This is a genomic window from Ruminococcus sp. 210702-SL.1.03 (genome assembly GCF_020559915.1).
Classification (GTDB): domain Bacteria; phylum Bacillota; class Clostridia; order Oscillospirales; family Ruminococcaceae; genus YE71.
Map to the genome: position 1 here is coordinate 1 of NZ_JAJCLZ010000013.1, position 57,671 is coordinate 57,671.

The 57,671-nt window shown below is 45.1% G+C and carries 53 protein-coding genes, 1 tRNA gene, 1 pseudogene, 1 riboswitch and 1 other annotated feature (1 of these 57 running past the window's edge); of the genes and pseudogenes, 37 read left to right on the forward strand and 18 right to left on the reverse strand.

Annotated features, from left to right (window positions below; genetic code table 11):
- The 6 genes and pseudogenes from LI114_RS08220 to tyrS form a co-directional block, all read left to right on the forward strand.
- A pseudogene (locus LI114_RS08220) lies at nt 1–185 on the forward strand (IS3 family transposase); the annotation flags it as partial.
- A 292-nt stretch (nt 186–477) separates the two neighbouring features.
- Nucleotides 478–720 (forward strand): FeoA family protein, encoded by a 243-nt coding sequence (locus LI114_RS08225; RefSeq protein WP_227220278.1) that lies wholly within the window; start codon nt 478–480, stop codon nt 718–720.
- The gene (feoB, locus tag LI114_RS08230) at nt 717–2,723 is read left to right on the forward strand and encodes a ferrous iron transport protein B (RefSeq protein WP_227220279.1); all 2,007 of its coding nucleotides are present in this window, start codon (nt 717–719) and stop codon (nt 2,721–2,723) included. Before LI114_RS08225 ends, feoB begins: the two co-directional genes overlap by 4 nt.
- Nucleotides 2,720–2,869, forward strand: coding sequence for a FeoB-associated Cys-rich membrane protein (locus LI114_RS08235; RefSeq protein WP_227220280.1), 150 nt, complete (start codon nt 2,720–2,722; stop codon nt 2,867–2,869). The genes feoB and LI114_RS08235 overlap by 4 nt, the downstream gene beginning before the upstream one ends.
- A 235-nt stretch (nt 2,870–3,104) precedes the next feature.
- Nucleotides 3,105–6,674: an EAL domain-containing protein gene (locus LI114_RS08240; protein WP_227220281.1), complete on the forward strand. Its 3,570-nt coding sequence runs from the start codon at nt 3,105–3,107 to the stop codon at nt 6,672–6,674.
- A 100-nt stretch (nt 6,675–6,774) separates the two neighbouring features.
- Nucleotides 6,775–6,992, forward strand: a binding site (T-box leader).
- Nucleotides 6,993–7,159: 167 nt separating this feature from the next.
- Nucleotides 7,160–8,380 (forward strand): tyrosine--tRNA ligase, encoded by a 1,221-nt coding sequence (tyrS, locus tag LI114_RS08245; RefSeq protein ID WP_227220282.1) that lies wholly within the window; start codon nt 7,160–7,162, stop codon nt 8,378–8,380.
- A 79-nt stretch (nt 8,381–8,459) separates the two neighbouring features.
- Here the strand turns inward: tyrS and LI114_RS08250 are convergent, their stop codons facing one another.
- Nucleotides 8,460–10,082: a cohesin domain-containing protein gene (locus LI114_RS08250; protein ID WP_227220283.1), complete on the reverse strand. Its 1,623-nt coding sequence runs from the start codon at nt 10,080–10,082 to the stop codon at nt 8,460–8,462.
- A 466-nt stretch (nt 10,083–10,548) separates the two neighbouring features.
- Between LI114_RS08250 and LI114_RS08255 the strand changes: the two genes are divergently transcribed.
- A complete protein-coding gene (locus LI114_RS08255; RefSeq protein ID WP_227220284.1) occupies nt 10,549–12,357 on the forward strand; it encodes a dockerin type I domain-containing protein in 1,809 nt (602 codons plus the stop codon).
- Between the two features lie 36 nt (nt 12,358–12,393).
- Here the strand turns inward: LI114_RS08255 and LI114_RS08260 are convergent, their stop codons facing one another.
- Nucleotides 12,394–12,573 carry a hypothetical protein gene (locus LI114_RS08260; RefSeq protein WP_022126635.1) on the reverse strand — a complete coding sequence of 60 codons (180 nt, stop codon included), beginning with the start codon at nt 12,571–12,573 and terminating at the stop codon, nt 12,394–12,396.
- A 275-nt stretch (nt 12,574–12,848) separates the two neighbouring features.
- Here LI114_RS08260 and leuC point away from each other — a divergent pair, with 275 nt between their 5' ends.
- The 4 genes from leuC to leuD all read left to right on the forward strand — a co-directional run bounded on the left by leuC (nt 12,849) and on the right by leuD (nt 15,494).
- Nucleotides 12,849–14,114, forward strand: coding sequence for a 3-isopropylmalate dehydratase large subunit (leuC, locus tag LI114_RS08265; protein ID WP_227220285.1), 1,266 nt, complete (start codon nt 12,849–12,851; stop codon nt 14,112–14,114).
- Between the two features lie 95 nt (nt 14,115–14,209).
- The gene (locus tag LI114_RS08270) at nt 14,210–14,509 is read left to right on the forward strand and encodes a Dabb family protein (RefSeq protein ID WP_022126637.1); all 300 of its coding nucleotides are present in this window, start codon (nt 14,210–14,212) and stop codon (nt 14,507–14,509) included.
- 87 nt (nt 14,510–14,596) lie between these two features.
- On the forward strand, nt 14,597–14,986 hold the full coding sequence (locus tag LI114_RS08275; protein ID WP_022126638.1) for a hypothetical protein: 390 nt from the start codon (nt 14,597–14,599) through the stop codon (nt 14,984–14,986).
- 28 nt (nt 14,987–15,014) lie between these two features.
- Complete coding sequence (leuD, locus tag LI114_RS08280; RefSeq protein ID WP_022126639.1) at nt 15,015–15,494, forward strand: 3-isopropylmalate dehydratase small subunit; 480 nt, start codon at nt 15,015–15,017, stop codon at nt 15,492–15,494.
- Nucleotides 15,495–15,592: 98 nt separating this feature from the next.
- Here the strand turns inward: leuD and LI114_RS08285 are convergent, their stop codons facing one another.
- Nucleotides 15,593–16,120, reverse strand: coding sequence for a TIGR04002 family protein (locus tag LI114_RS08285; protein ID WP_227220286.1), 528 nt, complete (start codon nt 16,118–16,120; stop codon nt 15,593–15,595).
- 473 nt (nt 16,121–16,593) lie between these two features.
- Between LI114_RS08285 and LI114_RS08290 the strand changes: the two genes are divergently transcribed.
- The 4 genes from LI114_RS08290 (at nt 16,594) to LI114_RS08305 (ending at nt 20,791) form a co-directional block, all read left to right on the forward strand.
- Nucleotides 16,594–16,974: a response regulator gene (locus tag LI114_RS08290; RefSeq protein WP_022126641.1), complete on the forward strand. Its 381-nt coding sequence runs from the start codon at nt 16,594–16,596 to the stop codon at nt 16,972–16,974.
- 2 nt (nt 16,975–16,976) lie between these two features.
- Nucleotides 16,977–17,858, forward strand: a complete 882-nt coding sequence (locus LI114_RS08295) for a chemotaxis protein CheX (RefSeq protein WP_227220287.1) — start codon at nt 16,977–16,979, stop codon at nt 17,856–17,858.
- 81 nt (nt 17,859–17,939) lie between these two features.
- Nucleotides 17,940–19,631, forward strand: a complete 1,692-nt coding sequence (locus LI114_RS08300) for a [Fe-Fe] hydrogenase large subunit C-terminal domain-containing protein (RefSeq protein ID WP_227220288.1) — start codon at nt 17,940–17,942, stop codon at nt 19,629–19,631.
- Nucleotides 19,628–20,791 (forward strand): PP2C family protein-serine/threonine phosphatase, encoded by a 1,164-nt coding sequence (locus tag LI114_RS08305; protein WP_227220289.1) that lies wholly within the window; start codon nt 19,628–19,630, stop codon nt 20,789–20,791. Before LI114_RS08300 ends, LI114_RS08305 begins: the two co-directional genes overlap by 4 nt.
- A 30-nt stretch (nt 20,792–20,821) precedes the next feature.
- On the opposite strand, the gene hcp is transcribed toward LI114_RS08305, so the two are convergent.
- Entirely contained in the window at nt 20,822–22,384 is a 1,563-nt protein-coding gene (gene hcp / locus LI114_RS08310; RefSeq protein ID WP_227220290.1) for a hydroxylamine reductase, read from the reverse strand.
- A 284-nt stretch (nt 22,385–22,668) separates the two neighbouring features.
- Here hcp and LI114_RS08315 point away from each other — a divergent pair, with 284 nt between their 5' ends.
- The 8 genes from LI114_RS08315 (at nt 22,669) to LI114_RS08350 (ending at nt 29,702) form a co-directional block, all read left to right on the forward strand.
- The gene (locus LI114_RS08315; RefSeq protein ID WP_022127453.1) at nt 22,669–23,094 is read left to right on the forward strand and encodes a hypothetical protein; all 426 of its coding nucleotides are present in this window, start codon (nt 22,669–22,671) and stop codon (nt 23,092–23,094) included.
- A gap of 209 nt (nt 23,095–23,303) precedes the next feature.
- Nucleotides 23,304–24,074: an FAD-dependent thymidylate synthase gene (gene thyX, locus LI114_RS08320; RefSeq protein ID WP_227220291.1), complete on the forward strand. Its 771-nt coding sequence runs from the start codon at nt 23,304–23,306 to the stop codon at nt 24,072–24,074.
- Nucleotides 24,064–24,735 carry a dTMP kinase gene (locus LI114_RS08325; protein ID WP_227220292.1) on the forward strand — a complete coding sequence of 224 codons (672 nt, stop codon included), beginning with the start codon at nt 24,064–24,066 and terminating at the stop codon, nt 24,733–24,735. The genes thyX and LI114_RS08325 overlap by 11 nt, the downstream gene beginning before the upstream one ends.
- Nucleotides 24,736–24,760: 25 nt before the next feature.
- Nucleotides 24,761–25,660 carry a DUF2156 domain-containing protein gene (locus tag LI114_RS08330; RefSeq protein WP_227220293.1) on the forward strand — a complete coding sequence of 300 codons (900 nt, stop codon included), beginning with the start codon at nt 24,761–24,763 and terminating at the stop codon, nt 25,658–25,660.
- 30 nt (nt 25,661–25,690) lie between these two features.
- Nucleotides 25,691–26,236 carry a DJ-1 family glyoxalase III gene (locus LI114_RS08335; RefSeq protein ID WP_022127457.1) on the forward strand — a complete coding sequence of 182 codons (546 nt, stop codon included), beginning with the start codon at nt 25,691–25,693 and terminating at the stop codon, nt 26,234–26,236.
- Entirely contained in the window at nt 26,233–26,811 is a 579-nt protein-coding gene (locus LI114_RS08340) for a 5-formyltetrahydrofolate cyclo-ligase (RefSeq protein ID WP_227220294.1), read from the forward strand. The genes LI114_RS08335 and LI114_RS08340 overlap by 4 nt, the downstream gene beginning before the upstream one ends.
- Nucleotides 26,812–26,838: 27 nt before the next feature.
- On the forward strand, nt 26,839–28,449 hold the full coding sequence (gene mltG, locus LI114_RS08345; protein ID WP_227220295.1) for an endolytic transglycosylase MltG: 1,611 nt from the start codon (nt 26,839–26,841) through the stop codon (nt 28,447–28,449).
- The gene (locus LI114_RS08350) at nt 28,449–29,702 is read left to right on the forward strand and encodes a peptidase U32 family protein (RefSeq protein WP_227220296.1); all 1,254 of its coding nucleotides are present in this window, start codon (nt 28,449–28,451) and stop codon (nt 29,700–29,702) included. The genes mltG and LI114_RS08350 overlap by 1 nt, the downstream gene beginning before the upstream one ends.
- Before the next feature lie 56 nt (nt 29,703–29,758).
- Here the strand turns inward: LI114_RS08350 and LI114_RS08355 are convergent, their stop codons facing one another.
- Nucleotides 29,759–30,742, reverse strand: a complete 984-nt coding sequence (locus LI114_RS08355; RefSeq protein WP_227220297.1) for a tyrosine-type recombinase/integrase — start codon at nt 30,740–30,742, stop codon at nt 29,759–29,761.
- A 203-nt stretch (nt 30,743–30,945) separates the two neighbouring features.
- Here LI114_RS08355 and LI114_RS08360 point away from each other — a divergent pair, with 203 nt between their 5' ends.
- The 8 genes from LI114_RS08360 (at nt 30,946) to LI114_RS08395 (ending at nt 36,464) form a co-directional block, all read left to right on the forward strand.
- Nucleotides 30,946–31,719, forward strand: coding sequence for a hypothetical protein (locus tag LI114_RS08360; RefSeq protein ID WP_227220298.1), 774 nt, complete (start codon nt 30,946–30,948; stop codon nt 31,717–31,719).
- Nucleotides 31,720–31,803: 84 nt separating this feature from the next.
- Nucleotides 31,804–31,876: transfer RNA gene (locus LI114_RS08365), tRNA-Ala, on the forward strand.
- 241 nt (nt 31,877–32,117) lie between these two features.
- Nucleotides 32,118–32,729 carry an alpha/beta fold hydrolase gene (locus LI114_RS08370; RefSeq protein ID WP_227220299.1) on the forward strand — a complete coding sequence of 204 codons (612 nt, stop codon included), beginning with the start codon at nt 32,118–32,120 and terminating at the stop codon, nt 32,727–32,729.
- Between the two features lie 37 nt (nt 32,730–32,766).
- A complete protein-coding gene (locus LI114_RS08375) occupies nt 32,767–33,537 on the forward strand; it encodes a CPBP family intramembrane glutamic endopeptidase (RefSeq protein ID WP_227220300.1) in 771 nt (256 codons plus the stop codon).
- An 80-nt stretch (nt 33,538–33,617) separates the two neighbouring features.
- On the forward strand, nt 33,618–34,013 hold the full coding sequence (locus LI114_RS08380) for a DUF3783 domain-containing protein (protein ID WP_227220301.1): 396 nt from the start codon (nt 33,618–33,620) through the stop codon (nt 34,011–34,013).
- On the forward strand, nt 34,006–34,878 hold the full coding sequence (locus tag LI114_RS08385) for a DMT family transporter (protein ID WP_227220302.1): 873 nt from the start codon (nt 34,006–34,008) through the stop codon (nt 34,876–34,878). The genes LI114_RS08380 and LI114_RS08385 overlap by 8 nt, the downstream gene beginning before the upstream one ends.
- Before the next feature lie 72 nt (nt 34,879–34,950).
- Nucleotides 34,951–35,361, forward strand: a complete 411-nt coding sequence (locus LI114_RS08390; protein WP_227220303.1) for a PH domain-containing protein — start codon at nt 34,951–34,953, stop codon at nt 35,359–35,361.
- Between the two features lie 44 nt (nt 35,362–35,405).
- On the forward strand, nt 35,406–36,464 hold the full coding sequence (locus LI114_RS08395; RefSeq protein ID WP_227220304.1) for an FkbM family methyltransferase: 1,059 nt from the start codon (nt 35,406–35,408) through the stop codon (nt 36,462–36,464).
- Between the two features lie 43 nt (nt 36,465–36,507).
- Here the strand turns inward: LI114_RS08395 and LI114_RS08400 are convergent, their stop codons facing one another.
- The 10 genes from LI114_RS08400 to queA all read right to left on the reverse strand — a co-directional run bounded on the left by LI114_RS08400 (nt 36,508) and on the right by queA (nt 48,783).
- Nucleotides 36,508–36,657 (reverse strand): hypothetical protein, encoded by a 150-nt coding sequence (locus LI114_RS08400; protein WP_022127089.1) that lies wholly within the window; start codon nt 36,655–36,657, stop codon nt 36,508–36,510.
- A 98-nt stretch (nt 36,658–36,755) separates the two neighbouring features.
- Entirely contained in the window at nt 36,756–39,413 is a 2,658-nt protein-coding gene (locus LI114_RS08405; RefSeq protein ID WP_227220305.1) for a sensor histidine kinase, read from the reverse strand.
- Nucleotides 39,397–40,104 (reverse strand): response regulator transcription factor, encoded by a 708-nt coding sequence (locus LI114_RS08410; protein WP_022127087.1) that lies wholly within the window; start codon nt 40,102–40,104, stop codon nt 39,397–39,399. The genes LI114_RS08405 and LI114_RS08410 overlap by 17 nt, the downstream gene beginning before the upstream one ends.
- 215 nt (nt 40,105–40,319) lie before the next feature.
- Nucleotides 40,320–41,732 carry an extracellular solute-binding protein gene (locus LI114_RS08415; protein WP_227220306.1) on the reverse strand — a complete coding sequence of 471 codons (1,413 nt, stop codon included), beginning with the start codon at nt 41,730–41,732 and terminating at the stop codon, nt 40,320–40,322.
- A 25-nt stretch (nt 41,733–41,757) separates the two neighbouring features.
- A complete protein-coding gene (locus LI114_RS08420; RefSeq protein ID WP_227220307.1) occupies nt 41,758–43,176 on the reverse strand; it encodes an ABC transporter substrate-binding protein in 1,419 nt (472 codons plus the stop codon).
- A 327-nt stretch (nt 43,177–43,503) separates the two neighbouring features.
- Nucleotides 43,504–45,156, reverse strand: coding sequence for an AMP-binding protein (locus LI114_RS08425; protein WP_227220308.1), 1,653 nt, complete (start codon nt 45,154–45,156; stop codon nt 43,504–43,506).
- A gap of 22 nt (nt 45,157–45,178) precedes the next feature.
- Nucleotides 45,179–45,832, reverse strand: a complete 654-nt coding sequence (locus tag LI114_RS08430) for an HAD family hydrolase (protein ID WP_227220309.1) — start codon at nt 45,830–45,832, stop codon at nt 45,179–45,181.
- 25 nt (nt 45,833–45,857) lie between these two features.
- On the reverse strand, nt 45,858–47,000 hold the full coding sequence (gene tgt / locus LI114_RS08435; RefSeq protein WP_227220310.1) for a tRNA guanosine(34) transglycosylase Tgt: 1,143 nt from the start codon (nt 46,998–47,000) through the stop codon (nt 45,858–45,860).
- 35 nt (nt 47,001–47,035) lie between these two features.
- Complete coding sequence (locus LI114_RS08440) at nt 47,036–47,566, reverse strand: hypothetical protein (RefSeq protein ID WP_227220311.1); 531 nt, start codon at nt 47,564–47,566, stop codon at nt 47,036–47,038.
- 170 nt (nt 47,567–47,736) lie between these two features.
- A complete protein-coding gene (gene queA, locus LI114_RS08445) occupies nt 47,737–48,783 on the reverse strand; it encodes a tRNA preQ1(34) S-adenosylmethionine ribosyltransferase-isomerase QueA (RefSeq protein ID WP_319638299.1) in 1,047 nt (348 codons plus the stop codon).
- 106 nt (nt 48,784–48,889) lie between these two features.
- Nucleotides 48,890–49,087: riboswitch (Lysine riboswitch) on the forward strand.
- A 147-nt stretch (nt 49,088–49,234) separates the two neighbouring features.
- Here queA and asd point away from each other — a divergent pair.
- From asd to dapB, 4 genes are read left to right on the forward strand one after another with little or no spacing between them, the layout of a single operon-like run.
- Complete coding sequence (gene asd / locus LI114_RS08450) at nt 49,235–50,317, forward strand: aspartate-semialdehyde dehydrogenase (protein ID WP_227220312.1); 1,083 nt, start codon at nt 49,235–49,237, stop codon at nt 50,315–50,317.
- A 2-nt stretch (nt 50,318–50,319) separates the two neighbouring features.
- Complete coding sequence (locus LI114_RS08455; protein ID WP_022127078.1) at nt 50,320–50,775, forward strand: GNAT family N-acetyltransferase; 456 nt, start codon at nt 50,320–50,322, stop codon at nt 50,773–50,775.
- A 28-nt stretch (nt 50,776–50,803) separates the two neighbouring features.
- A complete protein-coding gene (gene dapA, locus LI114_RS08460) occupies nt 50,804–51,703 on the forward strand; it encodes a 4-hydroxy-tetrahydrodipicolinate synthase (RefSeq protein ID WP_022127077.1) in 900 nt (299 codons plus the stop codon).
- Between the two features lie 53 nt (nt 51,704–51,756).
- The gene (gene dapB, locus LI114_RS08465; protein WP_227220313.1) at nt 51,757–52,515 is read left to right on the forward strand and encodes a 4-hydroxy-tetrahydrodipicolinate reductase; all 759 of its coding nucleotides are present in this window, start codon (nt 51,757–51,759) and stop codon (nt 52,513–52,515) included.
- Between the two features lie 59 nt (nt 52,516–52,574).
- Here dapB and LI114_RS08470 read toward each other — a convergent pair whose 3' ends face one another.
- The 3 genes from LI114_RS08470 to LI114_RS08480 are packed head-to-tail and all read right to left on the reverse strand — an operon-like array spanning nt 52,575 to nt 56,883.
- The gene (locus tag LI114_RS08470; protein WP_227220314.1) at nt 52,575–54,743 is read right to left on the reverse strand and encodes a transglutaminaseTgpA domain-containing protein; all 2,169 of its coding nucleotides are present in this window, start codon (nt 54,741–54,743) and stop codon (nt 52,575–52,577) included.
- Nucleotides 54,744–54,755: 12 nt separating this feature from the next.
- A complete protein-coding gene (locus tag LI114_RS08475; RefSeq protein ID WP_227220315.1) occupies nt 54,756–55,940 on the reverse strand; it encodes a DUF58 domain-containing protein in 1,185 nt (394 codons plus the stop codon).
- Between the two features lie 10 nt (nt 55,941–55,950).
- Complete coding sequence (locus LI114_RS08480) at nt 55,951–56,883, reverse strand: AAA family ATPase (protein ID WP_227220316.1); 933 nt, start codon at nt 56,881–56,883, stop codon at nt 55,951–55,953.
- A 218-nt stretch (nt 56,884–57,101) separates the two neighbouring features.
- On the opposite strand from LI114_RS08480, the gene LI114_RS08485 reads away from it, so the two are divergent.
- Complete coding sequence (locus tag LI114_RS08485; RefSeq protein ID WP_227220317.1) at nt 57,102–57,482, forward strand: hypothetical protein; 381 nt, start codon at nt 57,102–57,104, stop codon at nt 57,480–57,482.
- 19 nt (nt 57,483–57,501) lie between these two features.
- Nucleotides 57,502–57,671, forward strand: partial view of a hypothetical protein gene (locus LI114_RS08490; RefSeq protein ID WP_227220318.1) — the start only. Its footprint extends 175 nt past the window's final position; the window shows 170 of its 345 coding nt (coding positions 1–170); it begins with the start codon at nt 57,502–57,504; its stop codon lies off the right edge, out of view.

Below are 57,671 nucleotides of genomic sequence, written 5' to 3' on the forward strand. Positions count from 1 at the left end.
AGGAGGAGTTGTTTTATAACAGAGGCAGAAAAACTGAAAATTATACGACCGAAGCGTTAAAAACGATGGTCTGGCGATATTTCATGAGCTATTGGAGCAACCGCAGGATCTGCTCGGCGATTGGCGGGCTTCCTCCTGCTGTAAAGCGGCGCAGATTCTATTCGGCTATGACTATAGCTCCTTAACTTCAAAATCCTTGCGGTTAATGTGTCAAGTTTTATTGACAAAATCAATCCGAGCATGGAGTTTCTGACCAATCCGGATATCATTGAGGAACTGGTGCCCTGGAATGAGGCTACACAGAAGATCTGCAAATTACCGTGAAATATATCCACGAGTTTTGGGCTCGGGGATCTTTGGCTTTAGGGGAATGGGGGATTATTGGGCGGGTACATTTTTTTCTTCTCTATATGCTTGACAAAAAGAGTTAGACGTGGTAAACTTATTGTAGAGTATTATACTACGGAGGATAATAATATGACTCTTGATAAATTAAAGATAGGTGAGAAGGCTGTTATTAAAACTGTTGGCGGCACCGGTGCGCTCCGACTGAGATTTCTTGACATGGGGCTGATACCAAATACCGAGGTCAAAATGCTGAAACGTGCACCAATGGGCGATCCGCTGGATATAGTCTTGAGGGGCTATGAGCTGACTTTAAGAGTGGAGGACGCACAAAAAATAGAAGTAGGATCAATAGAGGAGAATGAACATATATGAAATTTGCCCTTGCAGGAAATCAAAACTGCGGAAAGACAACGCTTTTTAATGCACTTACAGGCTCAAACCAGCACGTCGGAAATTTTCCGGGCGTAACAGTCGACCAAAAAGTGGGAAATATACGCGGGCAAAAAGACTGTACGGTAGTGGATCTGCCCGGTATATATTCCCTAAGACCTTATACGCAGGAAGAAATAGTTACGCGCGATTACATATTGAATGAAAAGCCGGACGGAATAATAAACATTGTAGATGCTACTAATATAGAACGAAATCTTTACCTTACTCTTCAGCTGCTGGAGCTTCGCGTACCAATGGTTTTGGCTCTTAACATGATGGACGAAGTTCGTGCAAACGGTGGAACGATCGATGTAAAAATGATGAGCGATGCGCTGGGCATACCTGTTATACCGATAAGCGCAGCAAAGGGCGATGGTGTTTCAGATCTTATAGATAAAGCAGTGGAAACGGCCGGAAAGAGAACTAAGCCGATAATTACTGACTTTTGTTCTGATGATTCAGCAGTTCATAGATGTATACATGCAGTCGTTCATCTGATAATGGATCATGCCAATCGTGCGGGGATACCGCCGCGCTTTTGTGCTTCAAAACTCATTGAAGGCGATAAAAATATTGAGGATCAGCTTGCGTTAAATCAAAACGAGCTTGAGCTTTTGGAACACTGCATAGTTGAAATGGAAGATGAATCGAAACTGGATAGAAACGCTGCATTGGCAGATATGCGCTATACATTTATAGAAAAAGTAGTTGCGATAAGCGTAGTCAAGTGTCATGAAAGCCGTGAACATAAACGCAGCGTAAAGATAGACCGTGTTCTTACAGGTAAATACACGGCGCTGCCGGTATTTTTCGGAATAATGTTCTTAGTATTTTTCTTAACATTTAATGTTATAGGCGCAAGTCTCTCAAATTGGCTTTCACTTGGTATAGATAAAGTGACAGACTTGGCGGACAAAGGGCTTACTGCATACGGAATAAACCCCGTAGTGCACAGCCTTATAATAGATGGAGTTTTTGCCGGAGTAGGCAGTGTGCTTAGCTTTTTGCCAATAATAGTTACTCTGTTTTTCTTTCTCTCTATACTTGAGGATACCGGTTATATGGCGCGAGTTGCTTTTGTAATGGATAAGCTGCTGAGAAAAATAGGGCTTTCCGGCCGCAGTTTTGTGCCTATGCTCATAGGTTTTGGCTGCTCTGTTCCTGCGATAATGGCGACGCGCACGCTTGTTTCTGACCGTGACAGAAAAATGACGATACTGCTTACGCCATATATGAGCTGTTCAGCCAAAATACCGATATATGCTGTATTCTGCGCTGCTTTTTTCACAAAATATCAGGCACTGGTTATGATAGGCTTGTATGTTACGGGAATAGTTCTTGGAATACTCGTGGCGCTGCTGCTAAAAAACTCACTTTTTAAAGGCAAGCCTGTACCATTTGTAATGGAACTTCCAAACTATCGCCTACCCTCGGCAAAAAGCGTAGGATTACTTTTATGGGATAAAGCTAAAGACTTTATACAACGCGCATTTACAGTTATCTTTTTTGCGACCATCATAATATGGTTTTTAGAAAACTTTGATGTAAGGCTAAACGTAGTCACTGATTCTTCTGATAGTTTGCTGGCACTTATCGGTCAAGCTATATCGCCTATATTTGCGCCGCTGGGATTTGCTGATTGGCGCGTTACAACATCGCTTATCTCTGGTTTTACAGCAAAAGAGGCAGTGGTAAGCACTATGGCAGTGCTGATGAATACCAGTACGGCAAATTTAGGTACGGCGCTTTCTGGAACTTTTTCAACTCTATCTGCTTTAAGCTTTTTAGTATTCACGCTGCTTTATACACCCTGCGTGGCAGCGGTAGCAACTATAAAGAAAGAGCTTAATTCTACATGGCAGACCATAGGCGTAGTGCTTATGCAATGTGTAGTTGCTTGGATATGCGCCTGCGCAGTATATCAGATCGGGGCTATCATATGAGCGCGGCAGATTGGGTGGTAACGGTTCTGCTTGCATTATGGGCAATAGCCGCGGCAGTAAGTATGATAAAGCAGCATAAAAAAGGAAAGTGCTGCGGCTGTTGTACACGCTGTAAAGAAAGCTGCGGAAAACGCGGCGTGAAATAAAATGTTTTGTTCCTCTTTGTTGCGAAAATGCAACAAAGAGGAATTTTTATCGTTGATATAAAAATGATACATAATGGTCTTGCTTTGAAATGCTCCTCTTTAGTTCAATACTCTTACCAATTTTCACAAAAACGGCTTGACATTATTGAATTATTATGTTAAAATTTTAATATGGCAATTTGTTTGCTTTTATTTAATATTTTTAATAATACTATGTACGGGGATCTTGTTTGATATGTATAAAGGTACTGACAAAACTTATAAAATAATCGGCATATGCGTTTCGGCTTTGCACGACGATATGGTTCGCGATATTGCGATGACCCTTTCACGTAAGGCAAATGAGAAAAACTATAAGGTGTTTTTGTTCAACAGCTTTACTGATCTGTATAATGAAAACGATTATACAAAAGGGGAGTCCAGCGTTTTTACTCTCGCTGAAACTGATCTGCTTGACGCTGTAGTTATCCTGCCTGAGTCTATACGAAACGCTTCCTATGTAAAAAAGATAGCTGACCATGCTAAGCTCGCGGGTAAACCTATCGTTTCGGTCGATGGTTTGATAGCAGGCGTGCCGAGCGTTGCTTTTGACGTTGGGGATACTTTTGAAAAAATAGTACGTCACGTTGTGGAAGACCACGGCTGTAAAAAAATAAATTTTGTCGCAGGTGTAAAAGACAATGCTTTTTCAGATGAGCGTATAAATTGCTTTAAAAAAGTGCTCGCTGAAAATAATATAGAGTTTGAGCCTCAGCGGCTCGGTTACGGAGATTTTTGGGGCGACCCTGCCAGGAAAGTGACAGAACAGTTTTTAAAGAGTGAATTGCCTTTGCTTGACGCTATTATTTGCTGTAATGACGCTATGGCTATATCTGTTTGTCAGGTGCTTCGTAAGAATGGGATCAAAATACCTGAAGATATTATCGTGACAGGTTTTGATGGGATAGAAGCTGAAAAATATATCTCGCCCCGGCTTACCACTGCTGCGCCCGATATTGAAGACCTGGTCGATAAGGCTATGAATATTATTGAGCATTTGATCAACGGTGATGAAGTTCCGCTTGTCAATCATGCATCGTATTATATGCGTTTATCACAGTCCTGCGGCTGCCGCGCTGTTGACAAGGTTGTTTACAGTGATAAGGTAATTGATATGTACAATATTATTAACGCAGCAGAGGGACACGAGGCACATATGCTCAATTATCTTGGAAAAGCTATGTGTTGTTCTAATATTGATGAACTTAGCACTCTTATCCCTTATTACAGCGATTACTGTACATGGTGTTGTTTGAATACTGATTTTCTAGATAAAGAATCAGACAAGACTGAAAATGGCTTTTTTACCGAGAATATGTATAACCTTGTGCACAATGTCGGCGAGTTTGATTTTACATACGGCGAAATATTCCCGCGTAGTGAACTGGTGTTTAATATCGAAAATGCTCTTGAAAATTTCGATTATATAATGTTTGTTCCCCTGCATTTCCAGAGCGAAGTCATAGGCTATATCGGCGTTATGTATGATCTGAACTGCTTTAATTTCAAGAATACAAAACGCTTTGTAAACTATACAAACCAGATAATGGAGAGGTTGAAAAATAGAATAAATCTTGCAAAAGCAAATGCTATGCTTGAAGATATGCACGTTCGCGATGTTCTTACAGGTATCTATAACAGGCGCGGTTTTTACAACAATGCCGTTGCTGTTATCGAAAAGTATAAGGATACCGATAAAAACATAGTTTTATTCTCGGTCGATATGGACGGACTAAAGAAGATAAATGATACTTTTGGCCATCATGAGGGCGATAACGCTATAAACTCCATCGCTCACGCTTTGTTAGCCGCATCGGACAATGGCGAAATATGTGCCCGCTTTGGCGGTGATGAATTTCTTGTTCTTGGTGTTTCAGAAAGCAATAATATCAATAAATACTGTGCTGATTATTACAACAAAGTAAATGAAAAGCTTGCCGAGTATGACGCACAGAATAATTCTCCGTACAAAGTAAAGATAAGCTGCGGAACGGTAGGAATGAAATGCAGTTCGGCTGACGAACTGGACGAATTCATCAAGATAGCAGATGAAAATATGTACCGTGAAAAGCGAAAACACAAGATACGTGAGGGAGCAGATACAGTAAACTGTTTTAACAGAATGATAGATCTGCTGGTAAATAAAAGTTTAGCTGCGTTTTTCTACATCAATTTTGACGAGCACGTCTGGGAGATCGGCGAAAACGCCGCAGCTCTCAAATATATGATCTCAGATAAATATGACCCGGTGGAAGCAATATTACGCAGCGGAGCAGTGTACAGCGATGATCTTGAATTATACCGTGGTTTTTACAATAAATTGCTTTCTGGCACTACTGTTGGCATACATGACAGCTATATGAAGATACATTTTAGAGCCGGCGAAAACGGAAAGATGAAATGGTATAATATGCTGGTATCGTTTGTCAAGAACGAGAAAAATCAGATATACGAAGTTGTCGGAAGCATACACCCGATGACTGAGAGCGAATTGATGACGCGCAACATACTGAACGCATACACGAATGACCGTCACCCAATGCTTTTCGGCGGTATGATAGAAAAACGCTTGAAAGATGATCCTGACAGCAATTATGCAATAATACAGTTTGACGTTGTGCGTTTCAAGCTAATAAATGATACTTACGGTGAAGCTAAAGGCACCAAACTGCTGAATTATTTCAACGATGTGCTGAGTGTATTTTGCAGTGAAAAACAGCTTTTTTCGCGTCTTAGCGCCGATGTTTTTATGATACTCACGCCTTACGAAAAGCAGGAGGATATTGAGCGTTTTATAAGAACGCTTGAAAAACGTCTGAGCGGCTTTGAAGATATGTCTTATTCTTTCGCTTTCGGCGTGTATTTTATAAATAATAAATCGCTGCCGAGCCGCATGATGGGCGACGCTGCGGCTATCGCGAGAATAAAGATAAAAGGAAATGCTTTGGAAAACATCGGCTATTACACTGAGAATCAAAAAATAGAAATAAAGGTACGCAAAGAGATAGAGGACAAAATGAACAACGCGCTGGAGAACAAAGAATTTATAATGTACCTTCAGCCCAAATACAGCATTTCCGAAAAAACGATAATCGGCGCGGAAGCTCTGGTGCGCTGGATACAGCCGAACAAAGGTGTGGTCTGTCCGCAGGAGTTTATTCCTATATTTGAGCAAAACGGGTTTATTGTAAAACTTGATAGATATATGTGGGAATGCGCCTGCAAGGAAATGCGCCGTTGGATCGACAAAGGCTATGAGCCCGTGCCGATATCTGTAAACGTTTCGCGTATGCACTTGAAAGACGCCGAGTTTATCTACTACATTGAATACTTGCTGGATAAATACGGCATAGAAAAAGATTTGCTAGAACTTGAGATAACGGAAACCATTGAGAACATCAACGCAAATATGATGGTAAAGGAAGCTAAAAAACACGGTTTCACTCTGCTTATGGACGATTTCGGCTCGGGCTATTCGTCGCTCAACACGCTGAAAAGTACGCCGTTCGATGTTCTAAAAATCGACCGAAGCTTTTTGAGCAGCTTTATGGAATCTTCACGCGGACAAAAGATAATCTCTCATACGATAGCAATGTCGCATGATATAGGTCTTGATCTTATCGCTGAGGGAGTGGAAACGAGAGAACAGGCTGATTTCCTTTCAGCCAGTGGCTGTAATGCGGCGCAAGGCTTCTATTTCTCAAAGCCGATACCTACTGATGAATTTGAAATGCTTCTGAAAGCGCAGATAGAAAAGAATAAATAAACTTAAATGTGAAAATGCGGCGCTCAAATTGTGCCGCATTTTTTGAAATTAGCTATTGACAAGACGCGGAAAATGTGCTAGAATATAAAATATGATAATTTTAAATGCTATGACGGGAATGCAGTAGCGTACAGTTTTTGACTTTCAGAGAGTCTGCGGCGGGTGAGAGCGGACAGCGGGCTGTGCGGCGAATTACCTCCTAACAGCTTTTTGCCTGAATTTATCAGTAGGGCGAAACGTTTGCCTGCGTTAAAGGTCAACGAGGTCGGGTGCTTGCCCGATAAACTGAGGTGGTACCGCGTAAATTACGCCCTCTGACGGCTTTGGCTGTTGGAGGGCTTTTATATTGCTAAAAACTCGTTCGCCGATTTGCTCTTTGAAAGGCGGTGGTATCCGTGAGATCAAATTTTGACCTCATCGTTTATACTGACGTTAAACTGGAAATAAAGCTAAACAGATCTTGATATAAATTTGGAGGATTAAAAATGACAGTATTTGAAGAACTGAAAAGAAGAGGTCTCCTCGCACAGCTTACTGACGAGGAAGAGATCAAGGAACTTATCAACGCAGGAAAGGCAACTTTCTACATTGGTTTCGACCCGACTGCTGACAGCCTGCACGTTGGACACTTTATGGCGCTCTGCCTTATGAAGCGCTTGCAGATGGCCGGCAATAAGCCTATCGCACTGCTGGGCGGCGGTACGGGAATGATCGGCGACCCCTCCGGCAAAAGCGATATGAGAAAAATGCTCACCAAAGAAACCATTGAGCATAACGTTGAGTGCTTTAAGAAGCAGATGAGCCGCTTTATTGATTTCTCTGACGGCAAGGCTCTTGTAGTAAACAATGCTGACTGGCTGCTTGATCTTAATTACGTTGATGTACTGCGCGACGTAGGCGCTTGCTTCTCGGTAAACAAGATGCTCACTTTTGAGTGCTATAAGCAGAGAATGGAGCGCGGACTTACATTCCTTGAATTCAACTACATGATAATGCAGAGCTACGATTTCTACAAGCTCTACACAGATTACGGCTGCAATATGCAGTTCGGCGGTGATGACCAGTGGGCTAATATGCTCGGAGGTACTGAGCTTATCCGTAAGAAGCTCGGCAAGGACGCTTACGCTATGACGATCACTCTCCTGCTCAACTCTGAGGGCAAGAAGATGGGTAAGACCGAAAAGGGCGCTGTATGGCTCGACCCCGCTAAGACCAGTCCGTACGAGTTCTTCCAGTACTGGAGAAATGTTGGCGACGCTGATGTTATCAAGTGCTTGAAAATGCTCACTTTCGTACCTATCGAAGAGATAGAAGAAATGGAAAAGACTATGGAGGGCGCGCAGTTCAATAAGGCTAAGGAACTGCTGGCTTACGAGCTTACCAAGCTTGTTCACGGCGAAGAAGAGGCTGATAAGGCACTCGAAGCCGCAAAGGCTCTTTTCTCTGCAAACGCTTCTTCTGCAAATATGCCTTCTACCGAGCTTGAAGCCAGCGAGCTTACCGACGGCGGCATGAATATCCTCGACCTGCTCGTTCGCTGCGGACTCACTCCTTCCAAGAGCGAAGGCAGACGTCTTGTAACTCAGAACGGCATTGCCATCAACGATGTTAAATTCACCGACCCGAATGGCAGTGTAGATCTTTCAAATGAAGTTATCATCAAGAAGGGCAAAAAGGTGTTCCACAAGGTAACTTTAAAGCAGTAAAAATTTTCACTAAAAAGCAAATACCCGCAGATCATATCAAGGTCTGCGGGTATTTTTTATAGGAGGTTCTGAAAATGAATCATTCTTCTTCTTTTTTTCTTGTGAGCGCGTAGATCGAATAGCCTATCTGAGCTACGCAGAGTACGCCGACCGCGCCGCATACATAAAGACCAATGCCGTTTCCGGTGTCGGGGTTTACGTCAGCCTTAGCTGAAGCGTCATTTACTGCGCTTTCTACATTTGAAGCCGCGGTAGTGGTCGTCTGAGTATCAGAACTTGTCTGACTGTCGGAAGCGGATCCGTTTGTCGAATTTGTATCAGCGTCAACTTCGGAAGAACTGTTGTCAGGTTCGGAAGCGTCTGCGTCAGTCTTGCTTTCGTCAGATGCGTTCTTATCGTCAGCCGAGCTTTCATCGTCGATAATAATATCGTCTACTTTGTCGTCAGCGGGAGCTTCCGGCTCGGTAGCTTCTGTATCGGAAATGCTCTCGATCGGCTCAACGCTTTCGGGAACGGTAGTCGTCGGAGTTGTATCCTCGCTCTCGGCAGGTAAATCGTTTGAGGGCAGGGTAGTTACCACCGGTTCGGTCTGTACAGATTCATCAGGAGTTTCGCTGTTCGCGGGTGTAATGCTTATCGAATTTATCTTAAATTCGCTGTTGTTTTTGAGATAGTAGAGCTGTACCGCAACGTCGCCGTATACGTCGGTAAGGTCAATATTTTCAGCTTTCCATGTCTGCTCGCCGCTGCCTGTTTCGCTGCTAAATATCTTCCAGCCTTCTGCGGTCTGCATTCCTATGCCGCCCTGAGCGCTGCCGTCGGAATAAACCGAAACGCTGATGTCAACAGGCTCGTCCGCATTTTCAACGTAATCATACGGCGAGAACGTATACTGCAAAGGCTCTTCGTTGTTGTAATCTTCATCGTCCTGACGGTGAACGTAGAGCGCGCCGCTTTCGTTATCGTTGTCGGCAGAACTGTCATCAGGCTCTGTAACCGCTTCGGTAGTTGTGGTCTTTTCGGGGATGATTTCATCCGGCAGGGAAGAGTCGGGTATGTACTCACTTGGCAGCGTCTGCGTAGGCGAACTTGTTTCAGCGGAAGTCTCGGTCACCGTAGTAGTCGTAGTTTCAGCTTCGGTGGTCGTAGTAGTTTCTGCCGCCGAAGAATCTTCCTCAGCAGGGCCTTCTACCGTGTAAGGATTGTAAGGACCGTAAGAGCGGCAGTCAACGTTTATAAAATCATCGCCCTCGGAGGCTACCAGCGTATCTACCTCAGACCAAAAATCTATATCGCCTTTCCAGTCGTCGTTTACCGTAAACACAAGGCTCGCAAGAACAGAATCTTTGGTAACGTTCTCAGAATTCATGTTAGCGCCTACAAGCCTTACCACGCCTTTATCGTACTCGTAATTAGTAACGATAGTAAATCCGCCGTTTGGCGTGTACTCGCTGCTCTGAGCAACGTTGAGCGTTACGGCTTCGGGATCAAAGCAAAAGTCAATGGTAAATCCCGAAACGCCTTTTGAATCGGTCTTTAGCCCGAGATCTACGTTAAAAACTTCGCCTGCCGAAGCGGAAGAGGTGCTGCTTTCGAGTGTAATTTCATTGCGCTGCGACGCAGAAGTAACCGTTACGGCCGATGTCAGAGTAAGTATAGCAGCCGCGGCGGATATTGCGCGCTTGTGGAAACGCCTGTTCATTGTAATATCCCTCGTTTCTCTCCAAAATTAAATTTAACTGTTTTTTACTATTTTTACACAAATCCGAAGGCAGTAAGCGTTTCTGTCTTTGTGTTCGTGATTTAGTAATATCATTTATCTATATTTTTTGTGTACTAAAAAACGAACTGGTTACGCAATTATTACATTCGGTAATTGAAATTATATCACCTAATAATAAATTCGTCAATAGTTTTATATGTAGAATTTCAGCCCGTAAATTTAGTGATTTTGACACTTTGACATAATGGGAAGATCTGCCTTCGCGCAAAAAGCTTGAAATGCTGATGTTACGATTGTTACCGATTCGTAATAAAATACAAAATGTTCCTATTCTGACTTTTGTAAATTTTTAATGAACAAAAAATGCTTGACAAACCGAGCTTCGGCGTTGTATAATATGTTTATATGATGTCGAAATAACAGCTAAAAAGAAGGTGCAGGCTTTATGTATTACCGCAGGAAAATCATTTCAAAACTTATCTCTGCCGCGGCAGCGGTGCTCATAGCGGCGCAAAGTCTGTGCTTTGCAGCTTCTGCCGATATGGGCGGAGTGTGCACGGCTACCGCTTTGAATGTACGCAGCGGTGCGGGCGCGAGCTACTCGCGCGTTGGCATGATATACGAAAATGATACTGTTACGATCATCGGCAAGGCTTACGATCCAAGCGGCGCTTTGTGGTACAAGATACGCTACAAAAACGGCTCGGGTACTACCGTTACGGGGTACGCCAGCGCGTATTATATTGACGAGCAGGGCGAGATACCCGACAACAACTCTTCCGACAGTAGCGGCGCTTCCGACAAAGATTTTGAAAGCTACATGAAAAAACAGGGCTTTCCCGAAAGCTATAAGCCTTATCTGCGGCAGATGCACAAAGAGCACCCGAACTGGGTTTTTACCGCACAGAAAACCGGTCTTGACTGGTACGATGTTCTTGACGAGGAATGTGTCGTAGGCAGGAATTTGGTGCACGGCACAGCGCTTGCTTCGTGGAAATCCTGCGAGCAGGGCGCTTACGATGTCAACACGGGCACTTGGTACGGTCTTGACGGCTACTGGGTGTCGGCTTCAAAAGAGATAATAGCGTATTATCTCGACCCTAGAAATTTTATCAACGATGATTATATTTTCATGTTTGAAAATCAGTCATACAATTCGAAAGTGCAGACTGCTTCGGGCGTAGACGCTATTTTGAGTGGAACGTTCATGAGCGGCGGATACACCGCTCCCGATACGGGAAAGTATTATACATACACCCAGACGTTTATGGATGCCGCCGAAAGATCTGGAGTTTCACCGTATCATCTTGCATCGCGCTGCCGAAATGAGCAGGGCGTTTACGGCGCTCCGCAGTCGCTCGGCACGGTAAAAGGCTACGAGAATTATTTTAACTTTTTTGATATACAGGCTTATGCAACTTCGACCATGACTGCCGCTGAGATGGGCTGCAAGTTTGCTAAGACCGTCAATGCGACATACCTGCTGCCATGGACAAATCAGTACAAATCGATCGTCGGCGGTTCGATATATCTCGGCAACGGTTATATAAGCAAGCAGCAGGATACGCTATATCTCCAAAAGTTCGATGTTATCGACGGCGGAAACGGTCTTTATTATCACCAGTATATGACCTGCGTTTTCGGACAGGCTAATGAAGCACTCGAAATGAAAAACGCCTATTCTGACGAAGTAATGGCTTCCGCGATAGAGTTCAAGATACCAGTCTACGATAATATGCCCGATTCGCTTTATTCTAAGCCTACCAGCTACGGCGATAATAATAATCTGCTGAAACGTCTTGACGTTCTGCCCGCAGGTAAGGACGATATTCTTACAAACTTCAACAGATATAAATCCGAATTTGATCTTACGGTAGATGAAAATACCGACTATGTAATGATCTCGGCTATACCTTACAGTTCGCAGGCTAAGCCGCAGGGTGCGGGCAAAATTATGCTTGACTACGGCTTGAACAAGATAGATATAAAAGTTACTGCCGCCAGCGGTTCGGTTCGTACATACACGCTCAACATAACACGCAAAGGCGATGGCAGTCTGAAAACCGGCGATGTCAACGGCGATAAAGTCATAGACGTTCGCGACGCACTTACTGTCATGAATTATGTTTCGGGCAAAAAGAAGCTTACAGCCGCTCAGCTGAAGCGCGCCGATGTAAATTCATCTGGAAGTGTTGACGTGCTAGATGCGCTGAAGATAATGCAGTACGTTTCGGGCAAGATCAAAAAATTATAACTATGTATCGGGACGTTTTGGCGCGTCCCGATTTTTTTACGACATAAAATCCGCTATGCCCTCGGCTATATCGCCTACGGCGTGGATAGCTCTTGCGGTGCGCGATTTCAGTCTGCGTTTTTTTGTAGACTTAGCGTTTGAGTAAGCGTAAACAGCCGCGCCTACTGTCATTCCTGCGCCTACTGCTTTTGCTGCCGACATTGCGTTCATCTTCATGATATTTTCGCCTCCTTGTTGATTTCTGAATTTATTTTTTGCATTTTTCAGAATTTCGATACGATAAATATAATGGCATTTTTGCAGGCGAAATAAGTGAATTTTACGAAAACGATTTCTGTAAAAATCATTAAGAATTTTTACATTTAATAGACAATTTATATATTTACAAAAAATATTAAAGTGTGCTATAATGGTAATTGTGAAATAATGATTAGGCGTACAGCGCTGACTTGTACGCTTTATATCAAAAAATGAAAGGGTAGGTACCAGACATGGGAATGACTATGACTCAGAAAATCCTTGCAGCCCATGCGGGTCTTGATGAGGTAAAAGCCGGTCAGCTTATTATGGCTGATCTTGATTTCGTTCTCGGAAACGACATTACTTCGCCTGTTGCGATAAACGAGTTCCACAAGGCGGGTTTCTCAGATGTGTTCGACAAAAATAAAGTCACGATGGTAATGGACCATTTTGCACCGAACAAAGATATTAAAGCAGCTACACAGTGTAAGCAGTGCCGCGACTTCTGCGGAGAACACAGCATCACGCATTTTTATGATGTAGGAAATATGGGAATAGAGCACGCTCTGCTCCCCGAAAAAGGTCTTGTAGCCCCCGGCGACTGCATCATCGGCGCTGACAGCCACACTTGTACATACGGCGCTCTCGGCGCTTTCTCTACCGGCGTAGGCTCTACTGATATGTGCGCGGGCATGGCAAAAGGCAAGGCTTGGTTCAAAGTTCCTTCTGCCATCAAGTTCAATATCACAGGCAAGCTGCCTAAGTATTCTGCAGCAAAGGACGTTATCCTGCACATAATCGGAATGATAGGCGTTGACGGTGCGCTTTACCGCTCGATGGAATTTTCCGGCGACGGTCTGAAAAACCTCACTATGGAGGACAGACTCTGCATGGCTAATATGGCTATAGAAGCAGGCGCTAAGAACGGCATTTTCGCAGTAGACGAAGTTACTCTTGAATACGTTAAGGACAGGGTAGACCGCGAATATAAAGTATTTGAAGCAGACGCGGACGCCGAGTATGACGAGGTTTACGATATAGACCTTTCTCAGATAAAGCCTACCGTTGCTTTCCCGCATCTTCCCGAAAATGCTAAGACCTTTGACGAGATCGGTGATGTGAAGATCGACCAGTCGGTAATAGGCTCCTGCACCAACGGCAGAATAGAGGATCTCAGAGCTGCGGCAGAGATACTCAAGGGCAGAAAGGTAGCCAAAAACGTTCGCTGCATAGTTATCCCCGCAACGCAGGGTGTATATATGCAAGCTATGGAAGAGGGACTTCTCAAGATATTTATAGAGGCAGGCTGCGCTGTTTCTACTCCTACCTGCGGCCCATGTCTTGGCGGATATATGGGAATACTCGCAAAAGGCGAGCGCTCGATAGCTACTACGAACAGAAACTTTGTAGGCAGAATGGGTCACCCTGAGTCGGAAGTTTATCTCGCTTCACCCTATGTGGCGGCAGCTTCAGCAGTTACGGGCAAGATCTCGCAGCCTAGCGAGCTTACAGATTAACTTTAATTATAATAGATCACGGCGTATCTGCCTGAAAGAGGGGGAGGGCAGAGCGTCCTTAGGGAAATATTTTAATAACGAAGGAATTTTGTAAAATGATAAAACACATAATTATATGGGATCTGAAAGACGGACTTTCTGAGGGTGAAAAAGCAGAATGTTCCGCCAAAATAAAAAATGATTTAGAGGGACTTCTCGGGGTAGTTGAAGGATTACAAGATGTCAGAGTTTACACAGACCTTCTTCCGTCTTCAAATGGAGACATCACACTTGAATGCCTGCTGAATGACGAGGCTGCTCTTGCAGCATACGCCGTTCATCCTGCGCATGTTGCGGTGAAAGAGTATATCGGTACTGTGGTCAAGGGACGTAAATGCGCCGACTTTGAAGTCTGAGGTCGTACCTCAGACTGCGGATTTATTACTTTGTAATATCTGGCTTTCTTTTCTCCCGATTTGTTGTAAACGCGGAGGTCGGATACTATGAAAGACTATATTCACGACATTTTTTATGATAACATCTTGAGTTTTATTACAAAAAAATACGGCACAAAACTTAATGATAATGAGCGCGAGGATAAGGCTTACGAGATCATTACAGATCTGAAATCGGCTAATAAGTTCACCGTTGAAATGACTCAGGCACTCATTGAAAAGAAGGGCTTTAACGACTGCTACTCCAGCAATGTAAACGGCAAATCTGTTTATGCACTGGTAAAGGTCGGGATGTTCAAAAAGATTAAGGTGTGCTACTTTATTACCAGATCAAAAGACGAGCTGACCTCGGCTTATCTGGATATGATCTATGACGAGCTGCATCGTCAGGCAAACGGCGAAAATGTATTCGGCTCAAACGAATATAAGAACGGCTGATGTGCGGCACAGAAAGGAAGATATTTATATGAAAGCAAAAGGCTTTGTACATAAGTACGGAGATAACGTAGATACCGACGTTATCATTCCTGCAAGATACCTCAATACTGCTGACCATAAGGAACTTGCTTCACACTGCATGGAAGATATTGACGTAGATTTCGTAAAGAAAGTAAAGCCCGGTGACATTATCGTTGCTAAGGCTAATTTTGGCTGCGGTTCGTCGCGCGAGCACGCACCTATCGCTATAAAGGCAAGCGGCGTTTCCTGCGTTATCGCTTCTACATTTGCAAGAATTTTCTACCGCAACTCCATCAATATCGGTCTGCCGATAATCGAGTGCAATGAAGCGAGCGAGAAGATAGACGACGGCGACGAAGTTGAGATCGACTTTGAAAGCGGCGTTATTACCAATATCACTAAGGGCGAGAGCTACATGGGTCAGGCTTTTCCTGATTTCCTTATCAACATCATCAATAAGGGCGGCTTGCTCAACTCGCTGAAATAATTTCAGATAATTACGGCGGTGCATGGTTTTCAGCACCGCTTTTTTATTGCATAAAAAACTCCGCAGGTGTTCTGCGGAGCTGTGATAACATATTTTATTTACGCCGTTTGCTTGATAAATCCGAAACGCTCTTTCAGTTTTATCTTGTCAAACGCTTTACCGAGCACGATGAAAAGTACTGAGCTTCCTGCTATCTGAACGCAGTACGCAGGTGTGGAAGCGAAAGCTTTTGCAATAGCTGCAAAACTGAACCCTATCATTACAAATGCTTCGTAAAGGCTGTATCCGCAGATGCACATTGCGAGCGATGGGATAAGCGCAAGGATGTTTCTCTTGCAGAGTATCGTGTCTTTCTTTGAAGTAAAGAATAGCACAGTCACCGCTTTGATTATTATAGTTCCGGGTGCCCATATCGGCATAGAAACTACGTCGGCAAGTCCTGCACCGATAGCCGCCGCCGCTATCGCGTAAGGCGTTGGCAAAATGGAAGCCGACAAGAAAATAAGTCCGTCGCCAAAGTGTGTGTAACCGGCGTTAGTGTTGACGTGCAGATAAGCCGTTGCAATGAATATCATCGCTGCCATAACGCCCGTCATAGCCATAAGGCGTATTTTTTTTTGATCCATGTTTATTCCTCCTTGCTTTTCAGCATATTTACTATATTATTATTATACAGCCAATAGACCCGAAATTCAAATTCGTGCGTTCATTTATAGAATAAACACAATTTATCTGATATAATAAAGTTTGGGTCTGCCGCGAACGAATATTTGTTATAATTAGATATAATGATATTATTCTATGAAAATAAATTACATCACAAAAATCAAAGTGCATAGTTTGCTAGAGGAATTCAGTGGCGTATTTGTGCATATTGCAGAAACGTTTTTCATAACATGATCGACTCACCGTTTTCTTCACAAGAAAACATAAAAAGGAAAACTTTTGTCGCTTTTTACAATTATTTTTTTAATAAATCAAAATGAACCTATTAAATTTGTACATTATCACTATAAAAAGATTAAGCAAAGTACTTGAAATTTGTATGAAAATATGATAAAATAGAAATACAGTTAAAGCAAAACGGAGGTATAAACAAATGAATTTAGTTGATATGTCTGTGCTGGTTTGCGATGATTCCATGTTCGCAAGAAAAAGCCTTTGTATGTTTATAGCCACTTTAGGCGTAAAGAACATTTATGAAGCGTCTGACGGTGCAGAAGCAGTTGAAAAATATAAAGCAAACAAACCCGATATCGTTTTCATGGATATAGTTATGCCTGTTATCACCGGTATCGAGGCTCTCGAGCAGATAATAGAGTTTGATCCCGAAGCAAAAGTCATAATGGCTTCCTCGGTCGGCACTCAGGCTCATCTCAAGTCCGCTATCAAGGCGGGCGCAAGCGACTTCCTTCAGAAGCCGATCTCTAACGATCAAGTTAAACAGATTCTTGAAAATGCTGCGAAAGGGGAGCTGTAATAATGTTTTCACAGTTTTTTGGAGCATATCTGCTCAATGAAGGAAAGGTAACTAAAGAGCAGCTCGCAAAGGCTCTCGATGAAAAGAAAAATACTCGTATGCGTCTTGGTGTTCTCGCTATAAACGATGGTCTTATGACCGCCGAGCAGGTTGAGCACGTTAATCTTACTCAGCAGACGGTAGATAAGCTTTTCGGCGACCTCGCAGTAGACCTTGGCTATCTGAAACCCGAGGACGTTACTGCGCTTCTCGCGAAACAGCCTTCCGATTACCTGCTTCTCGGTCAGACTCTTGTAAACACAGGCGTTCTTTCTAACTCTGAATTTGAGTCGGCGATAAAGGGCTATAAGTCTAAGTATTCTATTTCCGATGACGATATTTCCGGCGACCAGAGTGATAAGCTCGCTTCGCTTGTAAACGAGTTCTATCATTTCAGCACTGCGGAAAATGCTAAGATCTACACAAATTACATAACTCTATTGTTTAAGGGTCTTATCCGTTTTATCGGCGATGATTTTACTCCGCTGGAAGCATACGTTATCAAAAAAGCCGCCGCTCCCAGAATAGTTTCGCAGCGTATTTGCGGCGAGTACAGCGCTTATACCGCTATCGCAACGGGTGCTGATGAGTACTCTGCATTAGCAAAGCGCTTTGCTAAAGAAGCGTATGTGAACGATGCAGAGTTTGATGACGCCAGCGTAGGTGAATTTCTTAACGTCTGCAATGGTCTGTACGCAGTAAATGAGTCGAATGAATCGGGCGTTGAGCTTAGCCTTATCCCACAGCAGTTTACAAAGAACAGCTCGGAGGATCTTACAAAAGACGCTTTCTGCATTCCTGTACAGTTCACGTTCGGTGAGATAGAGATCATCGTTTCCATCTGACCCGATAGAGAATAATCAAATAATTATCATCGGCGCAGAGCTTCTCAAAGAGTTCTGCGCTGTTTTGAACGGAGAAATACTATGAGCATATTACAGTTTAAAACGGCTAACTGCAAAAATTGCTATAAATGCGTGCGCTATTGCCCCGTGAAATCAATCAAAGTTGAAAACCATCAAGCGAAGATCATAGAGCAGGACTGCATACTCTGCGGCAACTGCACCACGATCTGTCCCCAGAATGCTAAAGAGGATATTTCCGACATTCCTAAGATAAAAGCTGTCATGACCGAGAAAAAACTTGTTGCGGCGGTCGCGCCCTCTTTCTCAGCGTATTTCGGCGGGTGTGGTCTTGCGGATATGTCGAAAGCCTTGAAATCACTGGGCTTTTTCGCCGTTCGTGAAACGGCGGAGGGCGCATATATCGTAAAGACCCGATATGAAAAGGATGAGCTTTCGGCGGGCGATGAGCCTGTTATATCTTCGTGCTGTGCGACCATTGACCTGCTCATAGAGAAATATTACCCGCTTGCGCTCAAATATCTCTCGCCGATACAAACGCCTATGCAGGTGCATTCTCAGCTTTTGCGGCGCGAATACCTCGAAGCGGCGATAGTTTTTATCTCTCCGTGCATTTCCAAAAAGTCGGAGTGTTCAGACGGCGTAGGCGCGGACTACTGCATTACTTTTGATGAACTGGAAGATTGGTTCGCCGAGGCAGGCGTTAATATCGAGCAGTCTCAGAATACTGAAAAGGCGATGTTCACCCGCCAAATTCCGATGAGCGGCGGCGTTCTCGGAAGTATGAAGAAAACTGCTGGTCGTTCGTATCTTTTTGTTGATGGTATCGAGAAATGCCGCAGTGCGCTCGATGAGATCATATCTGGCGGTCTGCGCGGCTGTTTTGTTGAGATGAACGCCTGTGAGGGCGGCTGTATCGGCGGTCCGTCTTTTCGCCGTAAAAAGATGTCCGGACTGACATCGCGGCTTTTCACCGAAAAGACGGCTGGCGATGATTATTCCAGTGATTTCAATATCGACTATCCTTACCCGATAGACCGCGAAATTGTTGACATGAGCGCTCACCGCCGCACTCCAGGCGAAAAGCAGATACAGGGCATACTTAAAAAGATGGGCAAGCTTACCCCTGCTGATGAACTTAACTGCGGTATGTGCGGCTATTCCTCGTGCCGCGAAAAAGCGCTTGCTGTCTACGAGGGCAAGGCTGAGATAAGTATGTGTATGCCGCTGATGAAAGAGCGTGCGGAAACGCTTTCAGACAGCATTTTGAGCATCACGCCAAACGCAATAATCGCCGTTGATATGGATCTAAATATATCCCAGCTCAATGCGGCGGCTTGCCGAATGTTTTCCGTAACACCTCAGCAGGCAGCGGGAATGCCCGTGTCTGAAATTCTAGACGAATTCGACTTTGTGGAGATGATAGCAGGCGAAAAAACGGCAATGACCAAGCATAGCTATCTCGCGCAGTACAACATCTACATCGCGCAGGAATTTCGTTTCGATAAGGCAACGGGCATAGTTATCTGCATAATGAAGAATATCACTCAGAGCCGTCAGCGTCACAACAACGTCATGAAAGCGAAAGTTCAGGCGGCAAATATGGCGGACGAGATCGTGGAAAAGCAGCTTCATGTAGTTCACGAAATAGCCGCTCTGCTCGGTGAAACTGCGGCGGAAACCAAAGCCGCGGTCCATAATCTGAAAGAAACGATAATGATGGACAGCGAGGACGGCGGAGGAGATGAAAGATGAGCGAGATACTTTTTCCCGACATTGGTCAATGCAGTCTTATCAAACATAGTGAGAGTATTTGCGGAGATTTTTGCTACGTCCTGCGCGATGGCGATAGAATGACAGCCGTGCTTTCCGATGGACTGGGTAGCGGTGTAAAGGCGAATATCCTCGCAACTTTGACATCGAAAATCCTCAGCACGCTTATCGCCCGCGACCTGCCGCTTGACGAGTGTATCTACACCGTGGCATCAACACTGCCGATGTGCAGTGAGAGAAAGATCGCCTATGCAACTTTTACGGTCTTGCAGATAGAGGACAACACGGCGTATCTTGTGCAGTATGATAACCCTTCGGCGATTCTTCTGCGCGGCGGCGAGAGCGTTCAGTACAAAAAAGACGTTCATTTCTACGCAGAAAAGCAGATCTACGAAAGCCGTTTTGAATTGCAGGACGGAGATATGATCGTACTGATGAGCGATGGCATAGTCAACGCGGGCATGGGCAAAAACGCTTCATCGGGCTGGAAAAGGGAAGAGGTAGAAACTTTTCTCGAGGGTTGGTGGTCACTGAAGCTTTCACCAAAACGCGCGGCTTCTATACTTTGCGAAGCAGCGGAAGATCTTAGCCTGCGCTCACTTGATGACGACACTACCGTTCTGGTCTGCAAAATGCGCGTCCACCGCATGGCAAATCTGCTCATAGGCCCGCCGCATGACCCAAAGCAGGACGGGAAAATACTCGGTGAATTTTTCTCTAAACAGGGCATTCATATCATATGCGGTGGAACTACCTCTAAGCTTGCCGCCGCGTATCTGGATAAACCGCTTCGTCCGTTGCCTGATACCGCCACAGAAAAAGTGCCCGCAATATCGGAATTGGAGGGTGCTGACCTTGTTACCGAGGGCTTCATAACCTTGCGCGAGACAGCTACTATGGGCAGAAATTATCTCTCAAACGATGTTTTCACTTTTGACACTGCAAAGGCTTCCGACGGCGCGTCATTGCTTTGCCGCGAGCTTTTCGAGAATGCCGACAGCATAAATATCTTTTTCGGAACGGCTGAAAACACATCAAATGCTGATCTCAGCATGAACCTAAATGCCAAGCTTGCTCTCGTCGAAGAGATAGAAACTATGCTAAAAAAGCAAGGCAAAAGCGTAAATATAAAAATATGTTGAAAAAGACCGACTGCGCAGTCGGTCTTTGCTTTATCCAAGTATCTTTTTCAGATCTTCTTCGGGCGTGCTTATCGGCGTGATGTTGTATTCGTCAACTAGTGTCTGCAAAACATTCGGCGACACGAACGCTGGTATCGTCGGCCCGAGATAGATGTTTTTTATCCCCAGTGAAAGCAGCGTCAGCAGTATGCATACGGCTTTCTGCTCGTACCACGAAAGCACCAGAGTAAGCGGCAGGTCGTTCACACCACAGTCAAACGCGTCAGCAAGTGCAAGCGCAATCTGTATAGCGCTGTAAGCGTCGTTGCACTGTCCACAGTCGAGTATGCGCGGTATGCCCTCAATGTCGCCAAGATCAAGATCATTGATGCGGTATTTGCCGCAGGCAAGCGTGAGTATGACTGTGTCGGGAGGCGTAAGCTTAGCAAAATCAGTATAGTAGCTTCTGCTAGGCGAAGCTCCGTCACAGCCGCCAATTAGGAAAAAGTGCTTTATTTTTCCTGCCTTGACAAGCTCTATTATCTTTTCAGCGTGCGATAGCACCGCGTTGTGCGCAAAGCCGGTCGTAACCGTGTGTCCGCCGTTCATGCCCGTCATAAATTTATCTTCAGAATATCCGCCGCACTCAAGCGCTTTCTCGATAACCGGCGTAAAATCCTTGTCGTCGCCGATGTGCACAAGCTCGGGATATGAAACAACGGAAGTCGTGAAAACGCGGTCGCTGTAACTCTGACGAACAGGCATGATGCAGTTTGTAGTGAAAAGTATCGGCGCGGGGATATTGTGAAATTCGCTCTGCTGATTTTGCCAGCCTGTACCGAAGTTCCCTTTTAAATGCGGATACTTTTTCAGTTCGGGATAACCGTGCGCGGGCAGCATTTCGCTGTGGGTGTAAATGTTTATGCCCTTCCCCTCAGTTTGCTCAAGAAGCAGCTTCATGTCGTGCAGATCGTGGCCGCTGACGACTATGAACGGCCCTTTTTCAATAGTTAGCGGCACTTCCGTCGGTACAGGTTCGCCGTATGCAGAAGTGTTCGCTTTATCGAGAAGCGCCATACATTTCAGATTGACCTTCCCTGTTTCCAATACAAGTGTAAGCAACTTTTTCGGGTCGCTCTCATCGGCAATTGCCCGCAGCGCCTTGTAGAAAAAGCCGTTTACCTCGCTGTCAGTCATACCTAGCGCGAGCGCATGATACGCATACGCCGCCATACCCTTGATACCAAAAAGTATCAGTGATTTCAGCGAGCGAATATCCTCGTTAGCTTCCCATATCTTGCGCATATCCAGCGCCGCTATCTCTTTACCGCCGAGCCGCGCTTTTTCAGCTTCTACCTCGCGGGTAAGCGTCATTATAGTTTCATTATTGAAATTAACGTTTGTAATAGTTGTGAAAAGCCCTTTCAGCATAAGCAGATCAGTATTTTTGTTTCTATCGCCGTTTTCAGCGGCTTTGGCCATAGCCGTAAGCATGCCTATAAGCTCGTCTTGGCGGTTGGCTGTATCAGCCTTTTTGCCGCAAACACCCGCTCTTCCATCGCAGCTTGTGTTGTGCGCCGTCTGTTGACACTGAAAGCAAAACATATCCTTCATTCGTATAATCCTCCCGTTATTATAGTGATATACGTATTATGAGTTATTTTTAAAATTTTATACCTTTAAAAAATTAAGTATGCAGCAAATACAGCGTGTATTATGTTATTCTTTTTTAATATTAAAGGAAAGTTTTTGCGTTATCTATGATGAATTAACATTTCGTTATGGAATATTAATTTATCTGTGCTATAATAATAGTAATGAAAGACTATGTTTCTGAGCTTTTCGGATTTGGCGATTTTTACTGAGAAGCAATCTTTCAGAAGATAGGAGTGGGAAATATGACTTTTAAAGAATGCCTGACAAATAAACTTAAAATATCTCTTGAAGCGCCTGAATGGTCTTCCGCTATGAAGCAAGCTATGGTCTGCTATAACGATCTTGAAAATCTCGAGTGCCTTGATGGTTTTAAATGCGAGGTCACGCAGAGTGGTATAGCAGGTTCGAGCATGATGTCTAAAAGAGAATGCGCAGTTATCTGCACCACAAAGGGCATATTCTTTTTGTGTCCCGCTATAGGGAACCTGCCATATGCCTGCCTTATCAAGCCTAGAGATATTCGCGTGGTGAGCTCTGAGAAAAGCTTGCTGAAAGCTACTGTTAATATCAAAACTAACGATTACGTTATGAAGATAACAGTTCCTAGAAAAGAAGGCTCGCCTCTTGAAAAGACCATTGATAAGGTCTACCAGATTTCTCTGAGATAATAGATATGTTAATTTTATGCAGATAAAATGTCTAAAAAGGGCGTTTTATCTGCTTTTGCTTTTTTCAGGACATTTTTAGCACGATATTTTTGGCTTTTGCCTCAATTTTTCATATTATAAATATTGACTATTGCCCGAAAAAATGATATAATATAAGAAATATGCAGATATATAATTGATGTAATGAATAAACAAGAGGTGCTTTTAAAATGCAGGTAAAACTTTTGACTTATACGCCTGAACCAGAAAAATATGTTGCTACTGCCGCAAAGCTTTGCTACGCTAATTCCGATGTAGATACTTTGCTTGACGATCTCACTGATGAGAAAATAAAATCATTTGTAAATATGCTGGCAAGTATAGGTCACGAAAGCCCTCTGGAGCACGTTTCGTTTACATTCGCTATCGAGGGTATCTCGCGCGCCTGCTCGCACCAGCTCGTTCGTCATAGAATAGCTTCGTATTCTCAGCAGAGCCAGCGCTATGTAAGTTGCGACCAGTTCAGCTACGTTACTCCGCCTGATATAGCGGCAGACCCCGAAGCTCTTGCAGATTTTGAGGAGCAGATGAACCTTGCGGCTGAGTCGTACAGAAAAATAACCGCTATACTCAAAGAGAAGCATCTGAAAAATATGCTGGAGTCGGGTATGGACGAAAAGGCGGCGAAGAGAGCAGCTCAGAAAAAGGCAATAGAGGATGCGCGCTTTGTTCTGCCGAATGCCTGCGAAACAAAGATAATAGTTACTATGAATACAAGAACGCTCTTGCATTTCTTCCAGCTGCGCTGTTGCAACCGCGCTCAGTGGGAGATACGCGCAGTAGCAAACGAAATGCTGAGATGTGTTTCAAAGGTCGCGCCTGATCTTTTCAAGAACGCCGGTCCTTCATGCGTAAACGGCGTGTGCGGCGAGGGCAAAATGTCCTGCGGCAGAGCTGCCGAGATGAAGGCTTACTTTAAGGAGCTTAAAAATGAAAAATAAGGGCAGACTAATAGTTATAGAGGGGCTGGACGGCTCTGGCAAAAGCACTCAACTGGAGCTGCTTTATGACAGGCTTGTCAAAAGCGGCAAAGATATTATGAAGATCAGCTTTCCCGATTATAACGAGCGCTCGTCGGAACTGGTAAAAATGTACCTGAATGGTGAGTTTTCGTCAGACCCCGCCGATGTGAATGCTTACGCGGCTTCAACGTTTTACGCTGCCGATAGATGCGCCAGCTATATGCGCTTTTGGAAAGCGCCTTATCTCGCTGGAAAAGATATTCTTGCGGCAAGATATACTACTTCAAACTGCATTTATCAGATGACTAAGCTGCCGAAAGAGCAGTGGGATAATTACCTTGCGTGGCTCGAAGATTACGAGTACAGCAAGCTCGAGCTGCCGAAGCCCGATATAGTGATCTTTCTCGATATGCCGATCGAGATCTCGCAGCGGCTGATGTCTGAAAGATACGGCAGCGATGAAGCAAAGAAAGATATTCACGAAAGCAACGTGAAGTTTTTACAGCAATGCAGACAAGCTGCGCTCTTCACAGCCGAAAAACAAAGTTGGAAGATAGTGCCTTGCAGCGATGGTGAAAAGCCGCTGCCGCTGGAAGCTATCAGCGATACCCTTTTCGATACGCTTTCTGCATTATATTAACAGATCAAGAAGGTAAAACTAATATATGTTTGATTTCAGACCTATCGAGATAGCCGACAGGGATAGGATAAACGCCTGTTTGGCGGTATCTGATTACAGGGGCTGCGAATACAGCTTTGCAAATAATCTTGCATGGCGCAGACTTGCAGATACGGTGATAGATTTTTACAATGATTTTTATATAAGCTGTTCGTTTTACGATGGCGACCCGTATTTCACTTTTCCTACGGGCGTTAAAACTGACGAATCGGGCAGAGAAAAATATATAGAGCTTTTTGAAAAGCTGAAAAAATATACGGCGGATATGGGCAAGCCTTTTGCGCTGACCTCTGTTTCTGCCGAGGCAGTCGAATGGCTGAAAGAATATTACGGCGATTCGCTTAAAGTCGAAGCTGAAAGAGGCAGTTTTGATTATATCTATGAAAGCTCAGATCTTATAGCACTGAGCGGAAAAAAATACCACGGCAAGCGCAATCATATAAAGCGTTTTAAGGAAAATGACTGGAGTTTTAAGCTGCTTACACCCGATGATTTTGACGAGTGCACAGCTTTTGCTGCAGACAGCTATGACAGCTCGGATAAAAACGATTTTTCAGCCGCGGTAGAGCAGTACGCGATATATATCTTTTTCAAATATTACGACTATCTTGGATTGAAAGGCGGCGCGCTTTACTGCAACGGCAAAATGGCGGGCTTCACGATAGGCGAAAAGATAAATTCCGATACCTTTGACGTTCACATAGAAAAGGCTGATCCGAATATACAGGGCGCTTATCCGACGCTTTGCAATGAGTTTGCAAAAGCCGCGGCTTCGGGTATAAGGTTTATAAACAGAGAGGAAGATCTGGATATAGAGGGGCTGAGAAGATCAAAGCTTTCTTACCGTCCTGCTTTTCTGCTTGAAAAATATACAGTTTTATTTTGAAGTAAATTTGTTCTGAAAGGAAGAATAATTATGGTATATGTTTTTTTGGCTAATGGTTTTGAGGAGCTTGAAGCGCTTGCACCCGTTGATCTGCTGAGAAGAGCAGGCGTAGAGGTAGCTACCGTAGGCGTAGGTTCTTCCAAGATAACCGCAGCGCATGGCGTTACCGTGCTTACTGATATTACTTCTGACGAGATCAAACTTAATGAAAAGCTTGAAATGATAGTTCTGCCCGGCGGCCCCGGCGCGGATAATCTTGAAAACTGCCCCGAAGTTCAGGCGGCGGTAGATTATTGCAGCGAAAACAACAGATACCTCGCCGCTATATGCGCAGCGCCTAAGATCTTAGGTCATAAGGGTCTGCTCGAGGGAAGATACTGTACCTGTTTTCCCGGCTATGAGAACGCAATGAAAAAAGCTAAGCCAAACGGCAGATCGGTAGTTGTAGACGGCAATTACATCACCGGCAAGGGTGCAGGCGTTTCGATAGAGTTCGGCTTGAAGCTTGTAGAAGTTCTCACTACTAAAGACAAAGCGGCTGCACTCAGTGCGTCGCTCCAGTTCAGACAGGCATGAGTATTTTAGACGAAAAGAAAGCGCTGAGAAAAAGGCTTCGCACTGAGAGAGCCGATTTTTCACATAACGCTGAATATCTGAAAGGCGCTTCCGTGCAAATAGCAGAAAAGCTTTTCCAGACTGACGAGTATCAGAATTGCAGTACAATTTTGACGTTCATATCCACAGAAATAGAGGTAGACACTTCGCGAATTTTAGAGCGCGCTTTTGCCGATGGAAAAACAGTTGCCGCACCGCGGTGCATAAGCGGAAAAAATGAGATGGATTTTTATGTTATCTCGTTTCTTAAAGATCTTGAACACGGCGCATACGGCATACTTGAACCGAATCAAACCTGCGCCGCCGCAGATTTTTCTGTCGGAGCACTCTGCATAGTTCCTGGGCTTGCATTTGATCTTCGCGGACAACGCATAGGTTTCGGCAGAGGGTATTACGACAGATTTCTGAGCGTTTTCAAGGGCGTATCCTGCGGAGTTTGTTTTGACGAATTTCTGCTTGAAAATATCCCATGTGAAAATGTCGATCTTCCTGTCGATATACTTTTTACTCAAAGCAAAACACTACGCTTCAAATGATGTGTTGTAAAAGAAAGGAATACATATATGGAAAATAAAGAAAGCAAAAAGCTGCCGGATATAGATTTTGGCTCTGCTTCCAAAGCAATGCAGATGCCGAAACGCGCTCCATCGCAGCATAACGGCAGACCCGCGCAGGGCAGTGCAGGGAAGTCCTCCGCCGAAAGACCCCGCCGTCCTATGAATAATAGACCTGACGCTAACGAGCACCCCGTACATAAAAAACGTCCCGCCCCGAACGCTGACGCGCCAAAGCAGGAGAAATCCAAAACTGCTGAAACGCCCGTTAATGAGCAGGATGAAGCGGCGGTACGCGTGGCTAACGAACGTATTACAAAGCATGAAGCTATGCTCGATAGGGCTTTTTCTGAGATCGAAGAAGAAAAATCAGAAGAAGCTGCAAAGGCTGAGGAAAAATCTGCTGAACCTATTATAGATTCGGCAGAGGAAATCACGGACAAGCCGGTTGAAAATGATGAAAAAAAGGCATCTCCCCTTGAATTTCACAATGATTATTCATCGCCTGAGCGCAAACCCGGCGGCAAAAAGAAAAAAAAGAAAAAATCCAAAAAGAAAAAGCGCGTGAGATTCAACGGCTCGATAGTCGGCGGTCTTACAATTACAATAGTTGTTATCTCTCTCTCGATCGTTCTTGCTACCAGTGCCATCTCACTTGGCATGGAATATCTTGGCATAAATAAAACGGCTAACGAGATCACATTTAATATCCCCGAAGGCTCAAATAACGATGAGATCGCGGATATTCTTGTCAGCAAAAATATAATCACGAACAAAGATCTTTTTAAGGCGGCGCTCAAGATCAAGAAACCTGCTGCCCTTTACCCCGGTGACATCACTCTTCGCCCAAACATGAGCTACCCCGATATTATCGAAAATCTTGCGACCATGCGCGAGTCTTATGAAACCGTAAGCGTTACTATCCCTGAGGGCGCAACTCTTCTTCAGGTCGCAAAAAAGCTTGAGAAGAAGGGCGTTTGCTCGGCTGACGATTTCCTCTTCCAGTTCAACGCCGACCTTGATATGGACGTTGACAAGAAGATCACCCACAGCAGCGATGCATATTACGCTATGGAAGGCTATTTCTTCCCAGATACATATGAGTTTTATGTCGGCGACTCCGCTTTCAATGTAACTCAGACGGTAAGAGAACACTTTGCTTCAAAAATCACCGACGATATGTACAAGCGTATGGATGAGCTTGGAATGGACTTGAACGAAGTAATTACCCTTGCATCTATCGTTCAGTGGGAGTCCGGCTCGGTCGAAGATATGCCGCGCGTTGCTTCGGTATTTATAAATCGTCTGAACGACCCCGACACTTTCCCAACTCTTCAGTCTGATGCTACTAAAAACTACGTCAAGAAAGTTATCAAGAAAGTCGAAACCTCCACCGCGATGATAGACCATTATACCAATTGCTACGATACATATGTATGTATGGGACTTCCCGCAGGCCCTGTCTGCAACCCCGGTCTTGACGCAATAAATGCGGTTCTTTATCATGAAGATACTGATTATTACTACTTCTGTAACAATCTCGAAACCGGTGAGAGCTTCTTTGCGGAAACCTATAAACAGCATAAGAAAAATCTTAAAAAGGCAGGTCTTAGCGAATAATGGCAGTTATCGGAAATAAATTTGCATACACCCGTCCGCTTGAGGTGCTTTCTCCCGCAGGCGATATGGAAAGGCTGGAGGCTGCACTTGATTTCGGCGCTGATGCTGTGTACCTAGGCGGAAAAATGTTTGGTATGAGGGCGGCTTCGCCAAACTTCACTGCCGAAGAACTGAAAATTGCCTGTGATAAGGCTCACGCCATCGGCAAACGTGTCTACTTGACCTGCAATACTCTGCCGCGCAACAGTGAAATTGTCGGCTTTGAGGGTTTTGTGAAAGATGCTTGTTCCGCCGGAGTGGACGCGCTTATCGCCAACGACATCGGCGTTTTCGCGATGATAAAGCGCTATGCGCCTGATATGGAGATACATATGTCCACACAAACGGGCATAGTAAATTATGCCACGGCAACAGAATTTTACAATATGGGAGCAAAGCGTGTTGTTCTTGCGCGTGAACTTTCGCTTGAAGAAATAGCCGAGATTCGCGCTAAGACCCCGAAAGATCTTGAGATCGAGGTTTTCGTTCACGGCGCAATGTGTGTTAGCTTTTCGGGTCGCTGTCTGCTTTCGCAGTACATTATAGATCGCGACGCGAACAGGGGGGCCTGCGCTCAGCCTTGCCGCTGGGGCTATCATCTGATGGAGGAAAAACGCCCAAACGAGTTTTATCCCGTTTACGAGGATGAAAGCGGAACGTATATACTTAATGCCAAAGATCTCTGTATGATCGACCATATCGACAAGCTTGCTGAGGCAGGCGTTGATAGCTTTAAGATCGAGGGCAGGGCTAAATCTTCCTATTACGTTTCGGTCATTACAAACGCTTACAGGCGCGCTATGGACGAGTTTTTGCAGAACCCGAGCAATTTCAAGCTCTCGCCGTGGATACATGACGAGGTTTTCAAGGTCAGTCACCGCGCTTACTGCACAGGATTTTTCTTCGGTCACCCGAAAGATTGCCAGTATTATGAAAATAGCGGTTATATCCGTGATTGGGACGTTGCTGCGATAGTTACGGGTTACGATGAGGAAAAGGGCGCAATAGAATGTGTTCAGCGCAATAAGTTCCTCCGAGGCACACAGCTTGAAGCTCTTGAGCCCGCCAATTCGCCAGTAATGCTTTCAACTGACGAGATCTTTGATGAAAAATTCGAGCCGATAGAAAGTACTTGCCACGCGGCAATGAAATTCTATATCAAGAGTGAACGCAAGTTTGCTAAAAATACCATTCTGAGGTTTGAAAGAACGTAAATAAAAAGCGAAATGTAAAGGGAAGTGCTGAATATCCCCTCACATTTCGCTTTTTTCTATTTTTTATCAATTTTTTCGTCAGCTAGCGGTGAAGACTTCGCGGCTTTTTCAAGCTCGCTGCTGCTCAGATGCGTGTATATCTCGGTCGTAGCGATGCTTTTGTGACCGAGAATGTCTTTCAGCACCAGCGTATCGACACCGCCGTGCTGATAAAGCAGCGTTGCCGCGGTGTGGCGTAGTTTGTGCGTGGTCACGCCCGTGTTTTGCAGTCCGGCAGCTTTAAGGCAGTTTTCAACGATCTCCTGAACGCGCCGCTTCGAGATCCTGTTTTTCTTTGCGGAAAGAAACAGTGCGTCAGTCGTTGTAACATTCAGCGCGTTGCGATATGGCAGATAATCTTTGATAGCGTTCACACAGGCGTCGTTCATGTACACGATGCGCTCCTTGCGGCCTTTACCGAAAAGCCGAAGCGTGTTATTTTCAAAGCTGACGTCGCCGATATTCAGCCCGACAAGCTCAGAAAGCCGCATTCCGCAGTTTACAAAAAGCGTTATAATGCAGTAATCGCGTTCGGTGTGCTTTGTCTCGATAGAACGCAAAAGTTGTTGTGTTTCTTCAAGCGTCAAAAATTTCGGCAAAGCTTTCTTCACACGAGGGACTTCAAGCTCGCTGAGTGGGTCGGAAGAAAGCAGCTTCGATTTGTTATAGAGATACGAGTAAAACTCTTTCAGTGCCGTAGTTTTGCGCGCACGCGTTACAGCTTCGTTACCGCGCTCAGTTTTAAGCCAGCTCATGTAATTGTAAGCGTCCATCAGCGTGAAGCTTTTGAGATATTCTAGAGGCACATTTTTCACGTGAATCTTTTCCCACTCAGAATCTTTAGGCTCGTCGCCGTGCTGTATTTTCAAGTACCTAAGAAAGCAACGTATATCAAGAAAATAAGCCTCTTCGGTGCGGTCGCCGCGGTCTTTGATCACCTTTATGTATGTCAAAAACTCGCGCAGATAATTTGGACATTCGTCAATGTATTCTTGCTTCAATTTATAATTCCCCTTTTTATCACTTCTCTTAACCGCACTAAAGTTTCATTTAGTGCGGTTTTGCATATTACTATTATACCACTTTCCTTTAAGCCTGTCAAGCCCTTTTCACTATATTTTCATCTAACAATATGTGTTTTTATCTTGATTACCGCGCCGAAATATGCTATAATTAAAGAAAATCAAAATGAAAGGTCAGAATTATGAGATCAACTAAATCCGCAGCACTGATCTGTGCTGCTTTACTCATGCTTATGTCCATGAGTGCCTGCAGCAAATCAGAAACCGCAAAAACAAATTCGAGCAATGCTGATTCCTCATCCGCTAAATCCATTGATAAAAAGCTCGACGTTTATCTTTCGTCTGATGGTACGCCTTATTACTTGGCTGACGACGGCACGAAGATGAATCTCTACGCATATGCCGATGAGGATGACGATACAGCCGAAGACGAAGCTTCCGCCAATTACATTTATGACAAGTACGATGCCGATGGATTGAAATTCGACATTCCTGAGGGTTGGTTTGCCGATACAAGTTTCGGTTCACCTATGCTTCTCCAGCAGGCTGATTCTGACGATGAGATCAATTATGATGAGTCTATCGCGATCGTAGAAACGGAAAATGTTTTTGATTCGGACAATGGCAAGGTCACTAAGAAAACCGTTAAGAGCTATTTTGATAATTATCTTGATTATGGATATTATACCGATTATAAAATTTCTGAAACCGGCTCGATGAAGGTCAGCGGGGTTGATGCAAATTATTACGACGTTATAACGACCATTTCTTCTGCTCTTACAAACACTGACAGCGATGAAGATGCTGAGCCGGTAGTATGCAAAACGCGTTATATAATCACCGATGAAGATACCTCGCACTGCATGATCCTTTCAGCGCTCGATAACGATGGATCGTTTGGCAGAGTTGTCGAGGCGTATGAGAAGATGGCAGGTTCTCTCGAACTTTCCTCTTAAATCTCTTAATTTTTTATGAACAAATACTGTTGGCTATTGACTTCGCATATTTTTTGTGCTATAATAAATAAGTATTAAAAATATGGGGTTATAGCTCAGTTGGTAGAGCGCTTGCTTCGCATGTAAGAGGTCAGGGGTTCGACTCCCCTTAGCTCCACGTAAAATACCGCAGAAATCCAGCAAATTCAAGGATTTCGGCGGTATTTTTGTTTTTAACAAATTGTTTTAAATCGACTGAAATGCTGTGAAAAACCGTGGAATCTCGTGTAAATCACACCGTAGTAACACCGATATAATGATATTTTATCGTATTCGACTAATCTGCTATTGTATTTTACATGAGAAAGTGATATAATGAGGATATAAATTAAACAAATCGGAATTTGTGAGGTTTTACAATGAAATACATCCTTCTACACGGAATGGGACAGAACGCTTCGAGCTGGGACAAAACGATTTCCTATCTCCCTGATACAGCAGAAACTGTCTGTCCTGAGTTAAGCAATTTTTTTAGCGAGGGTAACTGTAATTACAGCGAATTGTATTCTTTATTTTGTAGATACTGTAATAGGTTTCCTGAACCACTTGATCTCTGTGGACTTTCGCTCGGTGCTGTGCTTGCTCTTAATTACGCTGTCGACTTTCCACATAGGGTAAACTCTCTTATTCTTATTGCACCGCAGTATAATATGCCGAAATTTCTTCTTAAGGTACAAAATGTGCTGTTCAAATTTATACCGGAAAGCCAGTTCAAGGATATTGATTTGAAGAAAAAAGATTTTATCACGTTGACAAATTCGATGATGGATATAGATTTCACAAACAGTCTTAACAATGTGAATTGTCCTGTGGTTATCATATGCGGCGAAAAGGATAATGTTAATAAAAAAGCGGCAATAAAGCTTGCAAGAGAGCTGCCAAATGCAAAATTCATTACTATTAGCAATTCGGGGCACGAGGTCAATCTTGATAATCCACAGGGGTTAGCTAACGCTATGATGATGTTATGATAAATCGTAATTTGTAAATAAAAAAATGGAGACCATTATGAAAAAAAGCAAAAGGATTATAGGTATTATCTTGTCTATGTTGTTTTTATTATTGCTTTACTACACATCACATTTGATAAATAACAACTTTGATGGGGCTTTAGGGTATATGATGAAAAGCGTTCAAAGAATACTTTTTTTCATTACCGAGCTTATTATATTTGTAAAATTATATAAGAAAGACAGCATTAGAAGTATCCTCAATGTAAATAGCTTTAAAGAAGCTATTCCTGCTTGCTCTGCTATGCTTCTTTATGTGATGTTCGATGTCATTACATATACAGTTATAGGAGCAAAGACCTGGTTAAATACAACCATGCCGATAGTTGCTACATGTCTTATTTTTATGCAACTTGCGACTGGCTTATGGGAAGAACTTACTTTTAGAGCGTTTGTTTGCGAAGGATATTATCAAGGATCAAGCGCCACGTTTAAGAGAAGACTTTTATATGCGGGCATAAGCATGATGATATTTGGTATGGCACACGCCGTTGAATGTGGTTCTTTGGAACAAGCTGTATACAGATTTATTACAACAGGAGTATGGGGATTTGCATTCGCATCTGTGTATTTATATACACATAACATACTTGTAGCAGCCATTATCCATTTCTTTACGAATATTTTTTTAAACATATCAATATTCATATCTGACTGGAACGATTCGCCGCTTTTTATGATTCTTGATAATTATGTGCAGTGGGTGATGCTGGCTGCTATTTTGATAGTGGCAGTTGTATTTCTTTATAAGAAACCGGTCAGAGAATGAAATACTCAATCTGCTATTGTATTTTGCATGAGAAAGTGGTATAATAAAAATGTAAAATCTGAAAAAGGATATGGTATGATTTGAAAGCTATAATTAAAAAGAGCAGACCGAAAGTTCTTGCCGCTAATCTGTCGGGTCAGAATCTCTCGGCATTGCAAAATACTTCGCAGAAGTTTTCGGCTGACGTGATAACGGTCGAAGATCAGCAGATTGCCGTCTCAGCAGCGCTTGGAGAAACCTCGGCTGAGTGTTCGGATAAAGGCAAATATGCTGACAGCAACGCAGAATTTTTGCTTTTTGCAGGCTTTGACAGAGCCGCGCTAAATAATTTTTTGGACGAGCTTAATAAAGTGCGGGCAAATGTTGATCTGAAAGCCATGTACACGCCTAACAACCGTAACTGGTCGGTGGCGCATCTTATCGACGAACTTGAAAAAGAACACAAGCAAATGACTGGCGGCGATGTAAATGGCTGAGAGTAAAAACAAGCGCCTTTACGGTATAATTTGCATAATCTGTTCGGCGTTCTGCTTCGCGTGGATGAGCACGTTCGTGCGACTCGCGGGCGACCTGCCGTCTATGCAAAAGGCGTTTTTCCGAAATTTCGTTGCGCTGTTTTTCGCGCTGATAATGCTGAAAAAGATGCACATACCATTGAAATGTCACGATAAAAAGAACCTCCCTGCCCTGCTGATACGCTCCTCGCTCGGCGCGCTGGGAATCGTCGGCAACTTTTACGCGGTAGATCATCTGGTGCTTTCCGACGCTTCGATGCTCAACAAAATGTCGCCGTTTTTCGCGGTTCTGTTCTCATTTTTGTTCTTAAAAGAAAAGCTCACGCCGTTTCAAGGCGCAACGGTTCTTGTGGCGTTCATCGGCAGTTTGTTTGTAATAAAGCCCTCTTTTTCGGGATTTTCTTCGCTGCCCGCATTTGCTGGGCTTTTCGGCGGTATCGCAGCGGGTGCGGCTTACACGGCGGTCAGATATTGTGGAAATCACGGTGAGAAAGGCCCGTTCATAGTAGCCTTTTTCTCAGGATTTTCAAGCCTTTTCTTCCTGCCGTGGCTGATACTTGATTACCACCCGATGACGCTTAATCAGCTGCTTTGTCTGCTTGGCGCAGGTCTTGCGGCTGCCGGCGGTCAGTTTTCCATCACAGCAGCGTACACTTACGCTCCCGCCAAAGAGATCTCGGTCTACGATTATACGCAGCTTATCTTTACGACTATAATCGGCTTCGTACTCTTTTCTGACAAACCTGACATTTTCAGTATAATCGGATACATAATAATCGTTTCAACTGCGTTCGCTTCGTTCAAATACAATCAAAAGCACGCTTGACACGGCGGAAATTACATGGTATAATAAAAGCACGTTAAAAAACTACAAACAAATGAAAAAGGGGTGCTTAATTTGAAAAAGGATCTATTTGATTATATCTGGACTGATAAAAAAAGAACGCTTTTCGGTCTGCCATTGTCTTTTACCAGATATTTTCTTACGGAAACGAAATTTATCACACGCAAGGGTTTCTTGAGCGTTGAAGAGGATGAGCTTGAGCTTTACAAGGTCACCGATAAGAAGCTTGTAATGCCTTTCGGTCAGCGCATTTTCGGCTGTGCTACGATAGTTCTCCACGTCAGAAATGATGTTGACACGCCTGTTAAGGAGATCAAGTCGATAAAGAACGCGCGCAAGGTACTCGAAATGATCGATAAGCAGATCGACATGAACAGAGATAAGTATAATATCCGCGGCAGAGATATGTACGGCGGAGAACCGCATCACGGAGAAATGGAATTTAATGACTACGATCCGATGTGATCGTGACGCCTGCGCATTTAGTGCAGGCGTTTTTTCGGAGTAATATGGATATTAAAGATTTTACAGACCTGCAAGAATCGTGGGAAGCGCTAAAGACCTCTTCTCTGCCCGTCTGCATTTACGGTACGGGCAATGCCTGCGAGCGCATTTTGGAGCAGTTTGAACAGCGCGGCATATTTTGTAGCGGCATTTTTGCAAGCGATGGCTTTGCAAGAGGACAGATTTTTCATGGATACAAAGTTGAAACGCTTTCACAAATAGAACAACGCCTGGGCGATATAGTGGTCTGCTGTGCTTTCGGAAGTTCCCTGCCCGATGTTATGCGGCAGATAAGGGACATTGCAGCAAAACATAAGCTTGTTTTTCCCGATCTGCCTGTTGCGGGTGATGAGCTGTTCTCAAAGCGTGGATTGCTCGAAATGTTTACTGATGTTCAGAATATGAGCAAATTATTTGCAGATGATCTTTCTGTACAAACGTTTATAAACGTGCTGAAATTCAAGATGACGGGCGATATTTCATTTTTGGATAACTTTTTCAGCAGCGACAAGACGTCAGATATTATCGCTCTTGGCGATGACGAAATATACGCAGACCTCGGTGCTTACACCGGCGACACGGCGGAAGAGTTTATCCAAAGCGTTGGCGGAAAGTACAAGCGCATTTACACTTTCGAGCCTGACAAGCGCAATTTTAGAAAGTGTGTGCGGCGGCTGATGAAGTACGATAATATCACTATGATAAACGCCTGTGCATGGTGCACCTGTGGGCAGCAACGGTTCAGCCAAAGTTCTGGCAGACAGTCTAAGGTCGGCGACAAGGGCACGCTTATCGCCGCCAAAACGCTTGATTCTGCGGTCAGAAGCGGCGGATGTACACTGATAAAGTATGACGTCGAGGGCGCTGAGCGTGAGGCTCTGGCAGGCTCTGAAAAGACGATAACGCGCTTTCATCCGAAGCTTGCGGTATCGGTATATCACCGTCCGTATGATATGCTGGAGCTGACTGAGTACGTTCACAAACTGCTGCCGAACCACCGACTTTATCTGCGGCAGACCCCATATTACCCCGCGTGGGACACTATACTTTACGCTGTAAAATAAAAGACGGCTGTGCATTTTGCTGCACAGCCGTTTGTTTTATTGCTCATATACCGCACTCTTCGTAATCTTTCCACTTTTCATAATGCGCTTTATCCTCAAAATACTTGTAAAAAAGCAGAGCGATAGAAGCTATCACGAGCAGAAGTGCGCCGGTGAGTGTCCAGAATGATTTTTTCTTTGAATATTTTTCCACAATATGTCATCCTTTCGCCGCTTGGCAATTTATCTGTTTTTATTATAACATAATAATCACCTGATGTCAATACAAGCTTTGTGAAAAAAATGGTCTAATTATGTTTGCGTAATGTCGCTTTCATCGTCTGTCAGCTGGTCATTTGCGGTTTCTTGCTCGGTGAGTTTGTCGAACTTTACAAGCGCGGCAAATACGTCACCGTCAATGTTTATGCTGAACTCGCCGCCGCAAGCCTCTGTGAAGGATTTTGCGATGGATAGTCCCAAACCGCTTCCTCCGTCGCTGCGGGATTTATCACCGCGTGTAAAGCGCTCTGTGATCTCGCCGGCCGAAAACTTCATTTCGTATGACGAAACGTTCTTTACGCTTAGCAAATAGCGGTCGTCGTTCTCGCTAAGAGTAATGTAAATTCGCGTGTAATCCATCGAATATTTCAGCGCGTTGTCTAGCAGATTTTGTATCACACGGTAAAGTTTTGCACCGTCGCCCATGATAGGAGCGTGATTTGGGGCAATGTCGATACGCAGCTCTTTTTCCGATTGCAGAACTTTGTCCTCGTTGTCGGCGATAACTTGGCGAACTAATATCGCGAGGTCAAGGCGCTGCATCGAGATCTCCACGCCGCTCGCAGCTTTCGCCAACGAGAATACATCTGAAACTATATCGCGCAGCTTGTTGGCCTTGCGGCTGAGTACTTTTACATAGTCCTGCGCTTCGTCGGGCAAGTCGGTCTTGCTCAGTAGGTCAATGTAGCTGATTATCGAGGTCAGCGGAGTTTTTAGGTCGTGCGAAACGTTTGTGACAAGTTCTACCTTTAGTTTTTCTGACTGCACTTGCTTATCTACTGCCAGCTCTGCCCTGTTGGATACTTCGGACAGCTTTTTGTCCAGCGAATAAAGTTTTGAGCTTTCTTTCAGAATAGGTTCACATTTGCCCATTGTGTTGTCGCTGTCGTCAAGTATTTCATCAAGCTGGCGGTCAAGCTTCATAATGTCGCGGATAAGCTTTGCCGTATAGCCAACAAAACTCGCAAACGTCAGCAGAAGCACGACGTAGAATGCGTATATCGGCAAACTTATGTCAAAATAGGCTATGTGCCATATTATCGAAGCGACCGCGACTGTTATTATGCTGTGGATAATGTACTTCGTTTTTATGCTGAGCTTTCGGTAGCTTTTTACTATGCCGATGTTCGCTTTTTTTTCTTCTATGCGTTTGCGAAGAGGCAGCGTGCGGTCGTTTATCACGTTCAGCAAAAGCCGAGGTCTGCCACTCCCTTTGACGTGCGTCTTTATGATCTTGACATTTTTGTCATAAGCTATCAAGCAGATCATGAAGCTTAGGAAAGATATTAGCGCCGGCAGGCTCGTTTGTAATGGCGATACCTGAAAGCCGTAATATGAAAATCCGTATGATATAGATAAGCATAGCAATACTACGCCTGCCACTATCGCTAATGCGGAAAAGTCGGGTTTGAAAAGGCGGTCGAAAAATGTGATCTGATCGTCCTTGTACTTTTCAGCCTTGCGAGCCGCGGTGATTATCGCAAATGTCAGCGCCGAACCTATGCTGAGTATGCTCAGGCATATCCACACTACGTTGAGTATGTCGTATTGTTTCTGATATTTCGTTATCAGTGCCGCCGAGGTCGTAGCTATGTCAGTTTTCGGCGACATGAATACTGTCAGTTTCGAGGTATCTAGTGACTCAAAATAATAATTCGGAAAGCTCTCAAGGTCAGTCCATACGCCAAATTTATTCAGCGCGCCACCCTCCTGCGAGCAGGCTTTTTTGTATTCTGCTGACCCGGGATACATCGTGATCTGCGAAGTCGTTACGGTCTGGTAACTGCCATCTGCGTCCTCAAGGTCACCGTATTCGTACATCACGGAGTCCTCATCGTAATAAAGCTCGCCGGTATCATCGTCAAGACGCAAATACGAATTATAATCGCTGGAATCATTCGGATAGCTGTAAAGCACGTTATCGCCGCTTGGTGAAAAGCAAATAGTATATCTGTCGATAAAGTCTTTATTAGCCGCGCCCAGCATCAGCTTGTCCGAGTCAATGTACTCCGAAGTCAGCTTGTCTGAGCTGTCCTGATCTGCTTCTGTATAATAAACTTCCGTTTTGCCTAAGCCGCTTTCGTCATGCAGCGGCTTTGTCTTTATCTTGTTGTTCTCTCGCAGATAATAGCTTTTATCGTACATATTCATGATATTGGCAAGACGATTTTTTTCGCTCATTTCGTCTACACCCTCTATGTTTGTAAGATATTCGCCATCGTACTCAACGTAAAAGTAAAAGTAGCTGCTGTCGATATTTGTTATATTGTAGTGCGACTGGTCTACGTTTACTCCCCTGCTGCTCGCGTTTTTTATGCCGAAAACGTCCGAGGCTTTCATATCAAAGTTTGAAAGCGACTGATACATCTGTTCGTATAGCGTCGGAGTGCCTTTGTAAGCGCCTTTAGAGCAGTTGCTAAGGTAGATAGTGCCCAACGTACAAAGGTCTGAATAAACGGCGTTGCGACATATATTGGCGCGAAACTGTCCTTTCTCTTTGGGCGTCATATCGCTGTCGCCCTCGGTAGCGTAATCTGAAAAAGCTCCTTCGTCGTCCGCGCTTGCATAAAAGTATCTGGCGTTAGATGCCAAAGGCTGTATGGCGACAGCCGCCGCAGCAGAAAGCGCGGCGATGAGAGCAAAGGAAGAACGCAGCTTATTTCTCTTTATATTCTCAATGATTTTTTTCAAGCTTGTATCCTACCCCCCATACCACCTTTATGTACTTCGGATTTTTCGGGTTGATCTCGATCTTTTCGCGCAAGTGGCGAATGTGCACCATTACGGTGTTCTCGACCGCGAAAGCTTCTTCATTCCATACATTGGTGTAAATTTGCTCGGCAGAAAATACCCTGCCGGGATTCTTCATAAAAAGCTCGATTATTTTTAGCTCTTTGGCGGTAAGTCGAACAGGCTCTCCATCTACGCTCAGAGTCTTTTCATTTATATCATACTCCAGCCCGCCAACTGTGATAACATCCGTTTTTGATTCTGCAGATTCGCTGCCGAGAGATGTGTAACGTCTAATACTTGATTTAACTCTCGCAGCCAGCTCTGAAGGGCTGTAAGGCTTGGTAATGTAATCATCTGCGCCAATTGAAAGACCAAGGACCTTGTCGCTCTCTTCCGACTTTGCCGAAAGCACGAGCACAGGAATATTTCTCTTTTCCCTGATCTTCATTATTGCAGACAGACCGTCGAGATTTGGCATCATTATATCTATTATAACCAGCTTTATCTCGGGGTTCTCAGCAAGCGCTTCAAGCGCCTCTAAGCCATCGTAGGCTTTTATAACCGAGTATCCCTCGAGCTCAAGCAGCTTTGCTATCGCCTTTACAATATCTCTGTCGTCGTCTGTCACCAAGACCTGAATTTTTTCCATCTCTATTGCTCTCCTTTGTTTCGGGCGGCTTGCCTTTTCTCCGCCGATTATTATTTTAAACCCGCATTCTTAAATACAAGTGGACGTTATTCTTAAATTTATCTTAATTAAATTATCCGCATTTATAATTATATCAGCATATTTTCGGCGTGTCAAGTGGATATAAAAAGCGCCCCGAAGCAGATCGGAGCGCTTTGAAATAATTCTAATGAAATTTACTGATTAAGCTCAGAAAGACGCTTGTTCATATCCTTGATCTCAGAATCAACAGTAGCGGAGTACTGCTCGCGGATCTGTGCCCATGTAGGCTGGTTGCCATCCTCATCGGTGCTTGCAACAGCGCCGTAGATGTAGTCGGCAAGCTTCTGGTTTCCATCGAAGGATTTCTCGTCGCCGAGGGTGTTGGAGATACCGAATATGTAGTCGAAGATCATCATGTAGTCGTCGGAAATGACGTCTGAGCGTACATTGTACATTTCTTCAGTCCAGTAAGGATTGTTCTCCATGAATTTTTCCTTGTTGGTCTCAGCGTACTTAGGATCAGTCTTGGCAACGCGGTTACACTCAAACCAGCACTTTACAGCGTCAGCCTTGTCAGAACCCTTTACCCACATATAAGCCGTCATGTTTGAAGTAGTGATCTTCTGCGGGTTATCGTCGCTTGCGGGTATCGGCACGATAGCCCAGTTGTCGCCTTCCTTAGGACCGCTGTTGCCTGTGTAAGCCCAGTCGCCCATAGCGTAGAAGAGGCAATTCTGCGAGAAGCAATCGCTTGCAGAGCCTATCCAGCCGCCGAGTATAAGACCCTTCTTATTCATATCGTAAAGCATATTTTCTGCCTTTTCGATGTCGGGGTCTTTCAGGTTGTTTACAAAAGTATTTGAATCTGCATCGTACTCAACAAGACGTTTTCCGGTCTGCTGAACGAAATGGTTCTTAAAGAAGCCGTTTACGCCGTAGCGCTCAGTATCGGAAGCGTTGCCAACGTAGTCGGTCATGATGTTTTCCCATGCGCTCCATGTCCACTCACCATCGAGATAGAGCTGGTAAGGATCGTCAAGACCCTCAGACTCGATAACGGAATTATCGTAGCATAGCATAGCGGAAGCTTCGTAGCCTACGGGAGCAACATAGTGCTCACCCTTGAGTACGAACTGGTCTGCAACGTTCTTGGTTGGCGACCAAAGATCGCTTTCAAAGTCTACTATGGAGTCTATCGGCTGATACATCTCACGTACTATCTGCGAGGGGAACGCTATCCATTCATACTTGAAGATGTCGGGTACATCCTTATTTGCTGTTATAGCAGCTGCAAGCTTGTCGAAACGCTCATCGTGAGTAGTAGCGCTGTACTTTATCGAGCCGCCTCTCTTCTGGAAAAGAGTAAGCTCGGTAGATGTTTCGGGATTGCCTGCGGTGGGGTTAAGATCTCCCTCGCCGAGGTAAAGCAGCTCGGTAGCCGAGCCATCAGGAATAGCGGAGATGTTTTCATCGTCTTCTACCTTTACATTGTTGGTAGCTTCAAAGCTTGAGGAATCTTTATCTTCCTTTTTGCTTCCGCAGGAAGCAGCGGAAAGTGCCATTGCCAAAGCAAAAGCTCCTGCGATAACGCGCTTGTAATTCTTCATCTGAATATCTTCCTTTCAAAATTTATCAGTTGCCCTGCTTAGAGATATATGTCTTGATAGCTTCGTTGATAGCTTTCAGCTCGGTATCTACCGTAGCGGAGTAGGTCTCTCTCAGTTCGCTCCATGTGTACTGGTGACCGCTGTCGTCAGTCTTGTTGGTGAACTCATAAAGTTTTCTTGTGATAGAGTTTCCGTCCTCGTTAGAGTTATCGTCAGAAAGTGTGCCCGAAATGCCGTAGCCGTAGTCAAATACCTGCTTGTACTCGGTCGAAGAAGCGTCGAGGAATACCTGATACATATCCTCTGTCCATGCGGGATTTGCGTTGAGGAATTTTTCCTTGCCGTTTTCACGATATGTAGCGTCAGTATTGGCAATGCGGCAGCACTCGTACCATGTCTTTACAGCTTCGCTCTTGGTAGAACCCTTTACCCACATATAAGCGAGCATATCGGAAGTCATGTACTTTTCATCGGTGTTAGGATCAGATGGGATAGGAACTACTCTCCAGTCGTCGCCTTCTTTAGGACCGTTGTTGCCGGTCATAGCCCATGTACCCATGCAATAGAAGAGTGTATTACCATCTTTAAGAGCGTTGTTTGCGTTGCCCTTCCAGTCTGTATCTACAAATCCCTTTTTACCTATATCGTACAGCAGATTCTCTGCGCGCTCGATGTCAGGGTCGCTGAGATTGGAAACAAAAGTATTGGTTTCTTTATCGTAATTTATCATGGTCTTGCCGGTCTGCTGGATAAGCTGAGTCTGGAACCAGCCGTTAATACCATATCTTGTCTGTCCGTCAGTTGCGTTAGAGCAGAAAGTATTCATCATATCGTACCATGTATCCCAGTTCCACTCGCCGTTCTGATAAAGCTCGTACGGATCGTCAAGACCTTCGTTTTCGATAACTGAGTAATCATACATCATAAGAGTTCCGACTGAGAAGCTGATAGGCGCTACATAATGCTCACCGTTAAGTACGAACTGGTCAGCAGAATCCTTAGTATCTTTCCATAGGTCGGAATCGAAATCAACTATGCTGTCAACAGGCTGGTACATATCCTTAACTATCTGACAGGGAAAAGCGAGCCACTCATACTTAAATATGTCAGGCACGTCTTTCTTAGACATGATAGCAGCAGCAAGCTTGTCAAACTTTTCGCTGTCGATAACCTGGCTGTATTTTACCTTGCCTCCCTTGTTGTTGAAAAGGGTCATCTCTACGCTCTTGTCCTGCCCCTCTTGGGGATTGAGGTCGTATGTACCCATCCAAAGTATCTCGTGGTCGGCGTCCTCAGGAATATCTTCGATAAGATCAGTGTCATTTACCGCTACTTTTTTTACAGTAGTAACTGCCGAATCATTTTTTGAAGAACCTCCGCAGCCTGCGGCACTGCATACGCACATTAAAGCCGCTGTGAGGGCGGCTATCTTTCTAAATTTCATAAGAATGGATCCTTTCTCTAAAAAATACGTTATGGTAAAACTGAATAACACAGTTTCATGTACAATAAACCATACATAAATTATAAAACATATTGTAATCGTTGTCAATACACATAAAAAACAAAATAACTCAGCGCTTTTTGTAAGATGTGTCTAAAAAAGCGTTTTCGATTTGTGCATAGTGAAAAATATATGTTCAAATATTAAACATAGGCTGCTTGTTTACATTGTTTTCATGAGCAAAACGATCTACACACTGTAAAAAAAGAAAACCCACCATATTTTTCTGCATTGGTAGGTTTTCGTATAAAACAATTTTCTTTTCGATCAGTTTTTCTTAGAATCGTTTTTTCTGATCTCGCCGCGTTTGATCTTTCCGCTTATAGTCTTAGGCAGTTCGTCTACAAATTCCACTATTCTCGGGTACTTGTACGGCGCGGTAGATCTCTTTACATAGTTCTGAAGCTCTTTCGCAAGCTCGTCAGACGGCTTGTAATTCTTTGTAAGAACGATCGTCGCCTTTACCACTTTGCCGCGGATAGGGTCGTTCGCCGCAGTTATTGCGCACTCCAGTACGCTCGGGTGCTCCATCAATATGCTTTCGATTTCGAAAGGCCCAATGCGGTATCCCGAAGCTTTGATAAGATCGTCAGTTCTGCCGACGTACCAGTAGTAACCGTCCTCATCCATATATGCGGTGTCGCCCGTGTGGTAGAAGCCGTATCTCCACGCGCGGTCGTTTTCAGCAGGATTTCGGTAGTACTCTTTGAAAAGCGCAGGGTGCTTGCCGCGTTCGCCGTAGATCACTATCTCGCCCGTTTCGCCCTGCTTCACAGGTTTGCCGTCTTCGTTCACGATGCCGACCTTGTAAAGCGGAGTAGGCTTGCCCATAGAGCCCGGCTTAGGCTCCATGCCGTACAGATTGCCGACTATAACGGCCGATTCGGTCTGTCCAAAGCCCTCCATAAGTTTCAGTCCCGTGTACTCATACCACTTGTTGAATACCTCGGGATTGAGCGCTTCGCCCGCGATACAGCTGTATTTCAGCGACGAAAGATCATAATTCTCTATGCCCTCTTTGATAAAGAAACGGTACATGGTAGGCGGTGCGCAGAAAGATGTCAGCTTGTAATCCTGAATAACTTTCAGCAGTGCCGAGGGGTTAAAGCGGTCGAAATCGTAGATAAATGTGGTAGCTCCCGCTATGAACTGGCCGAACATCTTGCCCCATGCGCACTTAGCCCAGCCCGTTTCAGAAACGGTAAGGTGCAGCGAGTTTTCGTCAAGGTGATGCCAGTGCTTGCCGGTGATGATATGCGCTGCGGCTATCGAGTAGCGGTGCAGTACCATCTTAGGATAGCCCGTAGTGCCCGAGCTGAAATACATCAGCATAGGCTCGTCAACGTGCGTTTCCACTCTTTCAAATTCAGGAGAATATTTTGCAATCTCGGGCAGAAAGTCTGTCCAACCATCGCGGCTGCCGTGAGTGATGAACTTCTCTTTCATTCCGTCGTACTCTTCCAGCGCCTGCTCGATATGGTCAGGGACGTTGTTCTCAGCGGTAGCGACTATATACTTTATGTCAGCCGCCTTGAAACGGTAGGTGTAGTCCTTTTTCATGAGCTGGTTTGTGGCGGGAACGAGAATAGCGCCGATCTTCATAAGTCCATACGCCAAGAACCAAAATTCATAATGCCTTTTCAGTACAGCCATTACGAAATCGCCCTTCTTAACGCCGTGTGCAAGCATCATGTTCGCAACGCGGCTGCTCTGCTCTTTCAAATCACGATAGGTGAAGCGGTGCTCCTCGCCGGCTTCGTTTACCCAAAGTATAGCCGTTTTGTCGGGCTGAAGTCTTGCAAGCTCGTCAACTACGTCGTAAGAGAAGTTGAAATTATCTTTCAGATCAAGCTCGAAGCTCAAAAGTCTGCCTTCGTCATCAAGCTCTTCTTTCACGAACCTTTTGTAAAAATCTTTCATTAAAATATCCTCCTGCCGAGAATCAAATTTCTCTGCAAATTTTCTCTATGTCAGCGGGACTTTCCGCTATGTATACAGCTCCTGCGCGCTCCAGCTCTTCCCTGCCGCGAAATCCCCATACACAGCCGATCGAGCGCATACCCGCGTTCTCAGCCGTGATAATGTCAACGTCAGAATCGCCGATCATTACAGTTTCCTCGGGCACAACGTCGAGCTTCTGCATTATGTCGTTTACGATGTCCGGCGCTGGCTTGGCTTTCATTCCGTCAAGTTTTCCGCGAACAAGCTCGAAACAGCTTTCGTCAAAAAATGCCGAAACTATCTGCTTAGAAAAAGCGTCGGGCTTGTTTGAGGCTACCGCGCATTTCAGCCCCAGCGAATGCAGGTCGGTAATTACCTTGGTTATGCCGTCATAAGGCTTTGTTTTATTAAGACAGCCGCTGCGGTAGTAGTCGGAAAAAATAGCATGTATCCTTTCCAATTCCTGCGGGTCAGTGCCCTGCGGCATAGCTCTTTCTATAAGCTTTCGCGTGCCGTTTCCGACGTAATATCTGTAATTATCCAGCGGGTGGGTCGGGTATCCGTTTTCCTCAAGCGCACGGTTAGTAGCGTCGGCTAGGTCGGTTATGGAATTTACCAGTGTACCGTCAAGGTCAAATATCACCAGTTTTAGCATATTATCATCTTCTTATTATAATTTATCAATCTTCGAGTTTTGAAGCAAGGCGTGAAGAATATGTGTTTCTGAATTCCTCGTATCTGCCCTCGTCGAGCGCTTCACGTATCTTCTCCATCAGCGTATTATAGAAATACAGGTTGTGCTGTACTGCAAGTCTGCCCGCGAGCTGCTCGTTCGATTTGAAAAGATGGCGTATATACGCTCTCGAGAAATTGCGGCAAGTCGGGCAGTCGCATTCGGTATCCAGCGGACGGTCATCAAGCTCATAACGTTTATTGTGCGCGTGCATTATGCCGTTCCATGTGAATATCGTAGCGTGACGTGCGTTTCTGCTGGGCATTACGCAGTCGAAGAAATCCACTCCGCGGTAAACCCCTTCGATAATGTTCGATGGTGTGCCGACTCCCATAAGGTAGCGCGGCTTGTCCTTAGGCATAAAAGGCTCTACCTGCTCGATGACGTGGTACATCACCTCGGTAGGCTCTCCTACGGCAAGTCCGCCTATCGCAAAGCCTGAGCAGTACTCTATCTCGCGTATGCGCTTCATGTGTTCTATGCGCAGATCGTCATATGTACAGCCCTGATTTATGCCGAAAAGCATCTGATCTTTATTTATGGTATCTTCAAGTAAATTAAGGCGCTTTTGCTCTGCCACGCAGCGCTCCAGCCAGCGTACAGTGCGCTCACAGGAAGCTTTGGAATAAGCATGCTCCGCAGGGTTCTCTACGCACTCGTCGAAAGCCATCGCGATGGTGGAAGCGAGGTGCGATTGTATACGCATGCTCTCTTCCGGCCCCATGAAAATGCGTTTCCCGTCAACGTGCGAATTGAAATAAACGCCCTCTTCTTTTATTTTACGCAGTTTAGCAAGCGAAAAAACCTGAAATCCGCCGCTGTCTGTAAGAATAGGCTTGTGCCAGTTCATGAATTTGTGCAGACCGCCCATTTTGTAGATTATATCGTCGCCGGGACGAACGTGCAAGTGGTAGGTATTGCAGAGTTCTACCTGGCATTTGAGCTGGTCGGCAAGGTCTACCGAGGAAATGCCGCCTTTTATCGCGGCAGACGTGCCCACGTTCATGAAAACAGGCGTTTGTATAGTGCCGTGAACGGTGGTAAGCTCACCTCTTCTGGCGTTTCCCTCTTGTTTTATCAATTTAAACATATTAAAGCAAATTTCTCCTTGATAGTTGTTGTATCCTAAGCTTTGTTTTCGAGGTCTTTTTTCTTTGCGGCGGCTTTCAGCCATTGACCAAAAGTCTGCTCTTCCTGCTCGGGATATATCTCGCTCAGCGGCGTATCCAGCTGCCAGTCGAAAACAGTGTTGCAGACCCATATGCCGAAAGTCTTTTCGCGCAGCGGGTAGCCCTCTGGCGGTTTTCTGCGCTTTTGCCCCTCTATTATGGTATCCTCGATCTCAAGCATCTTACCGAAGTGTTCTATCTTGCCGAATACGGGATAGTACATACTGCACCTTATCTTATTTCGCCCATCGGTAAACCTAGCAGCCGAGCATGACGAAGGATTTTCGGGCGTTATGCCGAACTGCCGCAGAAATTCGCACAGCTTCGGGTAACTTTCCGCCAGCGCAGGTCGTATAATTTTTATACAGGGCGAAAGTATCTTGTGCTCAGCAGCGTAATATTCAGCTGTTTTATCAATGTCAACAGAAAATCTGTAAGCCAGTTTCTTGCTTTCGCTGCCGCAGGTGCAGCATTCAATGATCTCCACGAAACTACCTCGTTTCAAAAAAAGAAAAACTCTGTATTTACGATCAGAATTAAATTCTAAATAATTTTATCATAAATACAGGGTTTTGTCAAAGCTTTTTTAGACACAGTTTAATAACTGGTGCATAAGTTTTAGCAAAAATATTGTAAATCATTTCATCAATTCGCGGCTTATGATATAAACATACAGTCACCAAACGAAAAGAAGCGGTATTTCTCTTCCACCGCGATCTTGTAAGCGTTCATAGTATTCTCATACCCAAGAAATGCTGATACCAGCATTATGAGCGTGCTTTCAGGCAGATGGAAATTGGTTATAAGTCCGTCGAGCACTTTAAATTCAAATCCGGGGTAAATGAATATCTCTGTCCTGCCCTCGCATGAGATTATCTTGCCGTACTTTTGCGCCGCGGCTTCAAGGGTTCGGCAGCTTGTAGTGCCGACCGCGATAACTCGTCCGCCGCATGCTTTGGTTTCGTTTATCATTTTAGCCGTTTCTTCTGGTATCTCGTAATGCTCGCTGTGCATCTTGTGGTCGAGCACTCTGTCCTCTTTTACAGGTCGGAACGTGCCAAGACCAACATGAAGTGTAACGTAGGCGATGTTTATACCACGCTTTTGAATATCCGCTAGCATTTCCTTTGTAAAATGCAGACCCGCCGTAGGCGCTGCGGAAGAGCCTATCTCGTGCGAATATACAGTCTGATAACGTTCTTTATCTTCAAGCTTTTCAGTGATGTACGGCGGCAGCGGCATCTGACCTATCTCGTCGAGAACGCTGTAAATGTTGCCCTCCAAAACAGTGAATTTTGCAACGCGGTTGCCGTCTTCCAGAACGTCTGTTATTTCAGCTGTGAGCTTGCCCTCGCCGAATACGAACTTCGCGCCGACTTTCGCCTTCTTTCCGGGGCGGCAGAGTATTTCCCACTCTTCATTTCCGCGCTGTTCCAGCAGCAGAAACTCTATAAAGCTTCCCGTATCAGCACGCTTGCCGTAAATACGGGCAGGCAGTACGCGCGAATCGTTCAGCACCAGCAGATCGCCCTCCTGCAAAAAATCGCAGAGGTCGTAGAAATGCGAGTGAACGCACTCCCCTGTTTTGCGGTCGATCTTCATCATGCGTGAAGCATTTCTCGGCTCTATCGGGTGCTGAGCTATAAGCTCTTTCGGCAGGTCGTACCAGAAATCAGATTTTGTCATGTTTTTTACATCAAGCATCTTTATTCTCCTTATTATATGTATATACAGCGCTCAATTTACAAAAAATTAAAACTTTTTCGCTTTTGGCTATTGACAACGCGTCAAATATCTGTTATTATTAAACAGAACAGATAGAGGTGCGGTAATGAATAGTACCTGACAGCAAAGTGTTTTTATCTTAAACGGTGTTTCCCCAAGCGCCGCGGCTGCTGTCAGCGAAAGGCTAAACCGCCGAAGCGTGCGTAAGGGGCGCATGGCTGACTGCAGGTCTAAGAGATATGCAGTTGTCATCATTACTTTATGGTGGAGTGCTATCGGCATTATTTATGTCAACATTCTTATTATATTGTATGATGGCCGGGTTTTCAACCGGTTTTTTTATTGTTTCAATATTTTTTATGCTTTGTACATAATTTTGACACACACGATATGCGTGCCGTGCAAAAGCAAATGAAAAGGAGTTTTTTTGATGAAGAAATTTAATGTAGGTATCATCGGCGCTACGGGCATGGTCGGTCAGAGATTTTCTCTGCTGCTCAGCGAACACCCTTGGTTCAACGTTGTTTGCGTTGCGGCTTCCTCCCGCTCGGCAGGCAAAAAGCTTAAAGACGCTATCGGCAGCAAGTGGGCTATGACTCAGCCTATCCCTGAAGCCATCGGCGAGCTGACTGTTCTCGACGCTGAAAAAGATATAGAGAAGATAGCTTCTATGGTAGATTTCGTATTCTGCGCTGTAAATATGAAGAAAGACGAGATCAAGGCTCTGGAAGAAAAGTACGCTAAGGCTGAGTGCCCAGTGGTTTCCAATAACTCCGCTCACAGACATACTCCCGATGTTCCTATGGTGATCCCCGAGATCAACCCTGAGCATATCGAGATAATCCCTGCGCAGAGAAAGCGTCTTGGCACAAAACGCGGATTTATCGCTGTTAAGTCTAATTGCTCGCTCCAGAGCTACGTTCCTGCTCTCACAGCGCTCATGGACGAATTCAAGGTCACTAAGGCCCTTACCTGCACCTATCAGGCTATTTCCGGTGCCGGTAAGACTTTTGAGACTATGCCCGAGATACTCGACAACGTTATCCCCTTCATCGGCGGCGAAGAAGAAAAGTCCGAGCAGGAGCCTCTTAAGATCTGGGGCAAGATCGAGGGCGACAAGATAGTTCCCGCTACCACTCCTAACATCACCGCTCAGTGCCTGAGAGTACCTGTTTCCGACGGTCACACTGCTGCTGTATTTGCTTCTTTCGAGAAGAAGCCTACTAAGGAGCAGATGCTTGAAGCATGGGCTAATTTCAAAGGCGTTCCTCAGGAGCTTGAGCTTCCATCCGCTCCTAAGCAGTTCCTGCACTATTTTGAGGAGGACAATCGTCCGCAGCCTAAGCTCGACAGAAACCTTGAAGGCGGCATGGCAGTATCTATCGGTCGTCTGCGCGAGGATACTCAGTATGATTACAAGTTCGTTTGCCTCTCTCACAATACTCTGAGAGGAGCTGCCGGCGGAGCTGTTCTGCTTGCAGAGCTGCTTGCTGCAAAGGGTTATTTTGATTAAAAATGAGCATTGAAATAAAAAAATGCGGCGCGGCGGAGTGCCCCGAGCTTTTTCAGATGACGAAAGAGCTTATAGATTACCACGATATGAGCGATATTTTTACTCTTACCGAGCAGCGGCTGACTGAGCTTGTACTGAGCGGCGCTGTTCACAGCTATATCGCCTACGTTGATGGCAAGCCTGCTGCGCACATAAATTTCTTTTATAAGTACACGACCTTTACAGGCAGAAAGATTCTTTATCTTGAAGATCTGTACACCCGCAGCGAATTTCGCGGACACGGACTTGGCACCAAGATGTTTGATCTGCTGAAAAACATAGCTAAAGAAAATTACTGCGAGTCGATAGAGTGGAAATGTGCTAAGTTCAACGAGAGCGGGAAACGCTTTTACGAACGCATCGGCGCACGGACAGAACAGGTCTGGGATACATATACTATTGAAAGAAAAGATTTTTGACCTTTGACTTGAAAGGAGTCGGAGTCTGATGAAAAAGACTATTTTTACAGGCGCTGGCGTAGCTATCGCCACACCTATGACCGAGAGCGGAGAGATCAATTTCGACGAGCTCGGCAGACTTATAGAGTTTAATATTGAAAACGGCACAGACGCTATCATCATCTGCGGTACTACCGGCGAAAGCGCTACCATGACCGACGAAGAGCACGTTGCCTGCATAAAGTACGCGGTAGAAAAGACTGCGGGCAGGATCCCTGTTATCGCGGGCACCGGTTCTAATCACACAAGCTACGCTGTAAATCTTTCTAAGGAAGCTGAAAAGCTTGGAGCTGACGCTCTGCTTTGCGTTACCCCTTACTACAACAAGGCTTCGCAGAAGGGTCTTATCAAGCACTTTACCGCTGTTGCTGAGGCTGTTGACCTGCCGATAATCCTTTACAACGTTCCTTCGAGAACAGGCGTGAACATTGCCGTTGAAACTATGAAGGAGCTTTCTAAGCTGGACAACATCGTGGCAGTAAAGGAAGCTTCCGGCAATATCAGCCAGGTAGCTAAGATCAAGCAAGCTTGCGGCGACGCGCTGGATATTTACTCGGGCAACGATGATCAGATTATTCCGATAATGTCGCTTGGCGGCAAAGGCGTTATCTCCGTCCTCTCTAACTGCTGTCCTAAGGAAACACATGAGATCTGCGCGCTTTGTATGGAAGAAAAGTACTCCGAAGCACGCGAGATAGCTATGAAGACCCTGCCTTTTGCAAACGCGCTTTTCAGCGACGTAAACCCCATTCCTGTAAAGCAGGCGCTTAATTACATGGGCTTCAAGGCCGGCTCCTGCCGTCTGCCCCTTTGCGATATGAGCGATGAAGCCGCCGCAAAACTGAAAGCAGAAATGGAAAAGCTCGGACTGGTAAACAGCATCAAGTAAAAAAGATAAAGGCGGATAAAAACATCCGCCTTTTTTGAAAGGAAGTTAATATCATGACAAACATCGCAATATGCGGAGCTTCTGGAAAAATGGGCAAGGTCATCGCTGATATAATCACCGGCAGAGATGACTGCAAGGTAGTCGGCGGTATAGATAAAGTCGCTGACAGTGGCGCTGACTTCCCTATCGTAGCCACAGCGGCCGAGCTTCCCGTAAAGCCCGAAGTTATAATCGACTTTTCGCACCCATCTACTCTTGATGGTCTGCTTGATTACTGCCAGACCAACGGCGTGCCCATAGTTATCGCGACCACGGGTTACAGCGAAGAGCAGATAGCTAAAATAAAGAAAGCGGCTGAGTTGATACCCGTATTCTTTACGTTCAATATGTCGCTCGGCATCAATCTTCTTGCTGAACTTGCTAAAAAGGCGGCGGCTGTTCTCGAAGGTCAGTTCGATATTGAGATAATCGAGAAACATCATAATCAGAAGATCGACGCCCCCAGCGGCACAGCTATCATGCTCGGCAACGCTATCAACGAAGTGCTCGAGCAGAAATGCGAGTACGTTTACGATCGTCACTCGGTACGCGCAAAGAGAAGCAAGACCGAGATAGGTATGCACTCGGTACGCGGCGGCACGATCGTCGGCGAGCACGAGATAATCTTTGCCGGCAGAGATGAAGTCATCTCCCTCAAGCATGAGGCTCACTCAAAGAGTGTTTTCGCAGTAGGTTCTGTAAACGCCGCAGTTTTCCTCAAAAATAAGGAGCACGGTCTTTTCGAGATGGGCGATATGCTCGCGGAAGTTTGATACAAAACCGTATATAAAGCAAAAGCTTGCAGTCCGTTTTATTGGACTACAAGCTTTTTTTATTTCTTGCTCTTAGGTTGTTTTCTTAGGAATTTGTAGCTCTTTTTGTATTCGTCATACGCCTCATCAAACTCAGCTTTGTTAGGCAAATATCCGCCGTAACAGGTCTTTTCAAACAGCGCAAACAGCTTATCCAGCGAAACTCCGCGGTTTTGCGAGATGTATTCGCTCAGCATTTCCGGCGTGTACGAAGAGTAATTTTGCTGAGATGAGAAGTTTACTAGCTTCATCACATTCGCGTAAAGCGCCAGCGTTTGCTTGTCGGGCGATTTGAAATGCAGACGAATGCGGAAGAAGCGCTCAACTATCCTGTCAAGCAGAACTATGAAGATCACTACGAATACGACCGCGATAAGTATCAGCGACCTGCCAAGTATGCTCACGAATGCCGCGGTGTCGAAGCCATTGTCCTGCTGAATATTGCGGTAGTCGGAAACGGTGGGGTCGAACGTCAGCCAGCCCACGCCCGAGATGTATACCTCTACAAAAGCGTGCGCATACGAATCGCGGATAACATATCTGTCGCCCGTCTTTTCAAACGCAGCGTAGCCCTCTACATACCGCGCAGGCAGACCCACGGCGCGCGCCATGAGCGTCATAGCTGTAGCGTAGCTGGAGCATACGCCAGTTTTGCTATCAAACAGAAAATATTCTATCGACTCATCATCGGGAACGTAATCTATGTCGTAAACAAAGCCGTTGTTCTCAAAATAGCTTTCAAGCGCCTCTGCTTTTGCCATATCTCCGTGAAGCCCCTCAGTTATCTCGTTAGCAAGGTCAGCTACTTTACTATCCACAATATCATTATCCATTGAAATATACCTTGACGAATTGTAATAATCATTGAGGAAATTTGCATCGTAAACGTCGCTGTCCCATATAAGCTGCTCCAAGTCAGACCTATCCATATCTAGCTGCTGGGCATAAAGATAAAGAGAATCAGACTGCTCAAGGAAAACAAAATTTTCATCTATACCCTGCGAGTTTTCTCGGCGGTTCATATTTCGATAGATCTCACCGTGGCTGTATTTAACATATCCGCGCTCAGTACCTGAGGATTCGTCGGCGATAGTGTTGAGCGGCGATGGCAGATATATCGGGTTGAACCCATCGTCCGTAATGCTGCCGTTCACCCTCGGCGCAAGCGCAGTTTCGGGGTCTGCACCGTTCAGATCAACGCCGCTGTCCTTATACTTCTTCATTTGCGCCAATATGTCGTCCGTCATATACTCGGGCGTGCTCTGATAATACGGCATACCGTAAAGATCATCGGTGTCCATCTGCCAAACGTCGCCGTCAAAATAATCATATGCCTGCCGCCGCAGATAATATATGTCCTTATCGCCGTCAGTTTGGAAATAGAAAAGCGGGTCGCCCGTATATCCGTTGCCGCCGTAGCGCTTTGAAGATGAGTTTGAAACGCTCTCGCCGTTGCCCGCGCCCGTCGCGTTTGCGGGAACGTAATCAAAATAATTTGAGTTGCGCTCCAATTTCGACTGATAGTCTGGCTTGTTTATCAGCATGGTAACAGCGCCCGTCAGCGATATAAAAAGCGCCATCGAGATGATGTACGAGCGGTTTACGACTACCTTGCCCGCCTTTTCGCGCGGCTGAGCGGGGTCTATCCTGCGGTTGTGCACCATAACGGCAAGGTAGAGCGTTATGATGATGGTAACGAGCGCTTCGGGTATTTCCTCAGCGCGCTTTGCATATATCACAAATGGAAATAGTATGCATAGCATTACGCCAAGACTTCGGTAGCGCACGCGAGTGAAGTAGTAAAGTATGGATATTACAAAAAAACCGCCGAGCAGAAATACGCTGTTCAGGTAAAACGGGCTGTAAGAATAGTTGCCGTCCTCGCCGTAAAACCATGTTATTATCGAGCCGTAGCCGTTCTGATAGCCCGCACCCATCAGTGCCATAGAGATAACGCCAAAGACTACCAGCATGAAAAAGTAGATCAGCCCGCCCGCTGTCTTTATCTTTTTGATTCGGTCAAACAGGCTGAAAAGCGCGTATTCGGCGACTAAGAATATCACAGAATAAAGCAGCGCCAGCGGTCTGTACAGCGCGTAAACTACGGCGAAACATACGGTGGCACCCAACAGCGCAGGACAGATGTATTCTGTTAATTTTGTGAGTAAATCATTACGTTTTATAGTCATTATTTTCACCGATCAATGTTTCTTTTGCTTTAATTCAAATTCAGAATTTATTATCCATATATTTGATGATATATCTATAAGCTCGGCGCATTCCGCCGAGATAAGCATAGCGTTCGGAAAATGCGCAGTTATGTCGGAAGCCGAGGCGTAGTTGTCTGCGCAAGCCGCCGTGAAGCAGATAGGCGTTTTGCCCGAACTTGCTATCTCGGGCGGCACAGTCTGCGGCGGTGTGTGCGGAGTGTAGTCGGAAAAGCTCTCCTGCAAAGTGTAAACGTCCGCCATGGTGTGAATGTCCGTTCTCAGCCACATTCCGCCGCTGTAACGAAAAAAGCTAGCTTCCCTGCCGTCGCGCACAAGCATCGACATCATCGCGAGCGCGCCCTCTATGACGTTATCGCGCACCGTTAGCACATACTCGCTCTCCTCGATCTGCGGACAGTCGAGAAAGAAAAGCTGACCCGCCGCGCTGACCTTTTCGTCAAGGCGCACCATGTAAATATCTCGCTTGGAAGAAAGCTTCCAGTTTATCTTTTTGATAGGGTCGCCGGGGTAATACTGGCGGTGCTCATAGCCCGGAACGCCCGTAGCGCCTACCGCTATTTCGTCCGATTCTTCCTCTTCATCGTCGTCATCGGCGGCGAACTGTGAAACTGTTTTCAAAAGCTCGGGCTGCATACCCGTGTCGGGAATGTTCGGATATACCGAAACTTTCGCCTTTAGCAGGTCGGCGTTTGCCGTTGCAAACGGCAAAGAAAATGAGAGTATCCCCAAAAAATCAGACAGCCGCACGTTTGTAAGGCTGACCTCCGCCGCGCCCGAGTGCACGGCTTTCATAGAGATAGGGATAGTCGTTACCTCTTTGCCCGCCACCGAGCCGCTGTATACGCTTTCGCCCTCGAATTTGAGGTGCGGCGTGCAGTCAGCTTTTATCTTAACGACCGGCGCAGGAATAATAATGTTTTTGCTGATGTTTACATTAAGCAAAAAAATGTCGCCCTTGCCGAGCAGGTCGCGGCTCAGCGAGATCTCAACTTTGAGAAACCTGCGCACTACCAGCGTAACGGCGAGCGAGATAACAAAAGCGCATATCATCGTGGCGGTGAGTATTATGCCCGCCGTGCCGTCTATAAAGTACGCGACCATCACCGTTATGCAGATACAGCCGATGTACCCCAGCAGATTTTTTACTGTTTTCATACGGCGCTCCTTATTCTATCGGAACTGCCACGGTAGAAGCCGCCTGCTCCATAGCCGCGGCGGGGTCGCCGCCGTATACCGATTTTCCCTTTGGCGAGAGCATAAGTCTGTGTGAAAGCACACATGATGTCATAGCGCGCACGTCGTCAGGCACAACATAATCCCTGCCGTTGATATAGGCGTACGCCTTTGAAGCCTTTAAAAGGGCTATACCCGCGCGCGGAGAAGCGCCGAGTTTTATAAATTCAGAGCTGCGGCTTGCGTTTAGCAGGTCAACTATATATTTCTTGATATTTTCGGTGCATCTCACCTGCTTTACAGCCGCGATGTGCGCGTTCACGTCCTCGACAGACATTACTGCGCTGAGCTTTTCAGTAAACGCAGGCTGCTCTGAGCGGGTGATTATGTCCAGCTCTTCTTCGGCAGAGGGGTAGCCCATGGAAATTTTCATAAGAAATCTGTCCATCTGCGCCTCGGGAAGATGATACGTTCCGTAAGTTTCAACGGGGTTCTGCGTGGCAAGTACCATAAATGGCGACGGTAACTGCATGGTCTTTCCGTCGAGCGAGACCTGGTGCTCTTCCATGACCTCCAGCAGCGAGGACTGCGCCTTAGGGGAAGCACGGTTTATCTCGTCGGCGAGCAGAAAGTTGCACATAGCCGCGCCCTGCTTGTACTCCATCTGGCGCGTCTGCGGGTCTATCATCGAAAAGCCCACGATGTCAGAGGGCATGATGTCGGGCGTGAGCTGTATGCGGTTGAATTTTCCGTCAACAGAGTTCGCCAACGCGGATACCAAGCGCGTTTTTCCGACGCCGGGCACGTCCTCGATAAGTATATGACCCTCGGCAAGAACAGCGCAAACGACCTTGATTATCGAATCGCGCTTGCCGACGATTATTTTTTCGATGTTCTCGATCAGTGAATTTATCTGAGTATTCATGGAAACTGATTCTCCTTTTTTATTCGTTATAACTAATTATAACACATGAAGCAGACTTCAAGTCAATAGTAAGTTGCATAATTTACATTTTCTTAATAATATATCGCATTTATATGTACAAAATATGTAATTTCAGTTTTTTTCGGCGTTATACTTGCAATTCCGCGCAAAATATTGTATAATATAAACAGCTATTATTCAATATAGGAAGTGAGAAAATGGATAAGGCGCAGATAAACAGTATCGTAAAAATGATAAAAAAGTCGCGTGCCGAAAGCGGCGATGAAAGCAATAATTCTACGGCGCAGACCGAGAAAAAAGCTTCGTTTCAGCTTAGCAGTAAGCCCGAAAAGGTTATGATAGGCTTGGGTCTGGCGGCAGGCCTTGCGATATTTTTTGACGACAGCCGAAAGAAAAAAAAGCACCCCGAACTGGCGCGCGGATATTTCAGAAGATGCTACGACAATTACCAAAAGCTCGGCGGACTGCTTGATTCCACTATTGCTAAAAACATCAAAGATCAGAAAGAACGAGAGTTCAATGACGATATGCTTGAAAATCTGACCATAGAAAAAGCGATAGATTTCGACCTTGACTAAGCTTAGGAGATTACCCGAAATGAAAAAATATTTTCTTGAATACCTTGCGTTTCTCGATAAGTCTATGGCAGACCCGAACACTGATTTTGCCAGACTTATGAAGATACATAAAGAAAAAACGCGGTATTTTCAGCATGAGAGATTTGTTCACCTCTTCGTAATGATACTCTTTGCGCTCTGCACAGTTGC

Coding starts and splice junctions, on each gene's coding strand:
- LI114_RS08225 (WP_227220278.1), top strand. CDS start 478: ATGACTCTTGATAAATTAAAGATAGGTGAGAAGGCTGTTATTAAAACT.
- feoB (WP_227220279.1), top strand. CDS start 717: ATGAAATTTGCCCTTGCAGGAAATCAAAACTGCGGAAAGACAACGCTT.
- LI114_RS08235 (WP_227220280.1), top strand. CDS start 2,720: ATGAGCGCGGCAGATTGGGTGGTAACGGTTCTGCTTGCATTATGGGCA.
- LI114_RS08240 (WP_227220281.1), top strand. CDS start 3,105: ATGTATAAAGGTACTGACAAAACTTATAAAATAATCGGCATATGCGTT.
- tyrS (WP_227220282.1), top strand. CDS start 7,160: ATGACAGTATTTGAAGAACTGAAAAGAAGAGGTCTCCTCGCACAGCTT.
- LI114_RS08250 (WP_227220283.1), bottom strand. CDS start 10,082: ATGAACAGGCGTTTCCACAAGCGCGCAATATCCGCCGCGGCTGCTATA.
- LI114_RS08255 (WP_227220284.1), top strand. CDS start 10,549: ATGTATTACCGCAGGAAAATCATTTCAAAACTTATCTCTGCCGCGGCA.
- LI114_RS08260 (WP_022126635.1), bottom strand. CDS start 12,573: ATGAAGATGAACGCAATGTCGGCAGCAAAAGCAGTAGGCGCAGGAATG.
- leuC (WP_227220285.1), top strand. CDS start 12,849: ATGGGAATGACTATGACTCAGAAAATCCTTGCAGCCCATGCGGGTCTT.
- LI114_RS08270 (WP_022126637.1), top strand. CDS start 14,210: ATGATAAAACACATAATTATATGGGATCTGAAAGACGGACTTTCTGAG.
- LI114_RS08275 (WP_022126638.1), top strand. CDS start 14,597: ATGAAAGACTATATTCACGACATTTTTTATGATAACATCTTGAGTTTT.
- leuD (WP_022126639.1), top strand. CDS start 15,015: ATGAAAGCAAAAGGCTTTGTACATAAGTACGGAGATAACGTAGATACC.
- LI114_RS08285 (WP_227220286.1), bottom strand. CDS start 16,120: ATGGATCAAAAAAAAATACGCCTTATGGCTATGACGGGCGTTATGGCA.
- LI114_RS08290 (WP_022126641.1), top strand. CDS start 16,594: ATGAATTTAGTTGATATGTCTGTGCTGGTTTGCGATGATTCCATGTTC.
- LI114_RS08295 (WP_227220287.1), top strand. CDS start 16,977: ATGTTTTCACAGTTTTTTGGAGCATATCTGCTCAATGAAGGAAAGGTA.
- LI114_RS08300 (WP_227220288.1), top strand. CDS start 17,940: ATGAGCATATTACAGTTTAAAACGGCTAACTGCAAAAATTGCTATAAA.
- LI114_RS08305 (WP_227220289.1), top strand. CDS start 19,628: ATGAGCGAGATACTTTTTCCCGACATTGGTCAATGCAGTCTTATCAAA.
- hcp (WP_227220290.1), bottom strand. CDS start 22,384: ATGAAGGATATGTTTTGCTTTCAGTGTCAACAGACGGCGCACAACACA.
- LI114_RS08315 (WP_022127453.1), top strand. CDS start 22,669: ATGACTTTTAAAGAATGCCTGACAAATAAACTTAAAATATCTCTTGAA.
- thyX (WP_227220291.1), top strand. CDS start 23,304: ATGCAGGTAAAACTTTTGACTTATACGCCTGAACCAGAAAAATATGTT.
- LI114_RS08325 (WP_227220292.1), top strand. CDS start 24,064: ATGAAAAATAAGGGCAGACTAATAGTTATAGAGGGGCTGGACGGCTCT.
- LI114_RS08330 (WP_227220293.1), top strand. CDS start 24,761: ATGTTTGATTTCAGACCTATCGAGATAGCCGACAGGGATAGGATAAAC.
- LI114_RS08335 (WP_022127457.1), top strand. CDS start 25,691: ATGGTATATGTTTTTTTGGCTAATGGTTTTGAGGAGCTTGAAGCGCTT.
- LI114_RS08340 (WP_227220294.1), top strand. CDS start 26,233: ATGAGTATTTTAGACGAAAAGAAAGCGCTGAGAAAAAGGCTTCGCACT.
- mltG (WP_227220295.1), top strand. CDS start 26,839: ATGGAAAATAAAGAAAGCAAAAAGCTGCCGGATATAGATTTTGGCTCT.
- LI114_RS08350 (WP_227220296.1), top strand. CDS start 28,449: ATGGCAGTTATCGGAAATAAATTTGCATACACCCGTCCGCTTGAGGTG.
- LI114_RS08360 (WP_227220298.1), top strand. CDS start 30,946: ATGAGATCAACTAAATCCGCAGCACTGATCTGTGCTGCTTTACTCATG.
- LI114_RS08370 (WP_227220299.1), top strand. CDS start 32,118: ATGAAATACATCCTTCTACACGGAATGGGACAGAACGCTTCGAGCTGG.
- LI114_RS08375 (WP_227220300.1), top strand. CDS start 32,767: ATGAAAAAAAGCAAAAGGATTATAGGTATTATCTTGTCTATGTTGTTT.
- LI114_RS08385 (WP_227220302.1), top strand. CDS start 34,006: ATGGCTGAGAGTAAAAACAAGCGCCTTTACGGTATAATTTGCATAATC.
- LI114_RS08395 (WP_227220304.1), top strand. CDS start 35,406: ATGGATATTAAAGATTTTACAGACCTGCAAGAATCGTGGGAAGCGCTA.
- LI114_RS08410 (WP_022127087.1), bottom strand. CDS start 40,104: ATGGAAAAAATTCAGGTCTTGGTGACAGACGACGACAGAGATATTGTA.
- LI114_RS08415 (WP_227220306.1), bottom strand. CDS start 41,732: ATGAAGAATTACAAGCGCGTTATCGCAGGAGCTTTTGCTTTGGCAATG.
- LI114_RS08420 (WP_227220307.1), bottom strand. CDS start 43,176: ATGAAATTTAGAAAGATAGCCGCCCTCACAGCGGCTTTAATGTGCGTA.
- LI114_RS08425 (WP_227220308.1), bottom strand. CDS start 45,156: ATGAAAGATTTTTACAAAAGGTTCGTGAAAGAAGAGCTTGATGACGAA.
- LI114_RS08430 (WP_227220309.1), bottom strand. CDS start 45,832: ATGCTAAAACTGGTGATATTTGACCTTGACGGTACACTGGTAAATTCC.
- tgt (WP_227220310.1), bottom strand. CDS start 47,000: ATGTTTAAATTGATAAAACAAGAGGGAAACGCCAGAAGAGGTGAGCTT.
- queA (WP_319638299.1), bottom strand. CDS start 48,783: ATGCTTGATGTAAAAAACATGACAAAATCTGATTTCTGGTACGACCTG.
- asd (WP_227220312.1), top strand. CDS start 49,235: ATGAAGAAATTTAATGTAGGTATCATCGGCGCTACGGGCATGGTCGGT.
- LI114_RS08455 (WP_022127078.1), top strand. CDS start 50,320: ATGAGCATTGAAATAAAAAAATGCGGCGCGGCGGAGTGCCCCGAGCTT.
- dapA (WP_022127077.1), top strand. CDS start 50,804: ATGAAAAAGACTATTTTTACAGGCGCTGGCGTAGCTATCGCCACACCT.
- dapB (WP_227220313.1), top strand. CDS start 51,757: ATGACAAACATCGCAATATGCGGAGCTTCTGGAAAAATGGGCAAGGTC.
- LI114_RS08470 (WP_227220314.1), bottom strand. CDS start 54,743: ATGACTATAAAACGTAATGATTTACTCACAAAATTAACAGAATACATC.
- LI114_RS08475 (WP_227220315.1), bottom strand. CDS start 55,940: ATGAAAACAGTAAAAAATCTGCTGGGGTACATCGGCTGTATCTGCATA.
- LI114_RS08480 (WP_227220316.1), bottom strand. CDS start 56,883: ATGAATACTCAGATAAATTCACTGATCGAGAACATCGAAAAAATAATC.
- LI114_RS08485 (WP_227220317.1), top strand. CDS start 57,102: ATGGATAAGGCGCAGATAAACAGTATCGTAAAAATGATAAAAAAGTCG.